Origin of the sequence: Henriciella sp., assembly GCF_029937755.1 — a bacterium.
Classification (GTDB): domain Bacteria; phylum Pseudomonadota; class Alphaproteobacteria; order Caulobacterales; family Hyphomonadaceae; genus Henriciella.
This window is the reverse complement of record NZ_JAPYPG010000006.1, coordinates 111,587-165,778: the sequence shown is the minus strand read 5'-3', so window position 1 is coordinate 165,778 and position 54,192 is coordinate 111,587. Positions and strand designations below refer to the sequence as shown.

General features: G+C 61.4%; 56 protein-coding genes, 1 tRNA gene and 1 riboswitch (2 of these 58 only partly in view). Of the genes, 29 read left to right on the top strand and 28 right to left on the bottom strand.

What is annotated here, in order from left to right; genetic code table 11:
• The 3 genes in view from Q1K29_RS13870 to Q1K29_RS13860 are tightly spaced (each overlapping or abutting the next) and all read left to right on the top strand, a layout consistent with a single transcriptional unit that may run on beyond the window.
• Positions 1-735 carry the end of a tetratricopeptide repeat protein gene (locus Q1K29_RS13870; RefSeq protein WP_300395698.1) on the top strand. The gene continues 1,008 nt to the left of window position 1, outside the view, so only the last 735 of its 1,743 coding nucleotides appear in the window; the start codon falls outside the window, past its left edge; its stop codon occupies positions 733-735.
• On the top strand, positions 735-1,604 hold the full coding sequence (locus tag Q1K29_RS13865; protein ID WP_300395697.1) for a 4-(cytidine 5'-diphospho)-2-C-methyl-D-erythritol kinase: 870 nt from the start codon (positions 735-737) through the stop codon (positions 1,602-1,604). The genes Q1K29_RS13870 and Q1K29_RS13865 overlap by 1 nt, the downstream gene beginning before the upstream one ends.
• The gene (locus Q1K29_RS13860) at positions 1,604-2,659 is read left to right on the top strand and encodes a hypothetical protein (protein ID WP_300395696.1); all 1,056 of its coding nucleotides are present in this window, start codon (positions 1,604-1,606) and stop codon (positions 2,657-2,659) included. The genes Q1K29_RS13865 and Q1K29_RS13860 overlap by 1 nt, the downstream gene beginning before the upstream one ends.
• Here Q1K29_RS13860 and Q1K29_RS13855 read toward each other — a convergent pair.
• Both Q1K29_RS13855 and Q1K29_RS13850 read right to left on the bottom strand, forming a co-directional pair.
• A complete protein-coding gene (locus Q1K29_RS13855) occupies positions 2,540-3,178 on the bottom strand; it encodes a hypothetical protein (protein ID WP_300395695.1) in 639 nt (212 codons plus the stop codon). The genes Q1K29_RS13860 and Q1K29_RS13855 overlap by 120 nt on opposite strands.
• Positions 3,179-3,187: 9 nt before the next feature.
• Positions 3,188-4,870: an electron transfer flavoprotein-ubiquinone oxidoreductase gene (locus Q1K29_RS13850; protein ID WP_300395694.1), complete on the bottom strand. Its 1,683-nt coding sequence runs from the start codon at positions 4,868-4,870 to the stop codon at positions 3,188-3,190.
• Between the two features lie 96 nt (positions 4,871-4,966).
• Between Q1K29_RS13850 and Q1K29_RS13845 the strand changes: the two genes are divergently transcribed.
• A complete protein-coding gene (locus Q1K29_RS13845) occupies positions 4,967-5,773 on the top strand; it encodes a uracil-DNA glycosylase (RefSeq protein WP_300395693.1) in 807 nt (268 codons plus the stop codon).
• A 139-nt stretch (positions 5,774-5,912) separates the two neighbouring features.
• On the opposite strand, the gene Q1K29_RS13840 is transcribed toward Q1K29_RS13845, so the two are convergent.
• Positions 5,913-6,389: a hemerythrin domain-containing protein gene (locus Q1K29_RS13840; protein ID WP_300395692.1), complete on the bottom strand. Its 477-nt coding sequence runs from the start codon at positions 6,387-6,389 to the stop codon at positions 5,913-5,915.
• Between the two features lie 113 nt (positions 6,390-6,502).
• Here Q1K29_RS13840 and Q1K29_RS13835 point away from each other — a divergent pair, with 113 nt between their 5' ends.
• Positions 6,503-7,186, top strand: a complete 684-nt coding sequence (locus Q1K29_RS13835; protein WP_300395691.1) for a TIGR04283 family arsenosugar biosynthesis glycosyltransferase — start codon at positions 6,503-6,505, stop codon at positions 7,184-7,186.
• On the opposite strand, the gene Q1K29_RS13830 is transcribed toward Q1K29_RS13835, so the two are convergent.
• Positions 7,183-7,746 (bottom strand): hypothetical protein, encoded by a 564-nt coding sequence (locus tag Q1K29_RS13830; protein ID WP_300395690.1) that lies wholly within the window; start codon positions 7,744-7,746, stop codon positions 7,183-7,185. The genes Q1K29_RS13835 and Q1K29_RS13830 overlap by 4 nt on opposite strands.
• Positions 7,747-7,808: 62 nt before the next feature.
• Here Q1K29_RS13830 and Q1K29_RS13825 point away from each other — a divergent pair, with 62 nt between their 5' ends.
• From Q1K29_RS13825 to Q1K29_RS13810, 4 genes are all read left to right on the top strand, one after another.
• Positions 7,809-8,438: a TIGR04282 family arsenosugar biosynthesis glycosyltransferase gene (locus Q1K29_RS13825; protein ID WP_300395689.1), complete on the top strand. Its 630-nt coding sequence runs from the start codon at positions 7,809-7,811 to the stop codon at positions 8,436-8,438.
• 61 nt (positions 8,439-8,499) lie between these two features.
• Complete coding sequence (locus Q1K29_RS13820) at positions 8,500-8,913, top strand: BLUF domain-containing protein (RefSeq protein WP_300395688.1); 414 nt, start codon at positions 8,500-8,502, stop codon at positions 8,911-8,913.
• A gap of 98 nt (positions 8,914-9,011) precedes the next feature.
• Positions 9,012-10,145: a PA0069 family radical SAM protein gene (locus tag Q1K29_RS13815; RefSeq protein WP_300395687.1), complete on the top strand. Its 1,134-nt coding sequence runs from the start codon at positions 9,012-9,014 to the stop codon at positions 10,143-10,145.
• Between the two features lie 201 nt (positions 10,146-10,346).
• A complete protein-coding gene (locus tag Q1K29_RS13810; protein ID WP_300395686.1) occupies positions 10,347-11,429 on the top strand; it encodes a site-specific DNA-methyltransferase in 1,083 nt (360 codons plus the stop codon).
• Positions 11,430-11,444: 15 nt separating this feature from the next.
• Here the strand turns inward: Q1K29_RS13810 and Q1K29_RS13805 are convergent, their stop codons facing one another.
• Positions 11,445-12,044 (bottom strand): LysE family translocator, encoded by a 600-nt coding sequence (locus tag Q1K29_RS13805; RefSeq protein WP_300395685.1) that lies wholly within the window; start codon positions 12,042-12,044, stop codon positions 11,445-11,447.
• Positions 12,045-12,211: 167 nt separating this feature from the next.
• On the opposite strand from Q1K29_RS13805, the gene Q1K29_RS13800 reads away from it, so the two are divergent.
• Positions 12,212-13,945, top strand: a complete 1,734-nt coding sequence (locus Q1K29_RS13800; protein WP_300395684.1) for a cation:proton antiporter — start codon at positions 12,212-12,214, stop codon at positions 13,943-13,945.
• Here Q1K29_RS13800 and mutY read toward each other — a convergent pair.
• The gene (gene mutY / locus Q1K29_RS13795) at positions 13,942-15,003 is read right to left on the bottom strand and encodes an A/G-specific adenine glycosylase (protein WP_300395683.1); all 1,062 of its coding nucleotides are present in this window, start codon (positions 15,001-15,003) and stop codon (positions 13,942-13,944) included. The genes Q1K29_RS13800 and mutY overlap by 4 nt on opposite strands.
• Here mutY and Q1K29_RS13790 point away from each other — a divergent pair.
• From Q1K29_RS13790 to Q1K29_RS13755, 8 genes are all read left to right on the top strand, one after another.
• Complete coding sequence (locus Q1K29_RS13790; RefSeq protein WP_300395682.1) at positions 15,002-15,568, top strand: DciA family protein; 567 nt, start codon at positions 15,002-15,004, stop codon at positions 15,566-15,568. The two genes, mutY and Q1K29_RS13790, sit on opposite strands and share 2 nt — an antisense overlap.
• Before the next feature lie 76 nt (positions 15,569-15,644).
• On the top strand, positions 15,645-16,433 hold the full coding sequence (locus Q1K29_RS13785) for a DsbA family protein (RefSeq protein ID WP_300395681.1): 789 nt from the start codon (positions 15,645-15,647) through the stop codon (positions 16,431-16,433).
• Positions 16,434-16,456: 23 nt separating this feature from the next.
• Positions 16,457-19,918: a chromosome segregation protein SMC gene (gene smc, locus Q1K29_RS13780; protein ID WP_300395680.1), complete on the top strand. Its 3,462-nt coding sequence runs from the start codon at positions 16,457-16,459 to the stop codon at positions 19,916-19,918.
• 127 nt (positions 19,919-20,045) lie between these two features.
• Positions 20,046-20,438, top strand: a complete 393-nt coding sequence (locus Q1K29_RS13775; protein WP_300395679.1) for an AtpZ/AtpI family protein — start codon at positions 20,046-20,048, stop codon at positions 20,436-20,438.
• Positions 20,438-21,208 carry a F0F1 ATP synthase subunit A gene (locus Q1K29_RS13770; RefSeq protein WP_300395678.1) on the top strand — a complete coding sequence of 257 codons (771 nt, stop codon included), beginning with the start codon at positions 20,438-20,440 and terminating at the stop codon, positions 21,206-21,208. Before Q1K29_RS13775 ends, Q1K29_RS13770 begins: the two co-directional genes overlap by 1 nt.
• A 118-nt stretch (positions 21,209-21,326) precedes the next feature.
• The gene (locus Q1K29_RS13765; RefSeq protein WP_084417925.1) at positions 21,327-21,563 is read left to right on the top strand and encodes a F0F1 ATP synthase subunit C; all 237 of its coding nucleotides are present in this window, start codon (positions 21,327-21,329) and stop codon (positions 21,561-21,563) included.
• Between the two features lie 90 nt (positions 21,564-21,653).
• Complete coding sequence (locus Q1K29_RS13760; RefSeq protein ID WP_300395677.1) at positions 21,654-22,190, top strand: hypothetical protein; 537 nt, start codon at positions 21,654-21,656, stop codon at positions 22,188-22,190.
• A gap of 12 nt (positions 22,191-22,202) precedes the next feature.
• Positions 22,203-22,817: an ATPase gene (locus Q1K29_RS13755; RefSeq protein ID WP_300395676.1), complete on the top strand. Its 615-nt coding sequence runs from the start codon at positions 22,203-22,205 to the stop codon at positions 22,815-22,817.
• 101 nt (positions 22,818-22,918) lie between these two features.
• Here the strand turns inward: Q1K29_RS13755 and Q1K29_RS13750 are convergent, their stop codons facing one another.
• The 7 genes from Q1K29_RS13750 to Q1K29_RS13720 form a co-directional block, all read right to left on the bottom strand.
• A complete protein-coding gene (locus Q1K29_RS13750; RefSeq protein ID WP_300395675.1) occupies positions 22,919-23,266 on the bottom strand; it encodes a hypothetical protein in 348 nt (115 codons plus the stop codon).
• Between the two features lie 197 nt (positions 23,267-23,463).
• Positions 23,464-25,035: an aminomethyl-transferring glycine dehydrogenase subunit GcvPB gene (gene gcvPB / locus Q1K29_RS13745; RefSeq protein ID WP_300395674.1), complete on the bottom strand. Its 1,572-nt coding sequence runs from the start codon at positions 25,033-25,035 to the stop codon at positions 23,464-23,466.
• Positions 25,032-25,343, bottom strand: a complete 312-nt coding sequence (locus tag Q1K29_RS13740; protein WP_300395673.1) for a hypothetical protein — start codon at positions 25,341-25,343, stop codon at positions 25,032-25,034. The genes gcvPB and Q1K29_RS13740 overlap by 4 nt, the downstream gene beginning before the upstream one ends.
• Positions 25,343-26,686: an aminomethyl-transferring glycine dehydrogenase subunit GcvPA gene (gene gcvPA / locus Q1K29_RS13735; protein ID WP_300395672.1), complete on the bottom strand. Its 1,344-nt coding sequence runs from the start codon at positions 26,684-26,686 to the stop codon at positions 25,343-25,345. Before gcvPA ends, Q1K29_RS13740 begins: the two co-directional genes overlap by 1 nt.
• A gap of 3 nt (positions 26,687-26,689) precedes the next feature.
• On the bottom strand, positions 26,690-27,082 hold the full coding sequence (gcvH, locus tag Q1K29_RS13730; RefSeq protein ID WP_300395671.1) for a glycine cleavage system protein GcvH: 393 nt from the start codon (positions 27,080-27,082) through the stop codon (positions 26,690-26,692).
• Positions 27,083-27,093: 11 nt separating this feature from the next.
• Positions 27,094-28,248: a glycine cleavage system aminomethyltransferase GcvT gene (gene gcvT / locus Q1K29_RS13725; RefSeq protein WP_300395670.1), complete on the bottom strand. Its 1,155-nt coding sequence runs from the start codon at positions 28,246-28,248 to the stop codon at positions 27,094-27,096.
• 168 nt (positions 28,249-28,416) lie between these two features.
• Positions 28,417-28,510, bottom strand: a riboswitch (glycine riboswitch).
• A 116-nt stretch (positions 28,511-28,626) separates the two neighbouring features.
• Entirely contained in the window at positions 28,627-29,937 is a 1,311-nt protein-coding gene (locus Q1K29_RS13720; RefSeq protein WP_300395669.1) for an acyl-CoA dehydrogenase family protein, read from the bottom strand.
• A gap of 262 nt (positions 29,938-30,199) precedes the next feature.
• Between Q1K29_RS13720 and Q1K29_RS13715 the strand changes: the two genes are divergently transcribed.
• Complete coding sequence (locus Q1K29_RS13715; RefSeq protein WP_300395668.1) at positions 30,200-30,502, top strand: hypothetical protein; 303 nt, start codon at positions 30,200-30,202, stop codon at positions 30,500-30,502.
• Positions 30,503-30,578: 76 nt separating this feature from the next.
• Here Q1K29_RS13715 and Q1K29_RS13710 read toward each other — a convergent pair whose 3' ends face one another.
• Together Q1K29_RS13710 and Q1K29_RS13705 are read right to left on the bottom strand one after the other, a co-directional pair.
• Positions 30,579-30,977 carry a VOC family protein gene (locus Q1K29_RS13710; RefSeq protein WP_300395667.1) on the bottom strand — a complete coding sequence of 133 codons (399 nt, stop codon included), beginning with the start codon at positions 30,975-30,977 and terminating at the stop codon, positions 30,579-30,581.
• Positions 30,978-31,102: 125 nt separating this feature from the next.
• Positions 31,103-31,474: a DUF4112 domain-containing protein gene (locus Q1K29_RS13705; RefSeq protein WP_300395666.1), complete on the bottom strand. Its 372-nt coding sequence runs from the start codon at positions 31,472-31,474 to the stop codon at positions 31,103-31,105.
• Positions 31,475-31,636: 162 nt separating this feature from the next.
• On the opposite strand from Q1K29_RS13705, the gene Q1K29_RS13700 reads away from it, so the two are divergent.
• The 3 genes from Q1K29_RS13700 (at position 31,637) to Q1K29_RS13690 (ending at position 34,159) form a co-directional block, all read left to right on the top strand.
• Positions 31,637-32,845 (top strand): acetyl-CoA C-acyltransferase, encoded by a 1,209-nt coding sequence (locus tag Q1K29_RS13700; RefSeq protein WP_300395665.1) that lies wholly within the window; start codon positions 31,637-31,639, stop codon positions 32,843-32,845.
• 178 nt (positions 32,846-33,023) lie between these two features.
• The gene (locus tag Q1K29_RS13695; protein ID WP_300395664.1) at positions 33,024-33,353 is read left to right on the top strand and encodes a hypothetical protein; all 330 of its coding nucleotides are present in this window, start codon (positions 33,024-33,026) and stop codon (positions 33,351-33,353) included.
• 110 nt (positions 33,354-33,463) lie between these two features.
• On the top strand, positions 33,464-34,159 hold the full coding sequence (locus Q1K29_RS13690; RefSeq protein WP_300395663.1) for a redoxin domain-containing protein: 696 nt from the start codon (positions 33,464-33,466) through the stop codon (positions 34,157-34,159).
• Here Q1K29_RS13690 and Q1K29_RS13685 read toward each other — a convergent pair.
• On the bottom strand, positions 34,108-34,950 hold the full coding sequence (locus Q1K29_RS13685; RefSeq protein WP_300395662.1) for a sterol desaturase family protein: 843 nt from the start codon (positions 34,948-34,950) through the stop codon (positions 34,108-34,110). The genes Q1K29_RS13690 and Q1K29_RS13685 overlap by 52 nt on opposite strands.
• Positions 34,951-35,193: 243 nt before the next feature.
• Here Q1K29_RS13685 and Q1K29_RS13680 point away from each other — a divergent pair, with 243 nt between their 5' ends.
• A complete protein-coding gene (locus tag Q1K29_RS13680; protein WP_300395661.1) occupies positions 35,194-37,449 on the top strand; it encodes a hypothetical protein in 2,256 nt (751 codons plus the stop codon).
• Between the two features lie 66 nt (positions 37,450-37,515).
• Here the strand turns inward: Q1K29_RS13680 and pbpC are convergent, their stop codons facing one another.
• Both pbpC and Q1K29_RS13670 read right to left on the bottom strand, forming a co-directional pair.
• Positions 37,516-39,579, bottom strand: a complete 2,064-nt coding sequence (gene pbpC, locus Q1K29_RS13675; protein ID WP_300395660.1) for a penicillin-binding protein 1C — start codon at positions 39,577-39,579, stop codon at positions 37,516-37,518.
• Positions 39,576-44,540 carry an alpha-2-macroglobulin gene (locus tag Q1K29_RS13670; protein WP_300395659.1) on the bottom strand — a complete coding sequence of 1,655 codons (4,965 nt, stop codon included), beginning with the start codon at positions 44,538-44,540 and terminating at the stop codon, positions 39,576-39,578. Before Q1K29_RS13670 ends, pbpC begins: the two co-directional genes overlap by 4 nt.
• Positions 44,541-44,628: 88 nt before the next feature.
• Here Q1K29_RS13670 and Q1K29_RS13665 point away from each other — a divergent pair, with 88 nt between their 5' ends.
• Both Q1K29_RS13665 and Q1K29_RS13660 read left to right on the top strand, forming a co-directional pair.
• On the top strand, positions 44,629-45,834 hold the full coding sequence (locus tag Q1K29_RS13665; RefSeq protein ID WP_366524219.1) for an NAD(P)/FAD-dependent oxidoreductase: 1,206 nt from the start codon (positions 44,629-44,631) through the stop codon (positions 45,832-45,834).
• Between the two features lie 187 nt (positions 45,835-46,021).
• The gene (locus Q1K29_RS13660; protein ID WP_300395658.1) at positions 46,022-46,378 is read left to right on the top strand and encodes a YbaN family protein; all 357 of its coding nucleotides are present in this window, start codon (positions 46,022-46,024) and stop codon (positions 46,376-46,378) included.
• Here the strand turns inward: Q1K29_RS13660 and Q1K29_RS13655 are convergent.
• From Q1K29_RS13655 to Q1K29_RS13630, 6 genes are all read right to left on the bottom strand, one after another.
• On the bottom strand, positions 46,345-46,533 hold the full coding sequence (locus Q1K29_RS13655) for an HNH endonuclease signature motif containing protein (protein WP_300395782.1): 189 nt from the start codon (positions 46,531-46,533) through the stop codon (positions 46,345-46,347). The genes Q1K29_RS13660 and Q1K29_RS13655 overlap by 34 nt on opposite strands.
• Before the next feature lie 103 nt (positions 46,534-46,636).
• The gene (locus Q1K29_RS13650; protein ID WP_300395657.1) at positions 46,637-46,813 is read right to left on the bottom strand and encodes a hypothetical protein; all 177 of its coding nucleotides are present in this window, start codon (positions 46,811-46,813) and stop codon (positions 46,637-46,639) included.
• Positions 46,814-46,864: 51 nt separating this feature from the next.
• Entirely contained in the window at positions 46,865-47,494 is a 630-nt protein-coding gene (locus Q1K29_RS13645; protein WP_300395656.1) for a class I SAM-dependent methyltransferase, read from the bottom strand.
• A gap of 6 nt (positions 47,495-47,500) precedes the next feature.
• Positions 47,501-48,385, bottom strand: coding sequence for a bifunctional methylenetetrahydrofolate dehydrogenase/methenyltetrahydrofolate cyclohydrolase FolD (gene folD / locus Q1K29_RS13640; protein WP_300395655.1), 885 nt, complete (start codon positions 48,383-48,385; stop codon positions 47,501-47,503).
• A complete protein-coding gene (locus Q1K29_RS13635) occupies positions 48,378-48,665 on the bottom strand; it encodes a DUF167 family protein (RefSeq protein WP_300395654.1) in 288 nt (95 codons plus the stop codon). The genes folD and Q1K29_RS13635 overlap by 8 nt, the downstream gene beginning before the upstream one ends.
• A gap of 14 nt (positions 48,666-48,679) precedes the next feature.
• On the bottom strand, positions 48,680-48,970 hold the full coding sequence (locus Q1K29_RS13630) for a YggT family protein (RefSeq protein WP_300395653.1): 291 nt from the start codon (positions 48,968-48,970) through the stop codon (positions 48,680-48,682).
• 159 nt (positions 48,971-49,129) lie between these two features.
• Here Q1K29_RS13630 and Q1K29_RS13625 point away from each other — a divergent pair.
• Positions 49,130-49,205 (top strand) — tRNA-Ala (locus Q1K29_RS13625).
• A 48-nt stretch (positions 49,206-49,253) separates the two neighbouring features.
• Here the strand turns inward: Q1K29_RS13625 and Q1K29_RS13620 are convergent.
• Positions 49,254-50,393: an acyl-CoA dehydrogenase family protein gene (locus Q1K29_RS13620; RefSeq protein WP_300395652.1), complete on the bottom strand. Its 1,140-nt coding sequence runs from the start codon at positions 50,391-50,393 to the stop codon at positions 49,254-49,256.
• A gap of 164 nt (positions 50,394-50,557) precedes the next feature.
• On the opposite strand from Q1K29_RS13620, the gene Q1K29_RS13615 reads away from it, so the two are divergent.
• Entirely contained in the window at positions 50,558-51,790 is a 1,233-nt protein-coding gene (locus Q1K29_RS13615; RefSeq protein WP_300395650.1) for an MFS transporter, read from the top strand.
• A gap of 76 nt (positions 51,791-51,866) precedes the next feature.
• Positions 51,867-52,403 carry a hypothetical protein gene (locus Q1K29_RS13610; RefSeq protein ID WP_300395649.1) on the top strand — a complete coding sequence of 179 codons (537 nt, stop codon included), beginning with the start codon at positions 51,867-51,869 and terminating at the stop codon, positions 52,401-52,403.
• 36 nt (positions 52,404-52,439) lie between these two features.
• Here Q1K29_RS13610 and Q1K29_RS13605 read toward each other — a convergent pair whose 3' ends face one another.
• Entirely contained in the window at positions 52,440-52,811 is a 372-nt protein-coding gene (locus tag Q1K29_RS13605) for a VOC family protein (RefSeq protein WP_300395648.1), read from the bottom strand.
• Positions 52,812-52,890: 79 nt separating this feature from the next.
• The gene (locus Q1K29_RS13600; protein ID WP_300395647.1) at positions 52,891-53,640 is read right to left on the bottom strand and encodes a hypothetical protein; all 750 of its coding nucleotides are present in this window, start codon (positions 53,638-53,640) and stop codon (positions 52,891-52,893) included.
• A gap of 92 nt (positions 53,641-53,732) precedes the next feature.
• Here Q1K29_RS13600 and Q1K29_RS13595 point away from each other — a divergent pair, with 92 nt between their 5' ends.
• On the top strand, positions 53,733-53,984 hold the full coding sequence (locus tag Q1K29_RS13595) for a hypothetical protein (RefSeq protein WP_300395646.1): 252 nt from the start codon (positions 53,733-53,735) through the stop codon (positions 53,982-53,984).
• A gap of 15 nt (positions 53,985-53,999) precedes the next feature.
• Here Q1K29_RS13595 and Q1K29_RS13590 read toward each other — a convergent pair whose 3' ends face one another.
• On the bottom strand, positions 54,000-54,192 hold the 3' portion of the coding sequence (locus Q1K29_RS13590) for an SDR family oxidoreductase (RefSeq protein ID WP_300395644.1). The gene runs 581 nt beyond the window's last position; the window shows 193 of its 774 coding nt (coding positions 582-774); its start codon lies beyond the right edge, outside the window; it ends in the stop codon at positions 54,000-54,002.

The following is a 54,192-nucleotide window of genomic DNA, read 5'->3' as shown; positions in this document are numbered from 1 at the left end:
ATGCTGGAAACAATTCCGGCCAGCTCCCCCTATTACACGACCGCGCGCGGCCAGCTGGCCTGGGCCCTGCGCCGTGATGACCAGAAAGAGAAGGCGCTCAAACTCGTCTATCACACACTGTCAGCCAATCCGGGGCGCGACCTCAAGATCCAGATGGGCGACTTGTTGCGCTCACTCGGCCGGGAAGGCGAAGCCGCTACGGTCTTCACCGAGATCATCGACGCTGACGACGCGACCGGTAATCCGGACTGGCGGCTGTATTATGCACGCGGGGCCCTGCGCGAAGGGATGGGCCTCTGGCCTCTGGCCGAAGAAGATCTGAAGACCGCCAAGACGCTCAATCCGAATGCGCCGGAAGTGCTCAACTATCTTGGCTATAGCTGGATCGACCGGGGCATAAACCTGGAAGAAGGCCTCGACCTGATCCGCAAGGCGCTGACCCTGCGCCCCAATAGCGGCGCAATTACCGACAGCCTTGGCTGGGCCCACTACAAGCTCGGTAATATCGACGCCGCTATCGGCTATCTCGAACGCGCCGCCGAACTTGAGCCCGGTCTGGCAGAAATCAGCGATCACCTCGGCGATGCCTACTGGGCTGCCGGACGGCAGACCGAAGCGCGGTTCCAATGGCAGCGCGCCATCACCCTTATGGAAGACCAGGACGAAATCGAGGATATGCGGCGCAAGATGCTGACCGGGCCGAAGCCCTATCCCGTCCAGGCGCAGCGTCCCTGATGCTGGCGCCGGCGAAGGTCAATCTGTTCCTTCATGTCGGACCCGTGAAGGAGAACGGGCGCCACGATCTCGACTCACTGGTCATGTTCGCCGGGCCAGAAGCCGCCGACCGTCTCGACGCACGCAAGGCCGCCGAGCCGAGCCTGACCTTGCATGGCGACTTCGCGACCCCCGACCTCGCCACGACAGACAATCTCGTCGTGCAGGCGCTGGCCGCCTGTGAAACCCGCGGCCTGCGTGTTCCATCGCTTGCGATCAGCCTGCACAAGGACCTGCCTGTCGCGGCGGGCCTGGGAGGCGGTTCGGCCGATGCCGGTGCGATGCTGCGTATCCTCGTCAGGCTCGGCACCATTACGCCGCCCGTCGCCATGACGCTGGCCGCCAGCCTTGGTGGTGACGTACCTGTGGCCTTTCTTTCGCGCCCTGCCCTCATGCGCGGCGAAGGGGAGAAAGTTATCCCGGTGCACGACCTCCCCGAACTGCCCGTTCTGCTGGTCAATCCTGGACTGGCCTGTCCCACCGGACCGGTCTTCCGAGCCTTCGATGAGGCTGGTGCCAGCGCCCCGCTCGACCTTGTCGACCTGCCAGAGCTGCATGATGTCAGGGCACTTGCCCATTGGCTGGAGAGCGAAACGCGCAATGACCTTCAGGCTCCGGCCATACAGCGCGTGCCGGAAATCGCCGGTGTTCTGGACGAACTGGCCGGAAGCCACGGATGCCTCCTGGCGCGCCTTTCCGGTTCCGGTGCCAGTTGCTTTGCACTTTTCCATTCACGTCTGGACCTCAAGGCAGCAAGCGATAGGCTGAAGGCGCGCCATCCCGGATGGTGGGTTGCGCCGAGCCTTCTCGGCGGGAGCGGAACCGGCTGATGGCCACCCTGATCCCCATACTTGCCGCGTTACTGGCCTTTGCGATCTCGTACTATGCCTGTGAGCTGATGAAGCGCACAGGTGTGACGGATGCGCCGGACGGCAAGCGCAAGACGCAAAGGGCGCCCGTGCCGCGGCTCGGCGGCGTGGGTGTCATGCTCGCAATTGCCATCGTCTTCGCGCTGCTGGCGCTCACCTATGGACTTCTCCCAGTCACCGGCGGCAGTGACTGGCTACCAGGTCCAGCGCCGATCACAGCCATCGCACTTGCCGCATCGGTGCTTCTGGCTGGTGTGGGTGCCTGGGACGACATTCACAATCTTGCACCGTCCACAAAACTCGGCTTTATCGCCATTATCTGCATTGCCGCGCCGATGCTCGGAGTCGCTGCTCCGTCGCTCGACTCTCCCTTTGGAACATTGACCCTGACCGCAGCGATGGTTGCCGGATCCGCGCTCTGGCTGATCGTCTTTTCCAATGCAGCCAACTTCATGGATGGCAGCAACGGACTGTCGCTTGGCTCACTTGCGGTAATGTTTGCCGGGCTCGGCGCGTGTCAGGCGGCAGAAGCGGGAGGCGTATTTCCGGCCGGCCTGCTGGTCATCTTCGCGGCTATCGGGGCTTTTCTCGTCCACAACATGCGCGGAACGCTCTATGCAGGCGATGCAGGCGCATTCGGGCTCGGCGGCCTGTTCGCGACATTGGCGCTCATTTCTGGTCTCCCGGTCTGGAGCATTGCGACGCTGGCCCTACCCTTCCTGATCGACGTGCTTCTTACGCTGATATTGCGCGCCCGGCGCCGCGACCCCTGGTTCGAGGCCCATACCGACCATGCTTATCAGGCGCTGCGGCGAACAGGCTGGAGCCATCTGGATGTCGCTGTACTCTGGTGGTCCCTTTCAGCAGCGTGCGCAGTGGCGGCCGCCATTGGCGTTTCAGGCGGCGGGGCCTTGCCCTTCATCCTGTTCTGGTTGATCGCCATCACCCTTTCCGGGTGCTGGTTCGCTGTCCTGCATAAGACGCGCAATCACCTGCCGGGCTCTGTCGGCGGATAGTTCCAGCGGCGGTGCCCATGGCCGGTTATTGGCAGCCATGAGGCCACCGACGCCAGCAAACAATGCACAAAAGATAAGGGCTACGAGGATCTCGCTCTGCGGCGCATCCATCATGGTTTCGGCGATCATGAACGCGATTGCGCCCAGCACCATAAGCGCGCCCATGATGAAAAAGGCCCAGCGCACACCACTGCCCGCACCGATCGCGACTTTCAATTCCGGTTTGCGCTCGGCCAGGTGTTCGAACACCGCACCAGCCAGCGACATGAACTCCCGGTTCTGATCACTCGGACGGCGGATGTTGCAGGCAATGCGACGGCGCGTCTTGCCTTCATGGAGGTCCAGCCAGGCCGCGTATGAACGTTGCGAGGACATCTCGGCGAAGCGCGCACTATCGACCATTCCGAGATCGCAGAACAGTTCGCCATTCCGGGTCAGGAAGCCGCCGTCCAGAGTCCAGTTGTCGCGCCCCCGCAAGAGGGCCGGCTTGAACTCGAAACTCTGGACGCCGTCAGGCAAACCGTTTCCTTACATGTTCGGATAGGCTGGGCCGCCGCCGCCTTCCGGGGTCTCCCAGTTGATGTTCTGGTTCGGATCCTTGATGTCGCATGTCTTGCAGTGAATGCAGTTCTGCGCATTGATCTGGAAGCGCGGCTCCTTGCCCTCTTCCTCAACCCACTCATAGACGCCTGCCGGGCAGTAGCGCGCAGACGGACCAGCATAGACATCGTGCTCGGACCGCTTTTGCAGCTCCATGTCCTTCACCACCAGGTGGACCGGCTGGTCCTCGGCATGGTTGGTGTTGGTGAAGGAGACGTTGGTCAGCTTGTCGAAGCTGATCTTGCCGTCAGGCTTGGGATAGTCGATCGGCTTGTGCTTCGAGGCAGGCTCCAGCGCGGCTGCGTCTGTCTTGCCATGGCCCATGGTGCCAAAGAAGGAGAAGCCACCGAGCAGCTTGGTCGTCCACATTTCGACACCCCCCATGAGCGTGCCGAGCGTGGTGCCCATCTTGGAAAGAAGCGGCTTCACATTGCGGACCGCAAACAGCTCCTTGCGGACAGCCGAGTCTTCATAAGCCTCCTGATAGGCGTGCAGTTCGTCGCCCTGGCGGCCTTCCTTGATAGCAGCAATCGCGGCTTCGGCGCCCATCATGCCGGTGAGGATGGCGTTGTGGCTGCCCTTGATCCGGGGCACATTGACGAAACCGGCCGAGCAGCCAATCAGCGCGCCACCCGGGAAAGTCAGTTTCGGCAGGGACTGATAGCCGCCTTCGGTAATGGCGCGGGCGCCGTAGGCCACGCGCTTGCCGCCCTGGATGAATTTCAGGATATCAGGATGGTGCTTCCAGCGCTGCAGCTCCTGATAGGGGGACATGTACGGATTCTTGTAGTTGAGGTGCACAACGAAGCCGAGCGAGACAAACGGCTCGCCACCATCGCGGAAGTGATAGAGGAAGCTACCGCCGCCCGTCTTGTCATCGAGCGGCCAGCCGAGCGTGTGCTGGACATAGCCTTCCTTGAAGTTCTCTTCCGGGACCGACCAGAGTTCTTTCAGGCCGATGCCGTATTTCTGAGGCTCGCGGCCTTCGGAAAGGTCGAATTTCTGGATCAGTTTCTTCGACAGCGATCCGCGCGCGCCTTCAGCGAACAGAACATACTTGCCGAGCAGCTCCATACCCGGCTCATAGTCGGGCTTGTGGCTGCCATCCTGGGCAATGCCCATGACGCCGGCGACAACGCCTTTCACTTCGCCATCATCACCATAGACGATTTCGGAGGCTGCAAAGCCCGGGAAGACCTGAACACCAAGGTTCTCGGCTTCCTGGCCAAGCCAGCGGGCCACATTGGCGAGCGAGCCGGTGAAGTTGCCATGGTTCTTCATATAACCCGGCATCGGTAGCCATGAGATGTCCATCGACCCCTTCGGCCCGAGCCAGACGAACTTGTCGCCGGTGACTTCGGTCTTGAGCGGGCGGTCATCGCGCTCGCGCCAGTCAGGGATAAGCGCATCGAGACCGGACGGGTCGACAACGACACCTGAAAGGATGTGCGCACCGATTTCGCCACCTTTTTCCAGCACGACGACTTCCAGTTCGTCACCGGCTTCGTTGGCGATTTGCTTGGCGCGGATAGCGGCCGCAAGGCCAGCCGGTCCGCCGCCGACAATCACCAGGTCGAATTCCATCGATTCGCGTTCTACAGTCTCACTCATCAAATCACTCCCAGCTGTGGCCGCTCACGCCAGCCCGCTCTATACATGGTCCGGTGACGGTCTACAGTCGAATCCGCCGAATGCCAAAGGGTCTGAATGTCCCAGACTGATCCTTCCCTTGCGTTAAAAGCCCTCACAGACTGGTGGGGCGAGATGGGCGTCGACGTCGACGAGACCCAGATACGTGCCCTGCGCAAGGCTGCCGAATCGCGCACCGCTGAAGCTCCGGCGCCCAAATCCTCGAATGAGCAGCCGCAACGGCTGCCGCGCCACCTGATGAAGAAAACCCATGCCGACTGGGTCAACGAAGCCAAGACGCTGGCGGCAGATGCACAAACGCTCGATGCGCTGAAGACGGCAATCGAAGGCTTTGACGGCTGTATCCTGAAGGAATCAGCGCGCAACACGGCCTGTTTTGACGGCGTGCAGGGCGCCCCGGTCATGGTCATCGGCGAAGGACCCGGCGCGGAAGAGGATGCGCGCGGCCTCCCCTTTGTCGGCAAGGCCGGCCAGCTGCTCGACAAGATGCTCGCCGCCATCGGTCTGTCGCGCAAGGAAAATACCTTCATCACCAATGTGAACTACTGGCGCCCGCCGGGGAACCGCAATCCGAGCGATGAGGAACTGGAGCTCTGCCGGCCCTTCGTCGACCGGATGATCGAACTGGGTCAGCCGAAGCTGATTATCGCCGCAGGCGGCGTGGCGGCGAAGTCGCTGCTGCAGTCGCGCGTCGGCATCATGAAGCTGCGCGGCTCCGAACATGCGCTGAAGACGCCCGGCGGCTATGAGGCGCCAATGTTCCCGATCTTCCACCCGGCCTTCCTCCTGCGCCGCCCGGAAGAAAAGAGCCGCGCCTGGCGGGACCTGCTGAATATTCAGGCCCGGCTCGAAGAACTCTCCTGACAAAGAAATAGCCCGGAGTGTGAGGGGACACTCCGGGCCGGGGAAGCCCTGATGCGCGCGAGGGGAACGCGGGGGCTTTCTTTGTGGCGGATATCCACCGGATGTGCAGTCCGGCGCCTAATCCTGCGCACACTAACTTTTATTCTTCGAGCTTCTCCTCGGCTTTCTCGTCTACAAGCTCGAGTTCAGCGTCCTTACGCTTCTCAAACGCCGATCCGATCTTTTCGTTCCCGTCTTCGCCAATAACGTCTTCAGCAACAGGAAATATATCTTCCTCTTCTTCTTCGATATGGTGCTCATAACGGTGACGCATTTCCTTGAACTTGGTCAGCCAGGCTGGAGACGAGAACTCTATTTCATTCAATTCTTCCATCATGTCGTCGAGCTCCTTGTGCTCGGCGACCGAGTGACGGCCTTCAGGCTGGCCTTCCCCGTCAGCGATGAGCTTTGAGTAGAAGGTTTCTTCCTCTGCGGCGGCATGGGCGCTGACATCGTGGAAGAACGTATCCCACGCCTTCCGGCGCTCTTCCGAATCACCTTGCGTGTCGGCGATTTGTGCGAGCAGCTTACGGTGGCGGTCGTGGTCCTGTTTCAGGGTTTCGTAAATCGTTGACATGTCTCGTTTCCTTCTTGCGGAATTACAAAGATCAAACGCGGTATATGAGCCGAGCGTTCCCGGCAGATCGACGCACTCGACGCCAGCCTGATTTGAATTAAGAGACGACACTGATGCCCGCGCCGATTTCGATCATCATCCCGACGCTTAATGCCGAAGCAGACCTGCCTGGTTGCCTCGACAGCCTGATGCCAGGACTGGACGCGGGCCTCATTCGCGAACTCATTATCAGCGACGGGGGCTCGACCGACGGGACCGAAACGATCGCGGAGGCCGCAGGTGCGAGGATCCTTGCCGGAGAGAAAGGCCGCGCAAAGCAGCTCATCGCTGGCGCAGAACCCGCACGCGGGGACTGGCTGCTCTTTCTACATGCTGACACGGTGCTTTCACGCGACTGGGCCGAGCACGTCATGGAGCATCTGAACACCCGGCCGGAAATAGCCGCGGTTTTCACACTCGCCTACCGGTCCGATGACCGGATGGCCAAGGCGATTGCCGCACGCGCCAATCGCCGGGCCCGGTGGCTGGGCCTGCCCTATGGAGACCAGGGTTTGCTGGTCTCGCGCGCGCTTTATGACGAGATCGGCGGCTATGACGACATTCCGCTGATGGAAGATGTGCGCATCGTGCAGGCCATCGGTAAGAAGCGGATCGCCATTCTTTCAGCGGAGGCGCGGACCTCTGCCGCCAAATACGAGCGCGATGGCTGGCGCCAGCGCAGCTGGCGGAACACCTGGCTGATCACACGCTATCTGATGGGCGCCTCTCCCGAGAGTCTCGCCCGGCTCTACCGTTAGAGGTCTTCCGCGTGCGCCTGCCACCAGGCGTCTGTCGCCAGCCCAGCCCGGTGAGCGGTGAGAAGGGTTTCCTTCAACTGGTCGAGCGAGACAGGCTGGCACTCGGTGACCTTGCCAGCGCCAATCGTCCCACCTTCTGCCTCGAATTGCCCGAGCACCGCATCATCGAGTTCTTCGCAATCCAGCGCCGCGATCTGCATGGTCGCCCCGCGCTCATCAGGCGCAGGAAGCCGACGTGCCAGGCCATAGGTATAGGCAATTCCGTCCTCGGTCTGCAGGCCGGCTTCGGCGATGAAAACCTGGCGGCCACCTGCCTGAATCAGCGGTGCGAAACGCACGAGGAGGTCTTCCTCTTCGGGATTGGGCGCCTCGGCAAGATAGCCGTCATCCTGGCGTTGCAGGGTCAGACATGGATCGTCTGCGGCGAGACAGACGATGATCTCGTCTTCGGCGGGCAAGACAGCAGCCTCTGCTTCGATCAGCGATTCTTCCGATACAAAACAGCCTGCCAGAAAAGGCAACAAGGCCGCGGGCCATAGTCTCCGCAAGAGCGACATCATGATCAATTCCCCTCCTGATGCGTTCGGTTCACAGAAGCATCCGAAAACAAGATGGCTATTGCATGACCAGACCGACGTTGCTGATTTTCACCAAACCACCGCGCATCGGCGTCTCGAAGACGCGGCTGGCAAAAGATGTCGGTCGCGCTGAAGCCCGCAGGATCGCACATTATACAACGGCAAAGACGATGCAGGCTGTGAAGGGTCTCGGCTGGGCATGCGAGCTGCACATCGAGCCAGCCCGTGCCGTCGGGGAGACATTGGGCGGTCTCTGGCCAGCACACATTGCGCATATGCCGCAAGGGCGCGGCGATCTGGGTGACCGAATGGGAAAAGCCATGGAGAACGCGCCGCCTGGCCCCGTCATCTTTATAGGAACGGACGCACCAGGCATCGGGCAGCATCACCTTCTGCGGGCGGCGCGCGACCTTCGCCACGACGGCGCCGTGTTCGGCCCCGCGGCCGATGGGGGTTTCTGGCTTCTCGGTCTCAGTCAAAGCCTTCGCGACCGGCGCGTATTCGAGGGCGTTCGATGGTCAGGACCGCATGCTATGGAGGATGTCTGGTCAAACCTGCCAAGCCGGGCCCACGTTTCCCTGCTGCCACAACTGATTGACATAGATACCGGTAAGGACTGGATATTATTTAATCGTCAGTCACAAAACCGGCAAAGCGCAGCGCGCTTGATATAGGTTATCGACGCCTGACAGCAATTCGGACCAAGTCGCCCGACCGCGATAGCAAGGTCATTTGATGTACCGACTAGCCTATGTCAGCACCGCTGACGACGATCTCTCCGCCTACGACCTGCAAGACATTCTCGAAGCCGCCATCCGCAACAATGGCAAGGTCGGCGTGTCGGGCACCGTCTTATTCAACGGGCTCAATTTCCTCCAGATCCTGGAAGGTCCGGAAGCCGCGGTGGAGAATATCTATGCGCGCATCTGCATGGATGAGCGCCACGCCCACGTCGTTACCATCTTCAGGGAGTCGGGCGTTCGCCGCTGCTTCGATGATTCCCCCATGACGCTCAACACTGTGAAGTGCGAGGTCGGCGACCTGCCTGACGGACTGGCCCTATCCTCCAATATCGACCTGTTCATTCCAGCCGGACTGCCCAGCTATCTTCGGGGCATGATCTCCAGCTTCAATACAATGCGGGCCTAGCCACACCTGCACGAGTAAGGAGGCGCTGGCCAGGTATCCACAGGACTTGAGCAAATTGTTCTTGTTTTGTTCCAATCTCTGTGATGTCCTTACCTGGCATGAGACAGACGCAGAAACTCCAGCGTAAGGGCCGTGTCAGCCTGATCGATGTCGAAGCCGTTGCCGAACGGTTCGAACATGGCGGGCGAGGCGCGGTGTCCAACCAGACCGGCCGCTTCGAACGGGAAACGCATGAAGCGTTTGACGATGGCTGGGGTACCCTGGAGGAAGCGGCCGGGCGGCTGGAAACGACGCTGACCCCGGAAGCTGCCCGCACGATCATTACCTATAACCGCTCACCGGATATTTCCTTCGACCGCACCATCAATCCCTATCGCGGCTGCGAGCATGGCTGCGTCTACTGTTTTGCAAGACCGACCCATGCCTATCAGGGGCTATCGGCGGGCCTCGATTTCGAGAGCAGGCTTTTCTTCAAGCCGGACGGCCCGGCCCTGCTCAAGCGAGAGCTGGCGAGACCTTCCTATGTCGTCAGACCAATTGCGCTCGGCATGAACACCGATGCCTACCAGCCGGTCGAACGCCGGTTACGTCTGACACGGACCTTTCTGGAAATCCTTGCTGCGCACAATCACCCGGTCACCCTTCTCACCAAGTCCGCGCTGATCCAGCGTGATATCGACCTCATTGCGCCGATGGCTGAGAAGGGGCTGGCACGCGTCGGCGTATCGATCACGACACTCGATCCACGCCTGTCGCGGCGTATGGAGCCGCGCGCGGCAGCCCCGCACAAGCGGCTGGAAACGATCCGCGCACTTGCCGATGCCGGCATTCCGGTGATTGCAATGACCGCGCCGATCATCCCGGCCCTGAATGAGCCCGAGATCGAGCGGCTGCTCGAGGCGGTCGCCGAAAACGGTGCCTCAAGCGCAGGCTATGTTCTCCTGCGCCTGCCTTACGAGTTGAAGGACATTGTCCATGAATGGCTGGCGGAACATTATCCCGACCGGGCCGCGCGTATCATCAACCTCTTGCGCGACATGCGCGGCGGACAGGATTATGATGCCAACTGGTTCGAACGTGGCCGGGGGCGCGGTCCTCATGCCCGGCTGATCGCACAGCGTTTCCAGAAGGCGGCCCGCCGGCTGCGCCTTGACCAGCCCCGGCCCCGCTTGCGCACCGACCTCTTCCGCCCCCCGGAAGGCCCCGGCGGCCAGATGCAGCTGGATGTCTGATCCGTTCTGCACAGCCGGTCCACCTGATATGCGCAATCTATTCACACACCTGTCCACAGTCCTGAAAATTCGTTACGATACCAAAACAATGCCCTGCGCACCGTGGTCTGCAGCTGGTGGATTCACAATGTAACGAAGCGGAAACCAAATCGGGGCGGGATGGCGGTTCTTGTTGATTCGAGTAGAGGGGCTGAAAGAGCCATGGAATTGATCCGCAACACGATCATTGAAGGCGAATGTGTCGATGTCCTGTCGCGCCTGCCGGACAAATCCGTCGATCTCGTCTTTGCCGATCCGCCCTATAACCTGCAGCTTGGCGGCGGCCTCACCCGGCCCGATCAGTCGGCAGTCGATGGCGTCGATGATGCCTGGGACCGGTTCGACAGTTTTGATGCCTATGACCTCTTCACCCATCAGTGGCTGACCGAATGCCGGCGCGTGCTGAAGGATGATGGCGCGATCTGGGTGATCGGCTCCTATCACAACATCTTCCGCGTCGGTTCGATCCTCCAGGATTCCGGCTTCTGGATCCAGAACGATGTGATCTGGCTGAAGTCGAACCCGATGCCGAATTTCAAGGGTACACGTTTCCAGAACGCGCACGAAACACTGATCTGGGCGGCCAAGCAGGAGAAGTCCCGCGTCACCTTCAATTATGATGCTCTGAAAGCCTTCAACGAGGACAAGCAGATGCGGTCCGACTGGACGATCCCGCTCTGCACGGGCTCCGAACGGCTGAAGGACCAGAAAGGAAAGAAGGCGCATCCGACGCAGAAGCCTGAAGCGCTGCTGAAGCGTGTCCTGCTTGCGACAACCAATCCGGGGGACGTGGTTCTGGACCCCTTCTCGGGCACCGGAACAACGGCTGCGGCCGCCAGGATGCTGGGGCGTGACTATGTCGGCATAGAGCAGGATCCTGCCTATATTCGCCTGTCGCGTGCCCGGATTGATGCGATCACGCCGCTCAATGGCGAAGCGCTGGAAACGCAGAAGGGCGCGCGCGCCCTGCCCCGCGTGCCGTTTGGTGCACTGGTCGAGAATGGCTGGCTGAAACCCGGCGACCGTCTCTGGTCACCAAAGAAACGGCACCATGCCCGAATCCGCGTCGATGGCAGTTTGGCGTCTGGCGATGCCTCCGGCTCGATCCACCGGCTCGGGGCGCATGTGATGAAGGCCCCGGCCTGCAATGGCTGGACGTTCTGGCACTATGAATCGCCGAAGGGCGATCTTGCGCCGATCGACTTGCTGCGCCGGCGCTATCGCCAGGAAATGGGCCTGAACTGACCGTCATCCCGCGGCCTATCCGAACATCATCCAGAGCGCGACGAGGGCAAGCACGCTACCAAACACCCTGTTCAGAAGGTGGGCCTGCGCCTCATCCCGGAACAATCCTGCAATCTGACCGCCGACAAGCGTCCAGACAGTGAAGGCCACCAGGTTGTTCAGCGTGAACACGCTGCTGATCCAGCCGACGGCAATAACCTCGCCGGAAGAGGCCGCGACCTCCAGGAACTGGCTGAACATTAGCGCTATGATTACATAGGCTTTTGGATTGAGCAGCAGCAGCACCGCCCCGCCCCACATGCCGGCCGGACGGGCTTCGCCGACCTTGTCGATGGCATGCGCGCGAAACAGTTTCCAGGCAAGGTAAAGGACATAGGCCGAGCCGGCCCACTTGATAACCTGAAACAGGATGGGAGAACGCTGCAGCGTCGTCTCGAAACCGAACCCGATCGCCAGCGTCACCAGCAAGGTCGCAACATGATAACCAACACTGGCCGGCAGGGTGGCAGCGAACCCGAATCGTGCACCATTTGCGGCAAAGAACATGTTGCCCGGACCGGGGCTGTAGGCCAGCGGGAACAGGAATACGATCAACGCTGCGGTCAGTTCGAACATCGGCTATCTCCAGATAGAACCTGAGAGAGCTGTTGCGTTTCCAGACCGTCCAAGCCACCCGAATCTTGTGATCAGCCAAGCGTCTTCGGACAGGTGCTGACGCCGCAGGACAGACCGCCTATGGTGAGCGTGGAGCGCCTTGGAGCAAGCAAAAGGAAGGGCATGGTATGGGGCACGAAGGCCAGGAAATATTTCTGAAGGACATGCTCGTCTTCCTCTTTGCGGCAGGCGTCATCGTCCCGGCCTTCCGTGCCCTCAAACTACCTGTCGTCGCCGGGTTCCTGATTGCAGGGGTCGTCCTCGGCCCGCACGGGCTCGGTGCCTTCGAGCATCTGTGGGATCCGCTACAGTTTATCACCGTGTCCGAGCCGGAAGCGGCCGCCCCCTTTGCCGAACTGGGCGTCCTCTTCCTGCTCTTCCTGCTCGGTCTGGAACTGTCCTTCGAAAAACTCTGGGACATGAAACGCATCGTATTTGGCGTTGGGGGGACACAAGCGATTGCGAGCGCCGCTCTGATCGGCACAGGCCTCTGGGCTTTTGGTGTCAACGCGCAGGCGGCCGCCGTGATCGGGCTGGCCCTTGCGCTGTCCTCAACCGCCATCGTCATGCAGGTCCTGACAAGTGAGCACCGCGCGGCAACGCCTGCCGGGCGAACCGCCTTCGGCGTGCTGCTCTTCCAGGACATTCTCGTTGCGCCAATCCTGATCTTTGTCTCATTCCTTTCGCCCGAAACGGGAGTCAACATCGTCCAGAGCGTATTGCGGGCCCTGTTCGAAGGGCTGATTGCCATCATCATCATCGTGATCGCCGGACGCTTTGTTCTGCAACATGTCTTCCGGCTTGCCGCACAGACCGGCGGACGCGATTTCCTCATGGCGCTGACCCTGTTTGTTGTGATCGGCGCTGCAGTGATGACGGGCATGGCGGGGCTTTCGGTTGCGCTAGGCGCGTTCCTCGCCGGACTGTTGCTCGGCGAGACGGAATTCCGCCATCAGACAGAGGTTGATCTCGACCCGTTCAAGGGCCTCCTTCTCGGTATATTCTTCATGACGGTGGGCATGGGCCTAGACCTCACCGTTATTGCCGAATTGGCCCCAATCGTTCTCGGTGGTCTGGCTGGGCTTCTCATTCTCAAGACGCTGGTGGCCTGGACCGCGGCACGCCTCTTTACCGGGTCGGCCCCTGTTGCAACTGAAAGCGCCTTCCTGCTCGCGCCAGCGGGCGAGTTTGCCTTCGTGGTCATGGCCGCCGCTGCCGGAGCCGGCATCCTGCAACCGGAACTGACTACACCGGTTACCGCAATTGCCGGTCTCTCCATGCTCCTCATCCCGCTAACGTCACGGCTCGGGCAGTCCCTTGCCGCGCGCATGAAGCAGCCCGAACCAGAGAAGCTTTCGAATGATGATTTCTCGGAACGCGAGGGTCATGTCATCATCGCCGGCTTCGGTCGTGTCGGCCACACGATCGCGCGCATCCTCGAAGAAGAGCAGGCTGACATCGTCATATTGGAGCGTAGCTTCAACTCGGTGCAGATGGGCCGCAACGAGGGTTGGCAGGTGCAGCTGGGCGATGCAGCGCGCAAGGAGATCCTTGAGGTTGCCGGCGCCTACGGGGCCTCGCTTTTCATCGTGACGGTGGATGACCCGGTCAGCGCCGAGAACATGGTGCGGGCCATCCGCTCGCTTCGCTCGAACGTCCCCATCTACGCCCGCGCTCGCGATGCAGAGCATGGCAAGACGCTCCGCAAGGCGGGCGCGACCTTTGTCATTCCTGACGCCATCGAGGCTGGTTTGCAGCTCGCTGGCCGCGTCCTTCAGGAATTCGGCTATGCCAATGAAACCGTGCGTGACCTGATCGGATCCGAACGCGATGAGGAGTACAGAAAGGCCGACCAGGACTAGAGCGCCAGCTTAAGTGCCTTCTTGAACACACTCGGAAACGCATCGCCCGCCTGAGATACCCGCATCCACTCGAAGCCTTCAGGAGTATCCTCGAGATCAAGGCACACGACGGTTAGCCTCAACTCGAAATGCGTGAACACGTGGCGCACTTCGCCAATCTCATCGCCCTTCTCTTTGGCCCACTCCGGTCGCCCGCCGGCGCCGCTTTCGCTCCACTCGGTGGTGGGAAGCGCAAGCATCCCCCCCAACAGGCCGCTATCAGGCCGGCGTTCGACGAGCACATCCTTTTCCCGGAAGATCGCGAAAACCTCGCCCTGGCGTTTTGGCTTCGCTTTTTTCTCCGGCTTGACCGGATAGCGTTCCGGTTCGCCCTCGGCGCGGGCGGCGCACCAGTCTCTTACCGGACAGATCAGGCAGTTCGGGCGTTTGGGCGTACAGATCGTGGCGCCGAGATCCATAAGCGCCTCGGCAAATTCGCCGGGTCTGTCGGCAGGCACGAGTTCGCGGACAAGCGAAGCGATACGCGTCTTCTCCGCTTTCCAGTCGCCCTTGGCAGCCAGCAGCCGTGCGAAGACACGGTCTACATTTCCGTCCACCGCAGGCGCTCGCTCGCCGAAGGCCAGCGCCGCCACCGCACCGGCCGTGTAAGCCCCGATGCCAGGCAGCTTGCGCAAGCCCGATTCGCTCCGTGGCCAGTCACCCGCTGCGGCGATCTCCCTTGCGCATTTCAGCAGGTTGCGCGCGCGAGCATAGTAGCCAAGCCCCGCCCACGCGGCCATGACATCCCCATCGGCAGCAGCGGCAAGGTCTTCGACCGTGGGCCAGCGTTGGGTGAATGCGTGAAAATATCGGGTCGCATGCGGTACGGTCGTCTGCTGCAGCATAATCTCAGCGAGCCAGACGCGATAGGGATCAGGCGTTGTGCCAGCCGCCCGTTCAGCCGGCCCGACCCGCCAGGGCAAGTCACGGGCGCTGCGCGCATACCAGTCCAGCAGCGCGCCGGCGAAACCTTCAAATCCCGGTGAAACCGCACTTGCGGCCTTTTCAGTTGATCGCATGCGCGGCACAATCCTCTCCATGGTGAACAGGTCAAGCCTCGACCCGCTGGAAGAAGCCCGTGCACGGGTGGCGCTTCGCTATCAGCGAGCCCGCCCGGTCAAGGCGCTGCCAAACTCCTTTGGCAAGGTCGCCATGCAGCTCACGCGCAAAAAGGTGCCTGACAAAGGGCCAGCCATCGGACGGCTGAAGCTGATGTGGCCCGAAATTGTCGGCGAACAACTGGCCAAGGTGTGCGAACCTGAGAAGATCGGTGCAGGCGGCAAGGCAAAAGGCCGTGTGCTGACCGTAAAATGCATTCCGGCGGCATCCACGATGGTCCAGCATCAGAGCGCCCTGATCCGCCAGCGGGTGGCCGCTTCGCTGGGCGGGAACATCGCCGAGGTCCGGATCGTACAGGGACCGCTTTCGCGGGGTGGGCAGCCTGCGCCGCGGAAACGCAAGCGACCGCTCAGCCCCGAAGAGCAGAAACTTCTGAACGACTCTGTTGCGACTATCGAGGATCCGGACCTGCGCAAGACGGTTTTGGCTCTCGGTGAGGCTGTGCTAACGACCGAAACGCCGTGAAACGGCAGGTGTGCCGGACGCACCGTTAACCTCTTGGAAACCACTCCGACTCAATTCTTAAGCAAAGGTTATGATCATGAGAGCCATTTCCCGCCGCGCCGTCCTGATTGTCGGCTCATTGCTGGCCATCACCGCCTGTGGATCAGCGGACGAAGCCGGCACGAGCGGATCTGCTTCGACTGATAGTGCCGCCGTCAATGAAATGGTGCTTGGTTCCGAGGATGCCCCGGTTACCGTGATCGAATATGCTTCGTGGACCTGCCCGGCCTGTCTCCAATTCCAGAATGACGTGGTCGGCAAGCTCAAGGAAGACTATGTCGAAACCGGCAAGGTGAAGTTCATCTTCCGCGAATATCCAACGCCGCCAGCAAACATCGCCGTTGCAGGCTTTGCCATCGCCCGCTGCGCCGGGGAGGACCAGTATTTCGACGTCCTCGACGAGCTGTTCGACCGCCAGCGCGGCATCCTCAGCCTTGCGCGCGAAGGCGGACAGGTTAAGGCCGCGCTTCAGCAGGTCGCTGCCAATCACGGCATCACCGACACCGAAACCTTTGACGCCTGCCTGCAGGATTCCGGCATTCGCCGCGCCATCGCAGCGTCGGTTTCCCAGGGCGAGAATGACGGTGTCGAAGGCACGCCGACCGTTCTGCTGAATGGCGAGGTCCTCCCAGGTTATGACTGGCGTCGCTGGGACGGCATGCAAGCCGTGCTGAACGAAGCCCTTGGCGAGGACGCGCCCGCCGCCGAGCCTGCAGCCACCGATGCTCCGGAAGCGGCCGAGGCTGCGCCGGAAGCAGACTCAGAAGGCGAATCCGGCGATACGGACATGGTCGAACCGACCTCTGGCGAGGCCGAACCGCAGTAACACCAACAGAAGGGAGCCTGCGTTTGCACATCACAGAACTGCGCATTGCAGGCTTCAAATCCTTCGTCGACCCGCAGGAAATCCCGGTTCTTCCGGGGCTGACCGGCATTGTCGGCCCAAATGGCTGTGGAAAATCCAATCTGCTTGAAGCGCTTCGCTGGGCAATGGGCGCAAGCTCGGCCAAGGCCATGCGCGGCGGCGAGATGGATGACCTCATCTTCTCCGGCTCGCAGCAGCGCCCGGCCCGCGAGCTGGCTGAGGTCACGCTGGTGCTCGACAATTCACGTCGCACAGCACCGCCGGAATTCAACGCTGCCGATGTGCTGGAAATCCAGCGCCGCCTGAAGCGCGGTGCCGGGTCAACTTACAAGCTCAATGGCCGGACGGTGCGCGGCAAGGATATCCAGCTCATCTTCGCGGATGCCTCGACGGGCGCGAACTCGCCTTCGCTTGTGCGGCAAGGCCAGATCTCGGAGCTGATCGGCTCAAAGCCGCAGAACCGCCGCCGCATCCTTGAGGAGGCGGCCGGCATTTCGGGCCTTAACTCCCGCCGCCACGAAGCAGAGCTCAAACTGCGCGCAGCCGAGACCAACCTCGAGCGGCTCTCTGAAGTCTCAGCCGAGGTCGAGCGCCAGCTGGAAAGCCTGAAGCGACAGGCCCGCAAGGCGCGGAAGTATAAAGAACTCTCCGAAAAGATCGCCGCGCTTGAAGCCTTCCTTGCTCACCTCAAATGGGAAACGGCCCGCGAAGCGAAGGCGCAAGCCGAAGCCGAACTCACCCGCTGCCGCGAGGCCGTCGAACTTAGTTCACGTGAAGCGGCCGTGGCTGAAACCCGCCGCATTGAAGCAGGCGACGGCCTTCAGCCCCTGCGTGATGCCGAATCCGTGGTGTCCGGAAAGCTTGGCCAGGCACGTATCGATCTGGCGCGGCTGGAAACAGAGCGCAAGAATGCCGCCGACCTCCTGGCCCGTCACGAAAGCGAAGCCCGCCGCCTGATGGACGACATCGAGCGTGAGCAGGCCCAGAAGGATGAGTCCGAACAGGCGCTTGAGGAGGCGAAAGACAATCTCGCCGCCCTCCCGACCGAGGATCCGAAGGCCAACGAAGAGCTCGAAACCAAGGCGAAAGCCGATCTCGAAGCTGCCCGCCAGCAACTTAATGAATCGCAGGCAGCCGCCGATGACGTTTCTGCCAAGCTCGCCTCCATGAAGGCTGAGCGCCAGGCGGCAGAAGCAAGCGCCGAAGCCCAGCGCCGGCGCAAGGCAAGCCTTGAAGCTGACGCGGCACGCCTGAAACAGCAGCTTGCAGACATGCCCGATACTGCGGCCCTTCAGACGAGGCTTGCAGACGCGGAAAAGGCCGAAGAGGCCGCAGAACTTGCGCTTCACGACGCCGAACGCGCTGTCGATGCAGCCGAATCCACGCTCGCAGAAGCAAGGGAAGCCGAAGCCGCTGCCCAGTCCCCCAAGGATGAAGCTGATCAGATCGTGCGCACCTTGGAGTCAGAGATTGCCGGTCTGGAGCGGCTGCTCAAGAAAGCAGAAGGGCCACAGGCCCCGCCGGTTATTGACCGCGTACGGACGCGCGATGGCTATGAGAAGGCCGTAGCCGCTGCGCTGGGCGATGACCTGCAGGCGTCTACACAGAAGGATTCGTCGCTCTACTGGGCTGGTCGCGACGTGAAAACTGATGCCCTGCCTTCCGGCGCTGAGCCGCTGCACACATTTGTCGAAGCCCCCGGTGAACTTGCCGCCCGCCTTTCTCAATGCGGCGTCGTAAATGTCGAGGACGGTCCGCGTCTGGCTGGCGATCTCAAGCCCGGTCAGCGGCTGGTCACAACCGAAGGCCATCTCTGGCGCTGGGACGGGTTCACTCGTACGCCGGATGCCCCGGTCTCGGCTGCTGAACGTCTTGCGCAGCAAGCGCGGCTGGAAGCTGCCCAGGGCGAAATCACCCCGGCACGCGAGGCCCTGGAGCAGGCCGTGGCCGCACTTTCTGCAGCAAGAGAGCGCCGGACAGAAGCCGAGGATGCTCTAAAGGATACCCGCCGCGGTGTCTCACCCAAGGCAAGCGAACTCAACCGCGCCCGCTCGGCCACGGCCGAAGCCCGGCAGGCTTATGAACGCGCCGATGTGAAACGCGAATCAGCCAGCGAAGCACTGGCACGTGTCGAGTCAGACCTTCGTGGGGTCGAGGAATCGCTCTCGCTCGTCTCAATCGGCGGTGACGACACCGAACTGGAGCGGCTCGAAGCGATCGCCGTGGCGACGCGCGAAACGCTGACCAAAGCCCGTGAGCATGAGACCGAGTGCCGTGGGCGTCTTGCCGACATTACGCGTAACCGGGAGCAGGCCATTGCCCGGCGCGAAGGCTTCCAGAAGGATGTCGAACGCTGGACTGGCCGACTTGCCAACAGTGAGAAGCGCCTGGAAAACCTCTTGAAGCGCCGCTCGGAGGCCGCCGGAGAAGCCGAGCGCGCCCGCTCAAAGCCGGAAGCCATGCAAGCCGACATCGACCATCTCGCCGATCGGGTTGCCCAGTTCGAGGAAGAGCGCAAGCAGGCCGCCGACCGGCTTGCCGAGAAGGAAGGATCCCTGCGCGAAAGCGAACGGCTTGCCCGGGAGACATCGAACGCTGCCATGGAAGCGCGCGAATCGCTCGCTGGCGCGAAGGTGCGGCTGGAGAATGCCGAAAGCCGTCTTGAGGACTCGATTGAAACCGCCCGCGCGCAATTCCAGCGCATGCCGGAAGGGCTGATGACACTTGCGCGCGCCGGTATTGATGAGGAGGAGCTGGAAACGCTCGAATCATCCGAAGCCGACCGGAAGCTCGACTTCCTGCGCCGTGACCGCGATCAGCTTGGCGGCGTCAACATGGAAGCCGAAGCTGAGGCCGAGGAACTTGCTGAACGCCTTGGCGCCCAGGCGAGCGAGAAAGAAGACCTGATTCAGGCTATCGCCAAGCTGCGCGATGGCGTCTCTGCCTTGAATGATGAAGGCCGCGCGCGCCTGCTGGAAGCGTTCGAGCGGGTCAACGAACACTTCAAGGCGCTTTTCACCACGCTCTTCCGCGGTGGCGAGGCCGAGCTTCGTCTGGTCGACGACGACGATCCGTTGAATGCTGGCCTGGAGATCATGGCTCAACCGCCGGGCAAACGCCTCGGCACGCTTAGCCTGATGTCGGGCGGTGAACAGGCCCTGACGGCCACCGCGCTGATCTTCGCCGTCTTCCTGTCACGTCCCTCGCCCATCTGCGTGCTTGATGAGGTCGATGCACCGCTCGATGACGCAAACGTCGACCGTTATTGCCGCCTGCTGGACGAGATGCGCCGGCGCACCGACACCCGCTTCATCGTCATCACGCACAACGCTGTCACGATGAGCCGGATGGACCGTCTTTACGGTGTCACCATGCGTGAAAAAGGCGTCTCGAAACTCGTCTCCGTCGACCTTGATGCCGCTGAAGAACTGGTCGCAGCCGAATAAGCCGCTGCGTCAAATGGGCGTTCACATAAAAAATCCTATATTTCAAACACTTACGGCGCAAATCACTGGCTTGACTTGGCCGGACCCCTCAAATAGCTTCCGGCGCAAATGACAGGGGGTCCTCCCCATGTCTGTTTCGAGCGGCAATCAGGCGTCTCCCATGGCCGGTCCAGAGCGGAATGATCTCAGCGAACGGATCGCGAAGGCCCAGCAAGAACGAGCTGAACGGGAAGCGAAGAAAGCGCGGCGCGATGCAGAGATGGACAGCTCGGTTTCGGCCGGCGGCCTCGCGCTTCGCTATGGAGCGGAGTTTGGTGCGTCGGTGTTTGTCGGGATCCTGCTCGGGCTGGTGATCGACCACTTCTTCGGCACCAAGCCGTGGGGATTGCTTGTCATGCTGGGATTCGGCCTTGCAGCCGGTATCCTCAATGTTATACGCGCCTATCGCCAGTTGATGGCGGATGGAAAACTTCAGGCAACGGACCAGTCAGACGGTCCGGAAAACGGGACTAAGGGCTGATGAATCTCTCCTTCCGGCAGGTCGCCGACCCGATGCACCAGTTCGAGGTGAAGAAGCTGATCGAGATCGGGCCAATTGGCGGCCTGGACCTCTCCTTCACCAATGCGTCTTTCTACATGCTGCTCGGCTGTGTGCTGATCGTGGCGTTTTTTGGCATGGCCGCTTCGCGCGGCAAACTTGTGCCGTCGCGCATGCAGTCGGTCGCGGAGATCGGCTACGGCTTTGTCGCCGACATGGTCCGTGGTGCGGCTGGCGAGGAAGGCCTGAAATTCTTCCCCTTCGTCTTCACCCTCTTCTTCTTCGTGTTCTTCGCGAACATGATCGGCATGGTCCCTTATGCCTTTACGACGACGAGCCATGTGATCGTGACAGGCGTGCTTGCAATGCTCGTGATCTCGATCGTGATCGTCTACGGCTTCATGAAGAACGGCCTGAAATTCTTCAAACTGTTTGCCCCCGCAGGCGCGCCGTGGCCGATCTACATCCTGCTGGTCCCGATCGAAGTTATCTCCTTCATCGCCCGCCCGGTCACACTCGCGCTGCGTCTCTTCGCCAATATGCTCGCTGGTCACATCATGCTGAAGCTGTTCGCAGGTTTCGCTGTGACGCTGGCCACGCTCGGGGGCGCCTACATCGTGATCGCGCCGCTTGCTTTCGCGATGGGTGTTGCGCTTAATGCGCTGGAATTCCTGGTCGCCGGCCTACAGGCTTACGTGTTCGCGATCCTCACCTGCGTCTACCTCAACGACGCACTTCACCCGGCTCACTAAGGTCAAAACTTCGCCGGTGCGGCCATACGTGCCGTGCCACAACCCTTGACGCGCCCGCACGAACAGGCTTCACGGGCACCAAACCTAAACATCAGTCTTTCCCAAAGGAGATCATCAAATGGAAGGCGATATCACTCTCGGCCTCAAATATGTCGGTGCAGGCCTCGCCACGCTCGGCATGATCGGCGCGGCTATCGGTGTTGGCAACATCTTCGGCTCGTTCCTCGACGCCGCAATGCGCAACCCGTCCGCTGCCCCGCAGCAGACCGGTAACCTCTTCATCGGTATGGCCCTTTCGGAAGCGCTCGGCATCCTTGCCTTCCTGGTCTCCATCCTGATCCTGTTCGTCGTTTAAACGGACAGATACCCGATCGCTGGCCCGGCGGTTTCTGCCGGGCCAGCCTTTTCGAATTCGCAGCTGCCCCTGCCTTAGCAAGGTTACGCCATGACGTTCCTGACGATTGCCGCATCGGCCACGCAAGAAGCTGGAAGCGCCGCCTTTCCGCCATTTGACCCGTGGCACTTCCCTTCGCAAATCTTCTGGCTGGTGATCCTCTTCGGCGGACTTTACATCGTCCTGTCGCGCTTTGTGCTGCCGAAACTCGGTGGCGTCATCGAGAAGCGCGGAGACACGATCGCCGACTCGCTTGATGAAGCTGCCCGCCTCGACGAGCAGGCCAAGGAAGCCAAGAAGCAGCAGGAACTTCACCTGGCTGAAGCGCGCTCGAAGGCCCGCGAGACGGCTGACAAGGCTCGCGCCAAGGTCGAGGCAGAGATTGCTGAAGAGACACAGAAGGTCGATGCCGATCTCGCCACGCGCCTTGATGAGGCCGAAGGGCGTATCCGCAAGGTCCGCGCTGAAGCGCTTGCCAATGTCGACTCCATCGCGACCGAGACGACCCAGGTCATGCTGGCCCGGTTCGGCGTCGAAATCAGCGACGCGGACGCCAAGTCCGCCGTCCAGCGCGTGAACAAGGACTAGGAGCCCATGCGCATGTCCCGCTTCTTCTCAACCTTTGTCCTCTCTGCTGCGATGCCGCTTGCGGCTCTGGCGCAGGGATCCGACGATCATACCCCTGCCGACACGGCTGGCCACGAAGGCTCGACCGGGTTTCATCACATCCTTGAGCCCTTTACCGACCCGACAACCAATGTCGCGTTTTCGGCGCTTGTCGTTTTCCTGATCATCGCTGGCGCACTTGGCGCTTTCAAATTCGTCGGGCGTTCGCTCGATGAACGGGCAGAAGGCATCCAGAAGCAACTGGATGAATCCCGCGCCCTGCGTGAGGAAGCGGCTGCCATGCTGGCTGAAGCCGAGCGCAAGCAGAAGGAAGCTGATCAGACGGCCGAGGCCATGATCAAGCAGGCCAAGGCTGACGCCAAGCTGATGGTTGAGCAGGCCCGCAAGGATCTCGCCGACAAGGTGGCCCGCCGCGAGGCTCAGGCAGAAGCTCGCATCGCCCGCGCCGAAGCTGAAGCCGCCGAAGATGTCCGCCGTGCCGCTGCAGACGCAGCCACGCGTGCCTCGAAGGACATTCTTGCCGGATCCAGCAAGCGCAGCGAACTCTTTACAGAAGCGCTCGACGAGATCGAGAAAGCGCTGAACTAGGGTTTCACCAGCAACCAGCAAAAAATCACAAAGCCCCGCTCGGAAACGGCGGGGCTTTTTCTTTGGTCTGTTTTATCCGAGCCGGTCTTCGAGACCAGAACCTATGCCTTGTCGCGGCCAAAGACAGCGCGCATGAGCCAGTTGGGCGCGAAGCGCTCCAGGCGCGGATTACGCGCCAGCATGCTCTCCATCCAGCGCTTGCCCCAGATCGCATTCCGGCCGAGCAGCACCACCCCGAGAATGGCAATCGGCAGGCCGATGGGCAGGATGGGTGTCACGAAGGCAATCGGGATTGCAACAATGATCAAAACCAGCCCGAGCAGCGCCAGGAATTGCCGGAGCAAGGTTCTGAGGCCTGTAGTCACCGACTGAATGGGCACGCGCCGGGTTTGTTCAATCTTCATCGTCGTCTTTGTCTCGTCGTCCGGCTCGGGCTGTGTATTCGGCATCCGCAGATATATGGGAAATTTGTCTCGTTCTGCCTAGCAGATTAAGCGCCTGAAAGTGATGAATTTCGGGCAAGAGCCAGAAACTTGTCTTCCTCCAGACCAACCCGCTCATGCAAAGCCCGTTCCCGGTTTAAAAAAATGCCCCGGCCAGCACGACCAGGGCATTTCGCGAGGATTTTGATGATGGGGGTTCCGGCCTACTCCGCCGCCATCGACTCCGGTTCTGGCGGCGTCCAGCGCAAGACCGGCTTGCGAGCCGCCTGCGTCTCATCGAGGCGGCGCATGGGAGCAAGGTAAGGCGCGCCCTTGAGGCTCTCATCACCCTGGGCGGCGCGCTCGGCAATACCCGTGAGGGCATCGCAGAAACGGTCGAGTTCGGCCTTGCTCTCGGTCTCGGTGGGCTCGATCAGCATCGCGCCATGAACCACCAGCGGGAAGTACATGGTCATCGGATGGTAGCCTTCGTCGATGAGGGCCTTCGAGATATCGAGCGTATCGATGTCGCCACCCGTGAACGCGTCCGAGAACAGCGCCTCGTGCATGCAGTAGCCGTCAAAGGCCGGGCTCATCACTGTCTTCAGGCGCGTCTGGATGTAATTGGCGTTGAGGACCGCATCCTCTGCCGCCTGCTTCAGGCCGTCCGCGCCATGGCTCAGCATATAAGCCAGGGCACGGGTGAACATGCCCATCTGCCCATGGAAGGCGCACAGCCGGCCAAACGCTTCTTCGCCCTCGCCCTCGGTTTCTTCGACGAGGCTATAGACATCCTCATCCTTTACGACGAAGGGCACGGGCGCGTAATCAGCGAGCGCTTCCGACAACACGGTCGGCCCAGCGCCAGGCCCGCCGCCGCCATGCGGCGTGGAGAAGGTCTTGTGCAGGTTGATGTGCATGGCATCGATACCAAGATCGCCAGGACGCACACGCCCAACGATGGCGTTGAAGTTCGCGCCGTCACAATAGAAATACCCACCCGCCTCGTGGATCAGCTCGGCAATCTCGCAAATATCAGTTTCGAAGAGGCCGCACGTATTAGGGTTGGTCAGCATGATGCCGGCAATGTCGGAACTGTCTTCCAGCTTCGCCTTGAAGTCTTCCATATCGACCCGGCCGCGCTTGTCGGCCTTGATCTCGTCGACCTTGAAGCCGCACTGCACGGCTGTCGCAGGGTTGGTGCCGTGGGCAGACGCCGGAACGAGGACGCGGGTCCGCGTCTCGATCTCGCCACGCGCCATCAGGGCCCCACGGATCGCCATCATCCCGCAGAATTCGCCATGCGCACCGGCTTTTGGACTCATTGCGACAGCGGGCATTCCCGTCAGCGTCTTCAGCCAGGTCGCTAGCTGGTCGATCAGCTCAAGCGCACCCTGGACGGTCGCCTGCGGTTGCAGCGGGTGAATGTCGGAAAAGCCCGGCATCCTTGCGACTTTCTCATTCAGCCGCGGATTGTGCTTCATCGTGCAGCTGCCAAGCGGGAACAGGCCGAGGTCGATGGCATAGTTCTTTTGCGACAGGCGCACATAGTGACGCACGGTCTCTGGTTCCGAGAGGCCGGGAAGCTCTGTCGACCGCTTCCGCATCACGCCACCGAGCCGGGATTTCGTGCCCTTCGGCTTTGGCAGGTCGACGCCCGTCTTGTTGACGCAACCGGTCTCGAAGATCAGGTCCTCACGCTGAAGCAGCCCACGTGACCCGGAAATCGTATGGATGTCGGATATTGTCGTTGCATCGGCGGGCGCCGTCGAGCGGCCCTGGGAATTCATGGTCATACGCGTGCCTCCACCTTGTGTGGGCTGTTGGGTCCGAATTTCTCATGGATGCGCTTGTTCATGGCACCGACATAGATCTGGCCGAGCGCGATGATTTCCTTGCGCAGGTCCTCATAGAGCTTCCGGAACGACTCCGGATCGCGCCACAGCGCGGGGTCTTCATACAGCGCCTTGAACTGGTCCTTGCGCCTTTTGGTTTTGGCCGGGTTGCCGCCGATCCGCTCGAAGATTTCCTCAAGGAAGGTCTCGTATTCGAGGATCGCGCGCTTGTGGTCCCAGGCTTCCTGGTGCTGAGGGGTGTCGACCATCAAAGGACCTCGCGGAGAGCGTCGGCATAGGCCTTGATGTCGTCCTCTGTCGTACACTCGGTGGCGCAGGTGATGATGACATCGTCCATCTTCTTGCCGGGGAAGAGGCGTGAAGCGCGCACGCCGCCAATCACGCCAAGCTCATCGAGCTGGGCGAGGACGGCTTCGGCATTTCCAGGCACACGGAAAGCGAACTCATTGAAGAAGCGCGGCGTCAGGATTTCGACACCGTCCACGCCTTCGAGCGCATCGGCCAGTGCGCAGGCCGCCTCATGGTTGAGTTCGGCCAGTTGCGTGAGCCCCTTGTCGCCGAGCAGCGTCATGTGAGCCGTAAACGCAAGCGTGCAGAGCCCGGCATTAGTGCAGATATTCGACGTCGCCTTGTCGCGGCGGATATGCTGCTCGCGCGTCGACAGTGTCAGCACGAAGCCGCGCTGGCCATCGGCATCGACCGTCTCGCCACAGAGCCGGCCGGGCATTGAACGGACATGTTTCTGATTGGTCGCGAAAAGGCCAACATATGGCCCGCCAAAGTTCAGCGCATTGCCGATCGACTGACCTTCACCAACGGCGATGTCAGCCCCCATCTCCCCGGGTGGGGTGACCATGCCGAGCGAGACCGTCTCGGTGAAAACCGAAACCAGCAGCGCCCCATCGGCATGAGCGGCTTCGGAGACAGGCGACAGGTCTGTCACCGTGCCAAACACGTTCGGGCTCTGGCCGATCACGCAGGCTGTCTTGTCCGTGACAGCATCCTTCAGTGCCAGCTCGTCATCCACGGCTGGCGGCAACTGCACGACCTCAATGCCCTGCGCCTCACAGACGGTGCGCGTGGCCGCGGCATAGTGCGGATGCAGGCCACCGGAAAGCACCACGCGCTTGCGGCGGGTCACACGACAGGCCATCAGCGCAGCCTCAGCGCAGGCCGTGGAGCCGTCATACATGGAGGCGTTGGCGACATCCATCGCCGTCAGTGCGGCAACCTGGCTCTGGAATTCGAACAGCGTTTGCAACGTGCCCTGCGCGATTTCCGGCTGATACGGCGTATAGGTCGTCAGGAATTCCGAGCGCTGGATGATATGGTCCACACTGGCGGGCACATGGTGCTTGTAGGCCCCGCAGCCGACGAAGAACCGGCCCTCAGAAGCAGTGCGGTTCTTGCCCGCCAGCGCTGCCATATGCCGCTCAGCGGCGAGCTCGCCCTGATGATCGGGCAGGCCTTCCACCTTGCCACCCAGACGCGCAGCCTCCGGCACATCGGCGTAGAAATCATCGACCGATTTCGCCCCGATGGTCTGGAGCATGGATTTGCGGTCTTCAGGTGTGAGCGGCAGGTAACGCATCGTCTATTGCCCCTTGCAGAATTCGTAATAGGCGTCTTTGTCCATCAGGCCCTTGGTTTCAGCACCGTCAGAAAACTTGATGACGCAGAACCATCCTTCGGTTTCAGGATGGTCGTTGACCTTTTCCGGCGCATCGGCCAGTTCGCCATTTGTGTCGATGACTTCGCCGGACAATGGTGCGTACACATCAGACGCAGCCTTTACGCTTTCGACCACGGCCATCTCGTCGCCCTTCTTGAAGGTCTTTCCGACCTCCGGGGTTTCGACAAAAACGACATCCCCAAGTTGCTCGGCGGCGTAACGGGTGATGCCGACCGTGGCCAGGTCACCATGCACGGTGACCCACTCATGGTCTTCGGTGTAGAAGGTGACTTGCTGGGTGAAATGTTGCGTCATCTGGCTGGTCCTCAACGTTTGTAATTATGTTCGACAAAGGGGAGCGCGGCGACTTCACCGGCGCGCGGTTTCCCCCTCACCATAAGTTCGACAGGCGTGCCCGGTTCCGCGAGATCGGCGCGGACATAGCCCATGGCCACCGGTCCATCGACGCTCGGGCCGAAGCCACCGGACGTGACCACGCCCACAGCCTCGCCGTTCACATGAATCTCGGTGCCTTCGCGGGCCGGGGCGCGCTCCAGTGGGCGGATGCCCACGCGCTTTTCCTTTGGTCCGTTGGACAGCGCCTCAAGCACGACTTCCGCGCCCGGAAAGTCGGCGCGTTCGCGGCGTGATTTCTGGATCACCCATTGCAGGTCGACCTCGACCGGGTTGCGGGAGGTGTCCATGTCATGGCCATAGAGGCAGAGACCGGCTTCCAGGCGCAGGCTGTCGCGCGCACCGAGACCAATGGGCTTCACGCGCTCGTCCTTGAGCAGTTTCGCCGCAAGCTCTTCTCCGGCAGCGGCAGGGATTAGGATTTCAAAGCCGTCCTCGCCGGTATAGCCGCAGCGGCTGATGAGGCATTCAGCGCCGCCCCAGGCCGCCAGCATGCAGCGCATGAAGGACAGGTCCTCGCACCCGGCAAACTCATCCTTCAGGACGTCGACCGCTTTCGGCCCCTGAAGCGCCATCAGCACGCGGTCATCAGCGCGCTGAACCACCGCGCGGCCTGCGAGCTTCTGTTCAAAATGCGCCCAGTCCTGGTCTTTCACAGCCCCATTCACAACGATGTAAAGGCGGCCGTTCTGATGTTCGTCAGGCAAACGCGTGATGATGAGATCGTCACGAATCCCGCCGTCCTCATTCAGCAGCACCGTCAGACGGGCCTGACCGGGCTTCAGCGTCGCGATGGCGCTCGGCACCAGTTCCTCGACCATGGCTGCGATCTTGTCATGGGCGGCCGGATCCTCGCTGACGCCTTCACGGAGCGTGAGGAAGCATGGTCCCATATGCGAAACATCGAACAGGCCGGCATGCTCGCGCGTCCAGAGATGTTCGGGCTTTACGCCTTCAAACTGCACCGGCATCTCATAGCCAGCGAACGGCACAAGTTTCGCGCCGAGCGATTCGTGCAGCCCGTGGAGCGGTGTTTTCCTGAGGTCTTCTGAAACCTGATTTGCCATGGCGCCCTTTGCGGTCAAACGGCCACGGGCCCTCGCCTTTCGAGGAAGTGGCCGCCCCCGCTGTCTCGGCGCCTGAGAGATTCCGCCGCTGCCATTCCTGGCAGCCGGCTTGCTCCTTCGGCGAGGCCTGGGGCCAGTCGAAACCGGCCCGCCTCTTTCCAGCGTGTTGTCCCTCTCCCGGTCCTTTTGCCTGAGCGTTTCCGGGGCGGTTGCGCCTTCGGCGGCAGGCCACTTGCGCCTGCTCTCTCCCGGGGAGGAGTTACTGCTACCCCACACCTATTTCAGACTCGCCCTTTCAGCAAGCCGGAGTCTTTCACGCAGCTGCGAGAGAGCATGCAGTGCCCGGATTGTGGGCAGATGTGCGGTGCAGCTTATCGCCTACCGGATCGCAAAATCGAAAGGCTCGTTGCGGTTCTTGCCCTTGTTGGGCCCCATGAAGCCGAACAGGTGGCCAGCGACCTTACGCATCTGGATCTCTTCCGAGCCTTCGGTGATGCGATAGCGGCGGTGGTGGCGGTAGATGTGCTCGAACGGCTTATGGCGCGAGTACCCCATGCCGCCATGGACCTGCATCGCCCGATCGGCCGCGTCGCAACACAAACGGTTCGCATAATAGTTACACATCGAGACCTTGTCAGAGAGGTAGATCGCGACGTCCGGCTTGGACATCTGGTCAATCTGCCAGGCCGTCTTGAAGATCAGGAGACGAAGCATTTCCGCCTGAGTGGCCAGCTCAACCAGCGGGAACTGGATCGCCTGGTTGTGCGAAAGCGACTTGCCGAAGGGCTTGCGCTCGTTGGCGTAGTTGATCGCCTCGGTGATGCAGTACATCGCCGCGCCACAGGAGCTGGCCGCCTGGCGGATGCGGTTTTCATGCACGAAATGCTGGGCGAGCGCGAGGCCGCCCTCAGGCGGACCGAACACGGCATCTTCCGGTACCCAGAGGTCCTTGATGTAGAAGCGGCAGTGGTCGGTCGGCATGTTGAACGTCCACATATACTCGTCGATCTCGATCGCAGGATCATCAGCAGGGACAATCAGGCAGGTGATTCCCTTCGCATCGCCATCCTCGCCGGAGGTGCGGCAGAACAGCATGATGTGCGAGGCGACATGCATGCCTGTGATCCACATCTTCGCGCCATTGATCAGCCAGCCATCCTTGCCATCCTTCTTTTGGCGGACGGCGCGGGTTTCCATGTGCGTCGCGTCAGAGCCATGGTCTGGCTCGGTGAGGCCGAAGCAGGCCTTGAACTCCCCCTTGAGTGCCGCGTCGGCCAGATGCTTCTGGTCGTCGCGCGCAAAGTCCCGCAGCATCAGGATCTGTGGAAAATTGCCCACGATGGAGTGTTCGTTCTGCAGGTCGTTGTGGAGGCCCAGCCCCATACGGGCAAAATGCTCACGGATCACCGCCATGCCGAGATTGGTCCCGTCCTGCCCGCCAAACTCCTTGGGGAGCGCATAACGAAGGTGACCGGCCTCGTCGGCGAGCCTTTTGGCTTTCGTCAGAAGCTCTTCCCATTCCGGGCGTGGCAAGCCGCCATTGTCAAAGTCCGTACGCGCCCATTCGCGGCGATGGTCGAAAAAACGGATATTGTCGTCGGCCTGCTCGAGCGGTTTGATCTTTTCCTCGATGAAGTTGTCGAGGACGACCAGATAGTCGGCAAGGTCCTTGGGAATATTGAAATCCATGAGTGCCTCCCTGGCATTCTTATATCTTCAGGGAGGATACTGGCCGGGAGGCTCGCTTCAATCAGCGCCGTTGCGTCAACACCGAAAACTTTTTTTCTTGCGTAATCCGCAATGGACACCGCAGCCCCGTGATCGTGTCAGAGAATAATCAACAGTGAACGATTGACAAAATATTCAGCAGTCATAGTGTTGCGCTACAGGGCCGGAAGACAATGGCCCGCAGAACGACAAACCAAGACTTCTCAAAACAAGGTTTCCTCCCATGCTCCGCAGCCTCTCCCTCACCGCCGCAATGGCAGCTATCGTGCTTCCAGCTGCTGCCGGCACCAATTTCACTGCCAAGCTGACGACGCCCGTTGATTCTTCCGAGCGCGTGATTGCAGCGAAAGCGCTCTGGAACTGCGACGGCGACACCTGCGTCGCTGAACTCAACCGCCGTACGGTGACCGTACGCACGTGCAAGAAAGTCGCCTCGGAAGTTGGCGCACTTGCCGCCTTCAGCACTGCTGAGGAAAGCCTCTCCGAGGAAGACCTCGCAAAGTGCAACAAGGCCGCCAAGGACTAAGTAAGCTTTCATTCTCACTCTCTGAACACTTTGGCCGTCCTTCATCATTAAGGACGGCCGATTTTTGTGAGTGAGATCAACCCGCTTCGACCGGCTCCCTGGGCTCCCAGAGCTCAACCTTGCGGCCATCCGGGTCCATCACCCACGCGAAGCGGCCATACTCATGGCTTTCGCTCGGCTGTGTCTGCTCCACCCCGGCCGTCTCGATGCGCTCAAGTACCGCATCAAGATCATCAACTATCAGGTTGAACATCACCGTCTCGACCGATGGCTTGAAGTAATCGCTGCCAGCCTTGAACGGCGCAAATACGGTGCGTGCCCCCTGCGGAAAAGCTTCAGCTGCCCTGGCATGGGGGAAGTCGAAGCCGCCATATTCATTCACGGGAATGCCGAGCACGTCACGATACCAGGCTTTGGTTGCCGTTTCGTCCTTGCATAGAAAAAAGACACCGCCGACGCCGATGACATTGCTCATGACCGTATATTCCTTTTCGCGCTGGAGCGATAATCCTGCAACGAAAACGGTAACGGTACCAGCTCACCCTCGTCGGCGACCTCCGGACGCTTCGATATATTCATGCGCCCGCCCGAAAGCGGCGATCACCTCACCGGCTCACTGGTGTCGACCCGCTGACCATGCTTCTTGTCCAGATGCTTCTGCAGCATCCTTGTATTCTTGAGATTGGCCTTGAAACCGAAGTCGAACAGGTCACCCACGAGCGGAATCGCGCCAAGGATGGTATCGATCAGGAGGTTGGACAGCATCCGCACGATCATGAAGAAGGGCGCCCCCTCCTGCCGGGCCCGGTTGACGATATAGAGGCCCAGCCCGCCAGTCAGGGCGTCGCCAATACCGGGGATTAGACCGATAAGGGAGTCGAGACCAAAGCGTAGACGGGTCCCCGGCAACCTGAATTGCGAGTCAAGCAAATGAGCCAGCTTGTCGATGTCGGAAGTGGGTCTGTCAGTCATGAAGCTCCTGTCCTGTCAGAGAAACAAGCCCCCTGGAGCGCTCAAGGTTCCCTGCACGTGAAGAAGCGCGAAACGCCGCATGTAGGGGACTAGCGTAAACTTCGCACCGCGATTAGGGTGCGCCGCAACAAAAGCAAGGCCTTATCGGAGGAGACCACCCAAATGAGAGAAGCAGTCATCGTATCAACGGCCCGCACGCCCCTGACCAAGGCTGGACGCGGCGCCCTGAATGACACCCATGGCATCACCATGGCCGGCCACGCCATCAAGAGCGCCATGGAGCGTGCCGGGATCGACCCGAAAGAGGTGGAAGACGTCTTCCTCGGGTCCGCCCAACCGGAAGGCGCGACCGGCCACAACGTCGCTCGCAATGCCGCGCTCTGGGCAGGATGCCCGTCCTCAACGTCTGGCGCGACCATCAACCGGTTCTGCTCGTCCGGCCTGCAGGCTATCGCGAACGCAGCACACACCGTGATCAACGAAGGTGCGTCGGTTGCCGTGGGTGGCGGCGTGGAGTCGCTGTCGCTGGTATCCCGTTCCGGCCATATGAACACCTACCGTTACACCGAAGACAAGCTGATGGCCGAATGGCCGGCGATCTGGATGACGATGATCGAAACGGCCGAGATCGTTGCTGACCGGTACGGCGTTTCCCGCGAAGCGCAGGACATGTATTCCGCCGAAAGCCAGCGCCGCACGGCAAACTTTCAGGAAAAAGGCTGGATGGCCGAAGAGATCGTCCCGCTGAACACCCGCATGAAGCTGGTCAACAAGGAGACCGGCGAAGAGACCTATCAGGACGTCGTCGCCGATCGTGACGACTGCAACCGTCCGGGCACGACCTATGAGACGCTTGCCGGCCTGAAGCCGGTCTTCTCCGGTGGCCAGAAGGTCAAGCAGGGCCAGTATGTTACCGCAGGTAACGCCTCCCAGCTTTCCGATGGCGCCGCAGCCGTGGTCGTCATGGAAGCCGAAGAAGCCAAGAAGCGTAACATCGAGCCGCTTGGCCGTTTCATGGGCTTCAATGTTGCCGGCTGCGATCCGGACGAAATGGGGATCGGCCCGGTCTTCGCCGTTCCGCGCCTGCTTGAGCGTCACGGTCTCAAGGTCGACGATATCGATCTGTGGGAGCTGAACGAAGCTTTTGCCAGCCAGTGCCTTTACTCGCGTGACCGCCTCGGCATCGATCCGGAAAAGTACAACGTGAATGGCGGCTCGATCTCGATCGGCCACCCCTTCGGCATGACGGGCGCTCGCTGCACGGGCTCCATCCTGCTTGAAGGCAAACGCCGTGGTGCGAAACTCGGTGTTGTCACCATGTGTATCGGCGGGGGCATGGGCGCAGCCGGTCTCTTCGAGATTTACAGCTAGTCCACACGGGTCATTCAGGCACAATTTGCCATCTAACATGATCGAATATTGAGCAAAGCCCCGGCAAAGTCCGGGGCTTTGTCGCTGGCAGGAAAGATACGGACAGAAGCTGTTTGAGATTTCAGACTCAGCGCGCTACAGTTGTCCTAAGTCTTGCTACAATCTCCTGGAGAACAGAATGAAACTAACTCTGCAATTTGCAGCCTTGGCCGCTGTCGGCTGTATTGCCGCCGCCTGCTCCTCGTCGGGAACGGGAACGCGGCTGGCGTCCGGTGGCACCCAGATGGTTCAGGTGACCCCTGAGGTCCGTGCCGAGATCCGCCGCCAGGGTCACGACCCGGACGAGGAAATCTGCAAGCGCGAAGAGCAGATGGGCTCCACGATCCCGAGAAAGATTTGCGCCACGCGCGCAGAGTGGGCCGCCCGCACGCGGTCTTCACAGGACGGGGTTCGCGACGCCCAGAACAATGCCTTGCGCACCCGGGCTCCCGGTGCAGGTGGCGGCTGACAGGCCGATCGACTCCATGACCCTTTTGGAAAGCCCCGGCCATCGTCGGGGCTTTTTCTTATCCTGATCGCACTTTAGGTGTGAGACCAGATAATCCTAAGGAGCTCTCCATGATCCGCCACCTGATTGCTGCCAGTGTTCTCGCCCTGCTCGCTGCCTGCGGCGGCAGCGGCGGCTCCGACAATGAGACTGCTGCGACCAGCTTCATCACTCCGGGTGCGGATGTGCCTGAAACCGCTGAACGCGGCGAAGACGGCGTCCCCCGGGACGATTATGGCCGCCCCTATGACTATGCTTTCCTGGGACGCGAGATTCCGGCCTTTGACGGTACCATGGTCGCTGGCCCTCTCTTCTCGACGCAGGAACTGGAGAACCAGTGGACGCTTATCATTGTGTGGGGCCTGCACTGTCATGACAGCCGGGCCGATGCTGATCTTATTTCGGAGCTGTGGACCGAGGTAAAAGACCGGGAAGATCTCGCCTTGCTCACCATTCATACGCCAGCAAGCGCCGAACGCGCTGATGAGGCTTATGGAAAGTACAATGCAATCGAAGACTTTTTTGAGGAGAAGGGCTTCAACTTTCCCACGCTTGTCGACGAAGATGCCTCAATTCGCGAAACGCTGAAGATCGCCTGGACGCCCTCCTACCTGCTGATAGCACCGGACCTCACCGTGCAGGGGTTTCGGTCTAATCTTTCAGACGCAGAAGCGGACAACCCGGTCCAGGGACTACTCGCAGACATCAAGGCCGTTCAATCTGACTGGGAGCCGCTGGCCGACGAGGACAAACCTGCCGAGTATTGATCCTTGGGCCGTTTTAGCGGCTGAACGAGCAGATCAATCGGCGCCTGGTCGCGCGCCGTGCGCCAGTCCTTCTGACCGATCTCCATGTCGGCATGACCGGCATCCGGTTGCGCCTTGTAAAGCCGAAAAAGCCTGTCCCAGATCGAAAGGCAGAAACCGAAATTGCGATTGGACTCCATATGGTCGGTCGAGTGATGCACCCGGTGCATGTCCGGTGTGACGACAAGCTGGCGCAGCACGGTGTCGACGCGCTTCGGTAGTGCCCAGTTGGCATGATTGAATTGCGCGAAGGCATTCAGCGCGACCTCGAACAGGAAGGCCGCCCAGGCCGGTATCCCGAACGCGACCACGACTGCCGCCTTCCAGCCCAGCGACACCAGGATCTCGGCGGGATGGAACCGCAGGGCCGTCACCACATCAATGTGCGGATCCGAATGATGTACCCTGTGCATGCGCCAGAGGAAGGGTACCTTATGCATGGCGAGGTGTTGGCCCCAGACGGAAAGGTCCAGGATCAGAAAAGCGAACACGCCGACCATCCATGCGGGCAGGACGATAAGATTGAACAGGCCAATCCCCTGTCCCTCTGCCCAGAGGGCCAACCCGGCCAGGCCAGTCGGCACTGCGAGACGTCCGAGAACGGCACCCGAAACGAACAGCACTCCAGCCCCCGGCCAGCGTTCCGTCCGTTTGAGCTCAGCCTGCCGCCTCGGCTGGAAACTCTCCAGACAGGCGAGCGAAGCAAAGACGGCGAGAAACACGCTCACGCGGATGATCAGCTCTTGCGACATTCTCTCCATTCCTGCCTGGCACGGTGAATACATCGTTACATAGGAGGAACGGTGCGTACAGAAACCGTCTCGCCTGCAGTAGCTCCACGGTTTTTCTGTCCCATTCCGTCACAACAATGCCCGCTTTCTGGGTTGTGACTACAATTTCACAAAACTGACCGACACTACGCTTTGATCATTCGCCTCTGAGGGGTTAGACCGGTTGTCGGACCTGTAACCTGAAACAGATGCTGGACCTGCCTGATGCTTCATCCATCGACCCAAAAGCTGATTGACCGCCTTGCCGCCATGACGGCGCAAAAGAAAATCGACTGGATCGAAAAGGACAATGGCGACGTCCTTTATGCGACGGAAGGCTATGTCGTCCGCCTGACACCTGAGCCGGCGCGCGTCCTGCTCAGCACAGACAACGGCAAGGCTCTGGAAGACGCGACGTCCACCGTCCTCAACGCCACGGCGCACCCCGATGGCGGGACATATGGTGACCTGGTCGCGGTTATTGCCCGTGATGCCTGTCGCGAGGCGCGTGGTACGGAAGCGGCCATCAACACGCTTCTCGCCGGCCTCTCCGAACCAGAGACCGAAGCATCCCCCGCAGAAGAAACCGAGACGGTCGAAGAAAGCTCGTCGGCAGAAGAAGCCGCCGCCAGCGAAGACACTCTCGAAGAAGCAGATATCCCGGTTGGCCCCGACGCTGTCGAAGATCCTGGCGACGACACCACAGCGCTGACCGCGGCCACACCGGACCCGGCCGATGAGACTGTGGACAATCCGTGGTCCACGCCCTCCTCTGACGAAGCCGCCGCCAGTGCCGCGGTAGAAGAAACGCTTGAGGGCCCCGACACGCCCGATGACGATCTCGTCGATGCAAGTGTACCGGAAGCCGCTCTCGTCGAAGAAATCTCGGACGCTGATGAGGATGCGAGCGCCGCCTCGAGTGAAGCGGATGCCGAAGAGATTACCTCTAACGCGTCTGACACAGATGAAACCGAGGAAGACAATGACAGTGAAGCCTTTGTCGGCGGCGCGGTTGCGCGTCTCGCCGATGAGGTGAATGCTCATCCGGCCGACCCGTCCGAACCGGAGGCCATAAGTGAGCCTGAGCTGAGCGAGACACCGGAAGAGCCCGCGGAAGGTCTGGGCGCCGATGATGCCGCCGGAACGGTCGAGGCAGAAGCTGAAGATGTCGCTCAGGCAGCCGAAGATACGGACGAGGGCGCAGACGAGAGTGATGACACTTACTTCGAAGAGGCTGAATCCTTCTCGCCGACCCCGTCTTACTCCGTTGCTCCGGACGATGCGCCCGTCCTTGATGATGAACCTGACGCAATAGCGCCTGAAGCTGCTGCACCGGTGCCCGGGGATGAGGCCGATGATTTCGGCGCGGCTGACGATCTGGAAGATGAAGCGGGCCTGACAGATGAGCCCGAGGCCGTTTCTGCAGAAGTATCGGCTGAGGCCGTCGTTGAAGAAACAGCCGAAGCGGCTACCGATCACGAAACCGTCACCAGCGAACCGCAGGAAGACGAAGTTGCCTCCGTCGCACCGGTCTGGGATGCGGCGCCTGGAGACGTGTCGTCAGAGACGGAAAGTGACGAAGCTGACCACGATAGCGTCGAGACCTGGCCCGCCGCCACAGAGACGCCAGTGGTCGCAGACAGCACGGCTGAGGCAGACGATACGCCCGAACCGGTTTCCGCTGCCGATACCAATGTTCACTATATTCCCTTTGGCGCTGGCGGGCTTCAGGCTGAAGGTGCGGAGGTTTCGGCTGAAGAGGTCAATGAAACCCCGGAAAACGATTCCGAAACCGACTCCGGCCTCGCCACAGCCGCCACAATGATGGCCATGCCTGAGGATGTCGCCCGAACCGAAACGGACGCATCTGACGAACAGGCTGAAAGTGATGATGCGCTGGAAGAGTCAGCTCTTTCGACCGAGACCAGCTTTGATGGCGACGAGTGGTCCCCTGAAAACGAAGCCCCTGCCGAAACTGAGGCCGAGACATCGGACACATCTGAACCGCTCTCAGCGCCGTTTGAAAGAGAGGCCACGACCGCGCCCGAGCCCAGCCCGCCCGGCGCAATCTCACTTAGCGGCCTGGGCGCCGGTCTTGGCTTTGGGCAAACGGCCAGCGGCTTCCAGCCGACGGCCCCCAAACCTGCCGGCACTCCCGAACCGCGGGAAACCGTCAGCCGCGCTCCGGTCTATATCGATGCGACGGACGACTATTCCGGCGAAACTGGAGTAGCGGCCGAAAGCAATGCCATTCCGGACATCACCGATCTCGACCGCGCGGAAGACTATGTGGAGGCAAGCGTATCGGACGCCGATCTCGACGCTGTCTCACCACGCGAAACGCAAACCGTTGAGCCGCCGCAAGAGCCGGACAGGTCCCTGTCTCTGGTTGAGAGTGAGGGCAATAACGACCAGCGCAGCGATGCCGAAGAAGCCCCCCGTCCGACGCGGCCCAAGACCCGTTTCAATCCCTGGACCTGAGCGGGCCACCAGTCACGAGAGATCGGGAGAGGCCGCCTGCGATGAGGCGGCCTTTTCTTTATCCGGTCAGCCTGCTGATGATGCTCCAAGCACTCGCACCCGAACACTTGTCTCACGCCCTTCCCTGTCGACGGCACTCACGCGATAGAAACCCGACTGAACCGGCGTCCAGACCGGCAGGCCTGCATCGTCCAGTGGGCATGGCGTCCCATCGATATACCAGCGCAGCCGGCCCTCGCCCCGACCGGCGAGCACGAAAGGCCGGGCCGGTTTGCCATTGATCCTGCCGGACCAGAGTTCAGCCCCTTTTGGCGGGAACAGGATTTCCGGGGCCTGGCCGCCGCGATCAAACCGAGCCAGTGCACCTTTCGCCTCGGCGCTGCGCTCACTCATGAGCCGCGTTTTCGCACCGCCAGTACCACCGAGATGATATGCAGCGCGGTCAGCGGCCTCGAACAGGATCGGGAGAGCCGTATCCCGGCCTGTCGCACCAGGGCGTGGTGCGCCATCGGCGCGGCCGACCCAGACGACGATCGCATGATCGCCGGACACCCCAGCAGCCCAGGCATCACGAAAGCCATAGGATGTCCCCGTCTTGAAGGCGATCTGTGGCGCGTTTGCCGTCAGCCGCCCGGGCATGCGGCCTTCCGGCGTTGGCGCATTCTTCAGGATGCGCAGGATTTTCTCCGCACTGTCCGGGCTCATCAGCCGAAAGCCGCGGGCCTTTGCCATTCGCGCTTCCTCGTCAGCCCGCCAGACCAGCGGCTTGGCATGACCCCCGTCACCGAGCGCCGCATAAATGACAGCGAGTTCCCGCGCGGTCAGCCCTGCCCCGCCAAGCGCGAGGGCAAGACCTGGCGCCTTGTCCGCGCCTTTCGATATGCGTGGTGGAGCGCCCGCCAGGGCCAGTGTTGCCGCAAAGCGCTCCGGCCCGATACGGTCCAGCGCCAGGACGGCGGGCACGTTGAGCGAATGCTGCAGGGCTTCGGAAACGCGCACATCGCCCCGGAACATCCGGTCGAAATTGTCTGGCTGGTATGATTTGAAGCGTTTCGGCAGGTCTGAAATACGCGTATCTGGAGCCGCTGAGCCATCATCGAAGGCCATGGCATAGATGAAAGGCTTGAGTGTCGATCCCGGCGAGCGCGCCTGCGCGGTCAGGTCCAGCCAGCCGCCCGGCAAGTCCTTCGAGGCCGACCCGACAGCGGCTCGCACCGCGCGTGTCGGGATGTCCACAACCAGCATGGCAACTTGCGTCTCGTTGCCAAACTCCTTCGCATGCTCATAGGCGAGCGCCTCCAGCTCCTGCTGCAGTTTGGCATCAAGCGTGGAGCGGACGTCGCCTGCCGCGTCCCTGGCAGCCCGGTCCGTCGCATGCCATGCCCTGGCCGGAAAAGCATACTCGCCGGTGGGGAGCGTAGAGGTTCGCGCCTCCTCCGCACGGGCCGCATCCAGATAACCGAGGCGTTCAAGCTTCGAGACAATGGCCCTGCGGCCAGCGACGGCACCTTTCGGCCTGAGGTCGGGCCGGCGCACTTCTGGGCTCTGCGGCAGGGCAACCAGCAATGCGATCTGGTCGTCGGAGAGACGATCCGGCTCGCGGCCGAAATAGTGCCAGCTCGCCGCGCGGATGCCTTCGATATTACCGCCATAAGGCGTCAGGGTGAGGTAGAGTTCGAGGATCTCCTCCTTGCTGAGCCTCGCCTCGATCTGGTGGGCACGGAACATCTCGATCAGCTTGGAAGGGATGGTACGCGGCCGCGGCTCCAGCAGGCGTGCCGTCTGCATCGTGATGGTCGAACCGCCCGAAACGATGCGCCCGGCCAGCGCCGAACTCCAGGCCGCGCGCACCATGCCCACCCAGTCCACGCCGCCATGGCTCCAATAGCGCTGGTCCTCAACTTCCAGCAACGCCTCGATAAAAACCGGATCGATCTCCTCCAGGTCCGCCCGGAAGCGCCAGTGGTGTTCAGGCGTCGGAATGGCGCGCAGGGGCCGGCCATCGCGATCGCTCACCATGACCGAAACAATGTCGGACTTGTCCAGCGGAGGCGGGAAAATGCGGTCGAGCGCAAAGGCTGCGGCCAGCAATGCCGCAAAGGCAATCGCCAGCCGCTTCAGCCAGATCATTTCTGACCGCCAGTCCCCGCGCTCTGGGTCTCGATCGTCACGCGTCCCGGCGCAGAGCGGGCAAAGACGTCAGGCCGGTACATATCCTCGGCATTGGCGCCCGGCATCGCGAAGGCACCCGGCGTCACCGCCCGGACAACATAAGCCAGCCGGACCGGCTCATCGCGCACATCGATAGCGGCGACGAAGCGGTCGTCACGGGCCTCGTCGGTGTTTGCCTCGTTGATCTCACCCAGCCAGGAGAAGGCGCCGTCCGTACCATTGTTTGGCCGGTCCCCATCGGCTGGCTTCAGCACCGTCTCAATCTCGAAGCCGGCTGGCAGGAGGTCTGCCACGATGACCGGATTGGTGCGGCGCTGCTCCGGCGTGATCTGAACCGAGACGACAAGCTGCTCACCCTGGCGGATTTTGCCGAGATCGACGCGTCCGCCCGTCATGTTGCGAACTGACTTTGCCACTCGCAGCTTCGACGAGGTGGCCGGCGGCGGGCTGGAAGGCTCACCACGCACCATCACGGTGCGGAAGACCGGTACAGAACGCTCACCGAGCGAGAAGGTCACGTCGCTCGTCGCCTGTTCGGCAGAGAGGCGGTAGCGGTGATCGTTGTTATTGCCGCGCCCAAGGCCATCCACGTTGAGGCGGAAGCCATCGGACTCATCGTCTCCACGCATGCCGTTGACGGCAAGCAGCGCAAACGCCTTTTCCTGCGTCGTCAGCTCGCTCGGATCCGGCGCATCTTCCCCGAGGCGTTCGGCCAGACGGGCAACATGGTCGTTGAAGCCGGTTTCGGCAGCCAGCGCCAGAACACCGGAGAGGTCGCGCAGCGGCGTCTGGTAATAGTCGCCATCATTGACATAACCGAGCGCGTCTTCGGCGGCATCGAAGGCGCTCTTGGCGCGCGAGCGGTCTCCCATATAGGAAAGTGCTGCAGCGAGGTGAGCACGCGTGAGCGGGCTTTCCATCTCGTCGAGTTCTCGGTCATGCAGGTAGCGCAGACGGCTCATATCCGCCTTGCCCGCCTTGGCGAGGACATAGAGTGCATAGGCCGAAGCGCGGCGCATCAGCTTCTTCTCCGTGTCATCATGCCAGCGGCTTTCCCAGACATCGGTCTCGTAGCCATACACCCGCCAGGCATCGCCCTGCGCAATCTGGCGCATCGACTGATAGGCGCGGTCTAGTGCTTCCTGCGGCACCTCATAGCCTTCCGCATTGGCGCGGTAGAGAAAGTCGGTCGTATAGGCACCGAGCCACGGAGAGGCATTACGGTCGCCTTCGCGCCACAGGCCGAAAGCACCTTCACTCGACTGGCGGTTCAGCACGCGGGTGACAGCTTCTTGGACCTGCATGTCGGCGGACTCGCGTGCGGTCTCATCAGCCCCCATGACCACCAGCTGTTCCTCATAGAGGAGTGGCATGGCCCGGCTCACTGTCTGCTCGGTACAGCCATAAGGGTAGCGCGCGAGCGACGTGTAGAGCGCATTGGCGTCCAGCGGTAGCGACGAGAAGGTAATCGTCACCTCGGCTGTATCCGGCTTGTAATTCACCAGCAGCGAGTCCGGGATCGACCAACTGTCGCCTGGCTCCATCATGGCCGTGGAAATGCTCGTGGCCGGGAGCCAGGGCGAGCGCGACTGGATCTGATAATTCCGCGTTATGGAGTAATTCTCCGGCCCGTTCACACTCAGCCTTACATCCGAGATGCCAGCGCCGTCGGAGGTGATCAGCACGCCTTCATCGGCCCGCTTGCCATTCGGAATGGTGCGCGAAACCTCAGTCGCCGGCACGTCCAGCGGATCCGTCACATCGAGCGAGGCTGTGAAGGTGCCTTCGTCAAGCTCGATATTGTCGATCGAGACCGTCGCAAGCGCCTCATCTCCGGGCGCAAGGAAGCGCGGCAGGATCAGCTCGCTTGGCGCCGGGTCGCGCACCGTCATGGGCTTGCTGGCAGTGCCGAGGCCGCTTTCAGACCAGGCCACCGCCATCAGGCGCAGCTCGCCATTAAACTCCGGCACGTCGAAGGTGACCTTCGCCTTGCCCGACCGGCCGACCTCCACCAGGCCAGAGAAGAGCGCCACCGACTTGGTCGGAACAACGGTCAGGCCTTCGCCGCCAAGCTGGTCGCCGCCGGTCCGGACTTCCGCCGGGAGGCCCATGTTCGGATCGAGCAGGCGTCCATAATCGTCATAGATTTCAACGCCGAGCGCCTTCTTACCGAAGTAGTACTCAACCGGGTCAGGACTCTTGTACTTGGTGAGGCGGAGAATGCCTTCGTCGACCGCTGCCAGTGTCAGCCAGACATGTTCCCGCGGGCCGCCGGAAATATCGACCTCGATCGTCTGCTCACGGCGCGGACGGACGATCTCTGGTGCATCGATCTCAAGCTCAAAGGTGCGATTGTCCATGTCGATCGGCACATAGCCGACACCGACCGCACGGCGCGGCTTCGACTGCACGACAGGGTCACGCGGCGTATAGACATTGACGAGAACATAGGCGCCCTCGCCCCACTCTTCGGTCACCGGAAGGGTGAACTGCGTCCCCTCTGCGGAGACGTCGCGGGTTTCGACAGAGAGCACCTTGTCGGTTGCGACAACGATCTGTGCTTCGCCATCATAGGGCGGGATGATCGTGATCGCGGCCGGACGGCCAGCCACGATCTTCTGATCCTGAACCACGACCTGGACACGGTCCGGCGCCTCGACGCCCTGGTCGGAGACGTAGCCACCCCAGCCGACATAGAAGTCGGTGCTGGCTTCTGCGGACGAGCCGTCTGCCGTCACGATCAGTTCATGCTCACCCCAGTCCAGGCCATCCACGCTGACAGACTGTGTCGTGCCGTCAGTATCGACGATGCCTTCATTGACTGTGCTGACGGTGCGGGACCGGCGCCAGCGCCAGCGGCCATCTTCGCGGTACCAGTCATAGTGGTAGTCGATCTCCAGGACTTTCCAGTTCAGGCGTGTATCGACAATGGAGCCCTCTGCGTTGACGGCAGCAAGCTCGAAACCGACCGGCTTGCCAGACTCGGCACGACCGTCGAAATCCTCCTTGATACCGACATAGAGATCACGCGGGCGGTACGGGATGCGGACGCTTTCGGTAACGGCGCGGCCACCGGGTTCAAGCACACTCACTGTTGTATTCAGCCGAAGCGGGCGGTCGGCATCCCGAGCACGATTACCGGGAGACAGGCGCAGTACGGCCTTGCCGGCGCCGTCAGTCGTCTGGTCGGTCAGCTCGATGATCTGCTCGCTGAAGCTCTGATCATGGCGACCGAACTCGAAGCCATTGAAGGCCTCGAACGGGCTCGGATCGACTTCGATGCGGGCCTGAGACTGGACCGTAAGGCCCGCGCCGGGTGCACCATAGAGGAAGCGGCTGTCCACTTCGATCTCACGCGTACCACCAGCCTCGATCGCCAGGTCTTCATCCGTCTCGAGATCTACGGCGATGCGCTGCGGGACGAAATCCTCCACCGCGAAGCGGAGTGAACCGGTCTCGCCAACGCCGTCGATATCAAGCACAGCGCGCCACATACCGCGCGAGGCGCTATCGGACAGCTGATAGTCCCATTGCAGACCGCCACCTTCCGCACTCGGGAAACGGTAGCGGTCGGCTTCCAAGCCATTCGGGCGGTAGAGAACAAGGTTGCCGGCGCGGTTCTCGATCGCTTCACCCGCACGATCCCGCATAAGGGCCGTCAGGTGGACCGTCTCGCCCGGCCGGTAGATGCCACGCTCGGCATAGACGTAGCCATCGACGACGCCCGGGGTACGGCGCCCGCCCGTGTTCTGCTCCGACAGGTCAATCGGCGCGCGGGTCAGGTCGAGGACAGCCAGGTCCCCCTTGGCGCCGAACGCCATGACCATGCGCGGCGCCATGTTGCCCTTGCCATTCAGGAGCGGTGCATCGAAGCGCACACGCCCGCTGTCGCTGGTTTCAGCGCTCCCAAGCACTTCATTATTGAAAGCGATCAGTTGAACGCGGGTGTTCGGCAGGACTTCGCCATCCTGCAGAGAGCGCAGCGTCACATCGAGGCCGTTCTCACCCCGATAGGCGGTGAGCGCCAGGTCGGTGAGCATGATCCAGCGGCGCGCCGAGGCAGCCGGGCCATCATAGTCACTGATATCCTTGGCATCCTTCAACTCGACGAAATAGGCGCCGGGCTGAAGCTCACCGATAACATCGGGAAGCGGAAAGACGGTCGTTACCGGCGCGTTAGTGACGTTGTCGATCTCCATCGAGCCAGACCAGACTTCCGAAGAAACATCGCGCGGGTCCTCCTCCCCATAAAGGTAGGAATAACGGCCCTCGGGCGCATTCTCGCCCTGGCTGATATCCTTGAAAGCCAGCGCGCGGTCGTTCACGCGATAGACCGTGACTCCGACCTTTTCGACGTTCACAGTTTCTATGGCGAGACCGTCAGCATCCTCGCGCGGCAGGATCACGCCGGAACCTGCAAAGCCGACATAAGGCGGGCGGTCCTCGAAACTGATCTGGACGTCTTCTTCGCGCTGGATTTCCGCCCCTTCCGCAGAAGGCAGGCCTTCCAGGATCGTCGCGGTGTAGGAGCGCGCGAAATCAAGGCCTTCAAGGCAAAGCTCGCGGCCATCGACATTGTAGGCCGGACGAACCGCCGGGCGCATCTCGACATAGGTCGAATAATCGGTGTCGGGATCGAGGGGTTTCGAGAAGACCAGGCAGGCCCGCGGCTGGTCGCCGCTCGTATCGGGCGCGTAGCGGAAATAGGCGAAGTCATTTTCTTCCTGCGCGGCGAGACGCTGGCGTTCGCGTTCGCGGCGTTCGGCGGCGACCTGATCGGCGCGCGAGCGTTCAACAACCTGGCCTTCAGCCTGCTCTGTCACATCGGTCGGGGGTTCATCACCACCACCACACGCGGCCAGGGCGGCGAGCAGACCAGCCAGAAAAAAGCCCCGAGCCCTGTTTGTGCGGCGAGTCATTGGTGATTCCTCCCTTGTGAGCGAATACCTTTACAGGAAGTTGCTGTGCCGCCAACAGGGCGGGAATTGGACTTTTTAAGGAATTTTCATCCTGGCCGAACCATTCGAAACCGTAGTTTTAGGCGCCGGGGCCGCCGGCCTCCTCTGTGGCGCGCGCGCAGGCGCGCGAGGCGGCTCGGTTCTGGTGATCGACCACGCCAAAAAGCCAGCCGAGAAAGTCCGGATTTCCGGCGGCGGGCGCTGCAACTTCACCAATATCCACACCACAGCGGCGAATTTCATTTCGGAGAACCCGCACTTCGCCAAGTCCGCACTGGCGCGCTACACGCCGTGGGACTTTGTCGAGCTGATGGCGCGTCACGAGCTGACCTGGCATGAAAAGACGCTTGGCCAACTCTTCTGCGACCAGAAGAGTGGCGCGATCATCCGCATGCTACTCGACGAACTCGATGCCGCCGGGGGCGAGCTTCGACTCGAAACCCAGGTCTCCGGTGTGCGCCACGCCGATGGGCGCTTTCACGTCACCACAGATGCAGGAGAGGTCTCGGCACGGAATCTCGTTGTCGCCACCGGGGGGCTGTCGATCCCGAAAATGGGGGCAAGCGGCTTTGCCTACGAGCTGGCCAGGCAGTTCGGACATGATGTCATCGCGACCCGCCCTGCCCTTGTACCGCTTACTTTTTCCGGTGCCCTGAAAGATACGTTCTCATCGCTGTCGGGTGTCGCAACGACGGTGGATGCCGTCGCAGAGCGCGGGCCGGACTTTCACGAGGCCATGCTGTTCACCCATCGCGGCCTCTCCGGACCGGCCATGCTTCAGGTCTCGTCCTACTGGCGGGAGACCGAACCTGTCAGCATCGACCTCGCCCCCGGCCAGCCGCTGACTGACGCCCTGCGCGAGGCCCGGGAAACGTCCCCCCGCACCAGCCTCAAATCCTGGCTTTCGACATGGCTTCCGGGCCGTTTCGCCGAGCATGTCGCAACCTGGCCGTCCGTGCCGGGGACAAAGCAACTCGCCAATCTCTCGAACAACGAGATCGAGGCGATCGCCGTGGCGCTCAAGAAATGGCAGGTCGTGCCGACGGGCACCGAGGGGTGGCGTACAGCAGAGGTGACCGCCGGCGGCGTCGACACCGAAGGGCTCTCCTCCCGCAGCCTTGAGAGCAAACACCTGCCCGGCCTCTATTTCATCGGCGAATGCGTTGATGTCACCGGCTGGCTCGGCGGCTACAATTTCCAGTGGGCCTGGGCGAGTGCGGCGGCTGCCGCAGAGGCGATCTGCGCCAGGCCCTGAGGCAAACGGCATGTATGATTCTTAACGGAAAGATCGCGCTTCCAGACCGTTGATACATCACAATAAGGGCCTGGGAGGCCCGCTCAACTGGCGGACGGACCGTTCCGGTATTTGCCGGATGGTCCGCCCGCTTCTTTTATGCGAGAACTGTTCTCAAACGTACCGCAAGGAAATCAGAGCCGGGACCATGATCGCACGCTTGCTCGGCTTTCTCTTTCTCGCGCTTGGTGCCATCGGACTCGTCCTGCCCATCTGGCCGACCACAGTCTTCTGGATTGTCGCAGCCCTCTGCTTCGCTCGTTCCAGCCCCGTCATGCGGGACTGGATCTATGCGCGCCCGAAGCTCGGCCCGCCTATCCAGCAGTTTATCGAAAAGGGAACACTGTCACGCGCCTCTAAGAGCGGTGCACTTTTCGGAATGGCTCTGGCCACAGGCATCAGTGGCGTCTTGCTATGGGGGCGCTGGACCTGGATGGCGACAGCCATAGCGCTGACACTGGGTGGCGCTGCCTATGTCCTGACCCGCCCATCGGACGCGGCCTGATCCTTTCCCTTGCGCTTATTACAGCGCGCATGAGCAAGCTGGAGGTTCTCGGCCCTGTCCGGCCCCCCTGCAGCCCGCGGCACGATGTGATCGAAAGTCGGACGCTCTCGCTTCCAGATCGTCGCATGCGCCACCTCGAAGCGAGACCGAGGCATCGATTCACCGCACAACGCACAGCAGCCCTGCTGGCTCTCCCAGAGGGACAGAAAGAGACCGGACTCGTAGGCGGCGATTGGTTGGGTCATACAGGATCGAGACCTAATCGCGATCGCCGCGCTTTGCCAGAAGAAGCAGAAGTGTAATCACAGCCCCCACGATCGCCACGCCGACTACGAAAACGAAGGCAATGCTGGCAGCGACCATCACGATGACGGCGATGACGGTCAACGCGAAGACGAGCCCGGCCCAGCCGAGGAAGGTGCGTGGCTTTTCCATGACGTGCTCCTTGCAACCCTGTCAGCAACGCACGACGGGAGCGGCTGGTTCTCACCCCGGTTGCTCGGCGGGTTTCCTGAAGGCGTAGTTCATCCATGTGACACCCGCCTTGCGGTTTGCCTCTCCAGCTGCGTCACGCTTTTCACACAACAGGCCGTCCAGCCCTTCTGCCTCGGCAAGCATCAACATTTCTTCGGTGGGGACCTCGAACATGATCCGTCCCTCTGGAACTGGTCCGTGGCGGACCATCAGGGTCAGCACGCCCCCCGGTTTCATGAGCCGCGCCAGTCTTGATAGCGCAGCCGTCCGTTCACCCGCATCGAGATGCATCCAGACGGCAGAAAGCTGGACAAGGTCGAATGTGCCTTCGCGACCCGCGAGCAAGCCAAGACTGGGCAAACTGTCGTCGAGCCACTCGATATCCGGTTCCGGGTGGAGTGCTTTTGCGCGCCTACGCATCTCGTCGCTCGGCTCCACCGCGACGACAGAGTAGCCTGCCCTGGAAAACCAGGCTGCATCTCGTCCCGTCCCTGCTCCTATGTCCAGTACAAGGCCAGGCGGGGGTGGAATGAAATCGAGCCAGCCAGCATGGACAGATTCGAAATCATAGGACTCGTATCGAATGAAGAGATCATCCGCTTCTTCAGCATATCCCCTGGTTCCGCGGACATGCTCTGCCATGGGCGTTCAGACGCCGTCCGGCATTGGCCAGCCGCGCCGGTAACACGCCGCCTTCACTGTGTTCTGAAGCAGGCAGGCGCGCGTCATCGGGCCAACGCCACCCGGCACAGGCGTGATGTGACCAGCTACCGGTTCAACCTCCTTGAAGGCGACATCGCCGACGAGCCGCGTCTTGCCCTCACCGCGCTCGGGCGCCGGGATGCGGTTCATGCCAACATCGATGACCGTCGCGCCCGGCTTGACCCAGTCGGCCTTTACCATTTCCGGCCGGCCAACCGCCGGGATGAGGATGTCGGCCGTGCGGCATAGCGCAGCGAGATCCTGCGTCTTTGAATGCGCGATCGTGACCGTGCAATTCTCCGCGAGGAAGAGAAGCGCTGTCGGCTTGCCGACAAGGATTGAACGCCCGATCACGACGACGTTCTTGCCTGCAAGATCATCCCCCAGCGCCCGCTTGGCGAGGATCACCGAGCCTGTCGGCGTGCAGGGCCTGAGCCCCGTCTTGCCCAGCACAAGCCGCCCGCCACTCGCTTCCGTCAGGCCGTCGACATCCTTGTCGGGATGAATGCACTCGATTGCCTGATTTGGGTTGAGCCCTTGCGGCAGTGGTAGCTGCAGGAGGATTCCGTCGATTTCGGGGTCATGGTTCAGATTCGAGATCAGCGCTTCGACTTCCTGCTGGCTCGCGCTTGCCGGCAAGGTCTTCTTGATCGACCGCATGCCGCATTCTTCGGTATCGGTGACCTTGTGGCGGACATAGACCTCGCTTGCCGGATCGTCCCCGACAAGCACGACAGCCAGCGTCGGTTGGCCGGGCAGTGTTTTCACCGCCGCCGATACACTCGCCTTGACGTCGGCTGCCGCCTGCTTGCCGTCGATCCGTTCAGCCATGACCCATCCACTCCTCGATCTGGCGCGCCGCCGCGCTGTCTCCGCCGGTTTCGATGTGCACGCCCTTAATCCGGCTCGTCTCTCCGGTCACCACCCTGACGGCAGATTTCGGAAGCTTCAGCGTCTTTGCGAGCAGCTTTTCCACAGCGCGGTTGGCCTTGCCACCTTCTGGCACGGCCCGAACTTTCAGTTTCAGGAATTCACGGCCGGCATCATCGCTGGCACGGCCCAGTATCTGGTCAGAAGACGCATTCGGCGTAACGCGAACAGTCAATCGCATCGCCAGCCCGTCCGTCACACGACGTTTGGATAGACGTAATAGATGATTACTCGCTCGAGGAAGATAATGATCAGGATGAGGATGAGCGGCGACAGGTCGATCCCGCTCATCCGCGGCAAGGCATTGCGGATCGGCCGGCAGAATGGCTCGGTGATCTGATGAAGCAGGTTCCACAGCCCGCCAACAAACTGATTGCGCATGTTCACAACGTTAAAGGCGATGAGCCAGGACAGGATTGCCTGCGCAATCAGCACCCAGATGCCGAGTTGCAGGATGATCATCACGATATCGAGAAGCGCGCGCAAAATGTCTCTCCATTGATACTGTCGGCCTGACTAGGCCAATTCGGCAGGCTTCCGCAATATGGGAGGTCAATTCCTGTCCGCCACATTGCAGCGGCAGCACGCCGCAACAAGCCGCTTGACGAAATTCGTGGCACTCCTCAGATAGGCGCTCCCGGACAAGGGGCCATAGCTCAGTTGGGAGAGCGCGTCGTTCGCAATGACGAGGTCGGCGGTTCGATTCCGCCTGGCTCCACCATCCATTTCACGTTTACTTCACCGGCGGGAAGCAAGCCTTCCAACGGGCCTAACACCCGATGAGCCGCGCCATTGTGTTGCGATGCACTTCGCTCGTGCCGGAATAGATTGTTGCTGCCCGGTTGGCGAGATAGCGGGCAAGGGCCAGCTCCTGCTCAACCTGTCCACTTATCGCTGTCTCGTTGATTGCCTGCTGGAGCTCTGTCGCGAGCACTTTCAGCATCGAGGCTGTGAGATGGTCGACCGCTCCCGGCGACTGGCTGGTTTTGCGGGCCGATAACGCCTCGAACGTATCCAGCCGTATTTCAAGATCAGCCAGACGCCGCGATACGGCCTCTTCCTCGACACCGGCTGTCGCGCTTTTCGCGGCCCTCAGAGCCCGTCGTATCAGGCCGGGAGGCGTGTTGTTCGAGCGTGCGATCGTCATCAGCGCACGGGCAGCCGCCCAGCCATCGCCGATTTCCCCGATTCTCTCCGTCGCAGGCGTGCGGACATTGGTGAAGAAGACCTGATTGGTCTCACATTCTCCGTCGATGAAGCGGATGGGGCAGACCTCGATTCCCGGCTGGTCCATCTCGACCAGCAGAAAGACAAGGCCGTCCTTCCCGGTCGAGCCCGGTTCACTTCGGGCGAGCAGGAACATGTGTGTCGCCTGATCAGCAAAGCTCGTCCAGATCTTGCTGCCATTGAGGATGAAGTCATCGCCTCGAAGCTCGGCGTGCAGATGAAGCGCTGTGAGGTCTGAGCCGGCCTGCGGCTCGGAATAGCCCTGGCACCACTCATGGTCACCGGAAAGGATAGCGGGAAGATAGCAGCGCTTCTGATCCTCACGACCCATCGCCATGATCAGCGGCCCAATGGTGCGAATGCCGGAGCTGTGCACGACCGGCGCATCCTGCTCAGCGCACACCATTTCGAAATAGCGCTGCTCGTCCGGGCTCCAGCCCGCTCCGCCATGCTCGACCGGCCAGGAAGGCGCCGCCCAGCCGCGACGATAGAGCTTGTCATGCCAGGCCTTGGCCGCCTCGCGTGATGATTTCAGCCCTGTGGTCTCCCGGCCGGCTCGCCGAAGATCTTCGTTCAAGGCGCTCGCGAGGAAACAGTCGACTTCGTCGCGAAACGCCTGACTGACGCCATCGGATGGGCGCCCGGGCCTCGCGATTGTTGTCGAGAAGACGTTGCCGTCCATATCAGCCTCTCCGGCTTCGGAAAGCCTCAGTCTGACATGTGACGTGGCAGGCCAAATAAGGGGAGTTACGGATAACGTTGCGGCCACGCCGTGCCTTTCCGCGACGTTTGCCTTGCCCCACTCCCCGGCGCAGGCCAGTCTGGATCATGGAGGACCCCTAAGCGATGACAGTTCAGCACACCGGAATGGACGTGCCGCTGAGGCCGCTCACGGGGTTACAGAAAATCACCATCGCCTTCGGCAGCGTCGCCATGGGGGCTGGCATGACGATCAATTTCGTCGTGGTCGCTCCGCTGGCGCGCGAAGCGGGCCTGACCGAGATTCAGGTCGCCGGCATCCTGACCCTGTCGGCGGCGATCTATGCCTTGATGATCCCGCAATGGGGGCGCTGGGCCGATCGCTTCGGCCGCAAGCGGATCATGGTCTTTTCGCTCTTTGCCATGGCATCGACGAACATGATGTTCCTGTTTGCGCTCCAGGCGGCGCTCGCCGGGCTTGTGACCGGGATGTCGACGTTCTTCCTGCTGGTCTTCACCCGTCTTTTCTTCGGCCTGCTCTCACCCGGCCTGCAACCCGCCTCCATGGCCGCGATGACGGATGCGACCACACCGGATACACGCGCCGGAGGGCTTGGCATGCTCGCGGCGGCGATGGGGCTGGGCTCGATCCTCGGCCCGGCCGGTGCAAGCGTGCTGGCAGAGTTTGGCGCCCTGGCGCCGATCTGGGGGTCGATTCTCTTCTGTGCCTTTGCCGGTATCGTTATCGGCTACATGCTGCCGCCCTCGCGCGGCAATCGTGATCGCTCACGGCCCGAACCCTTGCGGATACGCGACCCGCGAGTCTTTCCTCACCTGGCCTTCCTGTTCTGCTATTTCGTGGCGGTCGGCGCTATCCAGCAGACGCTGGCCTGGCTGATCGAGGACCGCTTCGACCTTGCTAAGGCCGCCAGCGTCCAGGCCACGGGGATTGCCTTTGCCTGCATGTCGATTGCGCTGATCGTGGTGCAGTTCGGCTATGTTCAACCGTTCCGGCCGGACCCGAAACGCATCCTGCCTGTCGGGCTCTTCTGCATCGTGGCAGGCTATGTCGCCGCTGCCGAATTCATGTCCTTCACAGCGCTCTGCCTGGCCTTTGGCCTCGTCGGAATGGGGTCAGCCCTGGCAGTTCCCGCAGCCAACGCGCTGGGCAGTCTTTCGGTCGAGCGCCACGAGCAAGGCAGCGCGGCGGCCCTGCTCTCGGCCGCCCCGCCGTCCGGGTTCATTTTCGGTCCGCTGCTGGGCGCGACGCTCTATTCCTTCGAGCACCGCCTGCCACTCTTCGTCAGTGCGGCTATGATGGGAGCCCTTTTGCTCTATCGGCTGTATCGCAATTCTTCCTCTTCAAGCCCGGAGGCTTGAGCGCCAGAACCCGAGCGACGGAACGAGACAGCCTGCCGGACGTAAGTTTTTCATACTCGTCCAGCAGGAGACTCTCATGAACTGGAAGCAGACCGTACTCGCCAGCGCCTCGACACTTTTCCTCCTATCCGCATGCGGGGACTCCGACCCTGCAGAACAGACGCCTGCATCGGAAGCACCGATGGAAAGCGACGCGGCACTCCCTGAGGAACAGGACGCGGCAGGCGATATGTCCGGAACATCCATGACCGAAGATGCCAGCATGAACGACGACGCCAGTACGGACGAGGTCTCGCCTCTGGTTGACGACCTCGAAGGCGACTGGGTGTCCGGCGAGGATGACCGTTCGGAAATGTCGATCATCGATGGCAGCGTGACGATGATATATGACGGCAAAGTCCTCTCCACAGAGACCTTGCAGTCCGTCGAGACCTGCCCGGACGTACCGGGCGACGCAGCCGACATGGAGCTCATCACGATGACATCCACCGATACCGGCGAGGCGCTCTGCTACGGTATCCTCAGCCTCAGCGAAGACCGGCTGGAGCTTACCTCCTATCCGAAAGGCAACACCATCACCTACACACGCCAGCCAATGACAGGCCTGGACTAAGCGTCGAAGGCCATCGCGCCGGCGCCATCGCCTGCATCAGACCATGGTGAAGGCGTTGAGCTTGTTGCCGTCGGGATCGCGGAAATAGGCGGCATAGAAACCGTCATCGCCGCGTGGGCCCGGCGCCCCCTCATCGGTGCCGCCATTGGCAAGTGCAATCTCGTAGAGCTTCTGAACCTGTTCCTTGTCCTTCGCCTGCAGCGCGACCATCATGCCGTTGCCGACCGTCGCAGGCTTGCCGTCATAAGGCTTGGTCGCGGCAAAGCCTGCCGGCCCGTCCGGCTTGCCCCAGGCGATGAAGGTGTCGAACTCCATCATCCTGCCGGTGCCCATTTCCGCGGCGATGGCATCATAGAATTTCGCCGCCCGCTCAAGGTCGTTCGTACCCAGCGTCACATATCCGATCATATCCCAGCCTCCTGCTTTGAGGCTTGGAACATTACATGAACATTTGGCCGGCCGCAACCTGTTTCTGGGATGGCCTGGACTAGCGCACGAATGTGGCGCGGCAGCCACCCTCTGCTTGCCTCGGCGTACCGAAGAAAACATCCTTGAAGACCAGCCGGTCGCCATCGACCTGCGCCGTCCCGGCCGCAACGATATCCTCTGGAATCTGGTTGCCGCCCTCTACCTCGAAACTGAAGGCTCCGGTTTGGGGATCATACTGGTAGTCAGCCCAGTAGTCCTTGTAGACCTCGAATGGCGTCCAGGTGACGCTCATTTCATTACCGCCGGTGAAGACCAGCTCGCGCACAGCGCTTTCCGGGGGACAGGAGTCCCCGGCCTGGCGCCACAAGCCAACCAGCGGATTCTCTTCCTCACGGTAGATGTCGACAATGCCGCTCAACGCATACGCGCCCCTATAAGTGGCCTCCAGCCGAACCCGAGTGCCCGGCTCGGCGTCAGCGCTGATGGAAGCAATGGCAAGACCATCATCCTGACGGTCGAACGTGACCGCGTCTTCGGGAAACGCCTCGAGATCGCCGACACAACCGGGTGGCAGGTCGTTGTAGCTGCCTGGCATGTCCGTCCAGTATGGAGAGAGGGAAATCTCGTCGCCGGGTTCGGCGGAGCGCGGCTGCATCCAGAAGAAATAGGCGCGTTCGCCGACATCGGGACACGCTTCCCCCGTCAATGACGCAGTGGCCGGGTCTGCAAGGTTTTCTGTTTCAGCCATTGCGCAAGCACTCGAGGCTATTGCGAGTCCAAGCACGGCCAGAACGGTGTTCGCTTGCATGAAAATCCCTCCCAATCGTGCCCGTCCGGGGAACGGAGAGGCCCTGATTTCAGTTTTAACGGTATAGAACCACCGAGATTTGGAGCAAATCAATGTCCAATCGACTTGCCATCACCCTTCTCATCTACGGCATGGCCGCGTTCGTCATTTACGGAATAGGCATGATCGCCGTTCTGGCGACGCCGCTTCAGGCCTATGCTGAATACGCGATCCCGGCGGTCTTTGCGCTCTCCGCCTTGCTGGCCATTCCCATCGCATGGAAGGTCGCGCCGATCACGCGGTCACGCCACCAGCGCAAACTGGTGCGCGAAGACAAGCTCGGCGCGCCCTACCCGGAATCCTGAGCGCTCAGCCCGTGATTACATCGCCGAAATACCGCCATCGACCTTGAGTTCGATGCCCGTAATGAGCTTGCTCTCATCGGAGGCGAGATAGAGCACCGCATAGGCGATATCGTCGGGCTCACCGACCTTGCCGAGGGGAATCTGCCGGCCCAGCTTGGCGAGCGCTTCCTCTTCACCGAACATTTCCTTGGTCCGGTCGAGAATGGGC

What these genes read in the sequence shown, in the direction of transcription:
- Q1K29_RS13775 (WP_300395679.1), top strand. Translation starts at nt 20,046, where the DNA reads ATGTCTGTTTCGAGCGGCAATCAGGCGTCTCCCATGGCCGGTCCAGAG.
- Q1K29_RS13720 (WP_300395669.1), bottom strand. Translation starts at nt 29,937, where the DNA reads ATGGATTTCAATATTCCCAAGGACCTTGCCGACTATCTGGTCGTCCTC.
- gcvT (WP_300395670.1), bottom strand. Translation starts at nt 28,248, where the DNA reads ATGGCAAATCAGGTTTCAGAAGACCTCAGGAAAACACCGCTCCACGGG.
- Q1K29_RS13635 (WP_300395654.1), bottom strand. Translation starts at nt 48,665, where the DNA reads ATGCGATTGACTGTTCGCGTTACGCCGAATGCGTCTTCTGACCAGATA.
- mutY (WP_300395683.1), bottom strand. Translation starts at nt 15,003, where the DNA reads ATGCGATCAACTGAAAAGGCCGCAAGTGCGGTTTCACCGGGATTTGAA.
- Q1K29_RS13685 (WP_300395662.1), bottom strand. Translation starts at nt 34,950, where the DNA reads ATGTCGCAAGAGCTGATCATCCGCGTGAGCGTGTTTCTCGCCGTCTTT.
- Q1K29_RS13810 (WP_300395686.1), top strand. Translation starts at nt 10,347, where the DNA reads ATGGAATTGATCCGCAACACGATCATTGAAGGCGAATGTGTCGATGTC.
- Q1K29_RS13715 (WP_300395668.1), top strand. Translation starts at nt 30,200, where the DNA reads ATGCTCCGCAGCCTCTCCCTCACCGCCGCAATGGCAGCTATCGTGCTT.
- Q1K29_RS13740 (WP_300395673.1), bottom strand. Translation starts at nt 25,343, where the DNA reads ATGGTCGACACCCCTCAGCACCAGGAAGCCTGGGACCACAAGCGCGCG.
- folD (WP_300395655.1), bottom strand. Translation starts at nt 48,385, where the DNA reads ATGGCTGAACGGATCGACGGCAAGCAGGCGGCAGCCGACGTCAAGGCG.
- Q1K29_RS13860 (WP_300395696.1), top strand. Translation starts at nt 1,604, where the DNA reads ATGGCCACCCTGATCCCCATACTTGCCGCGTTACTGGCCTTTGCGATC.
- Q1K29_RS13750 (WP_300395675.1), bottom strand. Translation starts at nt 23,266, where the DNA reads ATGCCGAATACACAGCCCGAGCCGGACGACGAGACAAAGACGACGATG.
- Q1K29_RS13825 (WP_300395689.1), top strand. Translation starts at nt 7,809, where the DNA reads ATGACCAGACCGACGTTGCTGATTTTCACCAAACCACCGCGCATCGGC.
- Q1K29_RS13680 (WP_300395661.1), top strand. Translation starts at nt 35,194, where the DNA reads ATGCTTCATCCATCGACCCAAAAGCTGATTGACCGCCTTGCCGCCATG.
- Q1K29_RS13835 (WP_300395691.1), top strand. Translation starts at nt 6,503, where the DNA reads ATGCCCGCGCCGATTTCGATCATCATCCCGACGCTTAATGCCGAAGCA.
- Q1K29_RS13655 (WP_300395782.1), bottom strand. Translation starts at nt 46,533, where the DNA reads ATGCCTCGGTCTCGCTTCGAGGTGGCGCATGCGACGATCTGGAAGCGA.
- Q1K29_RS13600 (WP_300395647.1), bottom strand. Translation starts at nt 53,640, where the DNA reads ATGCAAGCGAACACCGTTCTGGCCGTGCTTGGACTCGCAATAGCCTCG.
- Q1K29_RS13845 (WP_300395693.1), top strand. Translation starts at nt 4,967, where the DNA reads ATGTCCCAGACTGATCCTTCCCTTGCGTTAAAAGCCCTCACAGACTGG.
- Q1K29_RS13615 (WP_300395650.1), top strand. Translation starts at nt 50,558, where the DNA reads ATGACAGTTCAGCACACCGGAATGGACGTGCCGCTGAGGCCGCTCACG.
- Q1K29_RS13760 (WP_300395677.1), top strand. Translation starts at nt 21,654, where the DNA reads ATGACGTTCCTGACGATTGCCGCATCGGCCACGCAAGAAGCTGGAAGC.
- Q1K29_RS13710 (WP_300395667.1), bottom strand. Translation starts at nt 30,977, where the DNA reads ATGAGCAATGTCATCGGCGTCGGCGGTGTCTTTTTTCTATGCAAGGAC.
- Q1K29_RS13785 (WP_300395681.1), top strand. Translation starts at nt 15,645, where the DNA reads ATGAGAGCCATTTCCCGCCGCGCCGTCCTGATTGTCGGCTCATTGCTG.
- Q1K29_RS13820 (WP_300395688.1), top strand. Translation starts at nt 8,500, where the DNA reads ATGTACCGACTAGCCTATGTCAGCACCGCTGACGACGATCTCTCCGCC.
- Q1K29_RS13705 (WP_300395666.1), bottom strand. Translation starts at nt 31,474, where the DNA reads ATGACTGACAGACCCACTTCCGACATCGACAAGCTGGCTCATTTGCTT.
- Q1K29_RS13700 (WP_300395665.1), top strand. Translation starts at nt 31,637, where the DNA reads ATGAGAGAAGCAGTCATCGTATCAACGGCCCGCACGCCCCTGACCAAG.
- gcvH (WP_300395671.1), bottom strand. Translation starts at nt 27,082, where the DNA reads ATGACGCAACATTTCACCCAGCAAGTCACCTTCTACACCGAAGACCAT.
- Q1K29_RS13865 (WP_300395697.1), top strand. Translation starts at nt 735, where the DNA reads ATGCTGGCGCCGGCGAAGGTCAATCTGTTCCTTCATGTCGGACCCGTG.
- pbpC (WP_300395660.1), bottom strand. Translation starts at nt 39,579, where the DNA reads ATGATCTGGCTGAAGCGGCTGGCGATTGCCTTTGCGGCATTGCTGGCC.
- Q1K29_RS13605 (WP_300395648.1), bottom strand. Translation starts at nt 52,811, where the DNA reads ATGATCGGATATGTGACGCTGGGTACGAACGACCTTGAGCGGGCGGCG.
- Q1K29_RS13645 (WP_300395656.1), bottom strand. Translation starts at nt 47,494, where the DNA reads ATGGCAGAGCATGTCCGCGGAACCAGGGGATATGCTGAAGAAGCGGAT.
- Q1K29_RS13800 (WP_300395684.1), top strand. Translation starts at nt 12,212, where the DNA reads ATGGGGCACGAAGGCCAGGAAATATTTCTGAAGGACATGCTCGTCTTC.
- Q1K29_RS13695 (WP_300395664.1), top strand. Translation starts at nt 33,024, where the DNA reads ATGAAACTAACTCTGCAATTTGCAGCCTTGGCCGCTGTCGGCTGTATT.
- Q1K29_RS13815 (WP_300395687.1), top strand. Translation starts at nt 9,012, where the DNA reads ATGAGACAGACGCAGAAACTCCAGCGTAAGGGCCGTGTCAGCCTGATC.
- Q1K29_RS13690 (WP_300395663.1), top strand. Translation starts at nt 33,464, where the DNA reads ATGATCCGCCACCTGATTGCTGCCAGTGTTCTCGCCCTGCTCGCTGCC.
- Q1K29_RS13650 (WP_300395657.1), bottom strand. Translation starts at nt 46,813, where the DNA reads ATGGAAAAGCCACGCACCTTCCTCGGCTGGGCCGGGCTCGTCTTCGCG.
- Q1K29_RS13830 (WP_300395690.1), bottom strand. Translation starts at nt 7,746, where the DNA reads ATGATGTCGCTCTTGCGGAGACTATGGCCCGCGGCCTTGTTGCCTTTT.
- Q1K29_RS13850 (WP_300395694.1), bottom strand. Translation starts at nt 4,870, where the DNA reads ATGAGTGAGACTGTAGAACGCGAATCGATGGAATTCGACCTGGTGATT.
- Q1K29_RS13770 (WP_300395678.1), top strand. Translation starts at nt 20,438, where the DNA reads ATGAATCTCTCCTTCCGGCAGGTCGCCGACCCGATGCACCAGTTCGAG.
- Q1K29_RS13670 (WP_300395659.1), bottom strand. Translation starts at nt 44,540, where the DNA reads ATGACTCGCCGCACAAACAGGGCTCGGGGCTTTTTTCTGGCTGGTCTG.
- Q1K29_RS13595 (WP_300395646.1), top strand. Translation starts at nt 53,733, where the DNA reads ATGTCCAATCGACTTGCCATCACCCTTCTCATCTACGGCATGGCCGCG.
- gcvPA (WP_300395672.1), bottom strand. Translation starts at nt 26,686, where the DNA reads ATGCGTTACCTGCCGCTCACACCTGAAGACCGCAAATCCATGCTCCAG.
- Q1K29_RS13805 (WP_300395685.1), bottom strand. Translation starts at nt 12,044, where the DNA reads ATGTTCGAACTGACCGCAGCGTTGATCGTATTCCTGTTCCCGCTGGCC.
- Q1K29_RS13790 (WP_300395682.1), top strand. Translation starts at nt 15,002, where the DNA reads ATGCGCGGCACAATCCTCTCCATGGTGAACAGGTCAAGCCTCGACCCG.
- Q1K29_RS13755 (WP_300395676.1), top strand. Translation starts at nt 22,203, where the DNA reads ATGTCCCGCTTCTTCTCAACCTTTGTCCTCTCTGCTGCGATGCCGCTT.
- Q1K29_RS13765 (WP_084417925.1), top strand. Translation starts at nt 21,327, where the DNA reads ATGGAAGGCGATATCACTCTCGGCCTCAAATATGTCGGTGCAGGCCTC.
- gcvPB (WP_300395674.1), bottom strand. Translation starts at nt 25,035, where the DNA reads ATGACCATGAATTCCCAGGGCCGCTCGACGGCGCCCGCCGATGCAACG.
- Q1K29_RS13620 (WP_300395652.1), bottom strand. Translation starts at nt 50,393, where the DNA reads ATGGACGGCAACGTCTTCTCGACAACAATCGCGAGGCCCGGGCGCCCA.
- Q1K29_RS13660 (WP_300395658.1), top strand. Translation starts at nt 46,022, where the DNA reads ATGATCGCACGCTTGCTCGGCTTTCTCTTTCTCGCGCTTGGTGCCATC.
- Q1K29_RS13840 (WP_300395692.1), bottom strand. Translation starts at nt 6,389, where the DNA reads ATGTCAACGATTTACGAAACCCTGAAACAGGACCACGACCGCCACCGT.
- Q1K29_RS13610 (WP_300395649.1), top strand. Translation starts at nt 51,867, where the DNA reads ATGAACTGGAAGCAGACCGTACTCGCCAGCGCCTCGACACTTTTCCTC.